Here is a 57,671-nt window from a genome sequence, read left to right on the forward strand (position 1 = left end):
TCCATTATATTTTTCATATAATGGATTTTATTTATTACGAAATAGTTTTTTGATAAATTTTTATAGTCTTATATATTATTGTTGATAAAAGCGCATTTAATATTGCTGCAGGAATAACCACAGCTAAAATCATAGCACTAAAAGTTGTAGAACCGGGTAATCCGCTGATGATTAATGCAGTAGATAAAAATATAAATCCACTAAATAAAGTACCTATTACAGTTAAAATCATAATTTTTATTGTGGTAATGTTATCTTTACCTGCAAATAATTTTAAAAGTCCAAATACAAATATAGACGTAAGTATTTTATCCACTACATTTGCAATTTGTCCCCCTGGAAATGTAGTAGTTACAGCTCCTAAAATTCCAGCAACTACACCTATTGTAATTGTTGAAAAAAAATCTAAATTTAATAAAATCGCAAAAAACATCGTTACCAAGATAAAATCAGGCTTCATACCTGCCACAAACCCTGGTACTATTAAGTGAAGTACTGCTCCTATTGCCAATAAAACTGACGCTGTTACTAAATTTTTCGTTTTCATTTTTATTCTCCTTTTTAATTTAATTAAAATATGAATAGAAAATAAAAAAACCACTTGCTCAAATTAGGAGCAAATGGTTGTTCGCGGTGCCATCCTATTTATGTTTAAAAAACATATCTTTTTCGAATACTGACATATTCTATCTCTATAACGCGAGAAACGTCTTAGCTACTATAATTCGCCTTGCATTCATAGACCCATTCACTAAAATGATTTTGTCAATTTCCACCAAACATTGACTCTCTATAAAAATCTTAGATTAGCTACTATTTTCTAATCAACATTTTATATTTTATTAATAATACAATGAATTATAGAAAATGTCAAGACTTTAATAAACTATTTAAATACCTTGCAACATACACTCCACATGCTGAAGCTTGTGAAAGTGAGTGGGTAGCTCCACCTCCATCCCCTACTACATAAAGACCTTTTTCAGCAGTTTCAAAATTTTCATCTACTTCTACCCTAGAATTATAAAATTTAACTTCAACTCCATATAATAAAGTATCTCCATTAGCAGTACCGGGTGCAATTTTATCAAGAGCATAAATCATTTCAATAATTGAATCTAATTGTCTTTTAGGTATTACCAAAGATAAATCTCCTGGAGTAGCTTTTAAAGTTGGTATGGTAAAACACTTTTCCATTCTCTTTTTGTCAGATCTTCTCCCCTTTATTAAATCACCAAATCTTTGAAGCAGAACTCCTCCTCCTAACATATTAGAAAGTTTAGCAATTGATTCTCCATAATCATTTGAATCTTTAAAAGGCTCTGTAAATCTATTACTTACGAGTAAAGCAAAATTAGTATTTTCACTTTGAAATTCAGGATTCGCATAGGAATGGCCATTTACAGTTATTATTCCATTAGTGTTTTCTGCAACTACTTGACCATAGGGGTTCATACAAAAGGTTCTAACTAAATCATTATACTCTTTAGTAAGATATACTATTTTACTTTCATATACCTCATCAGTAATATGTTTAAATACTTCTGCAGGAAGTTCAACTCTAACTCCAATATCCACTTGATTACTTAATAGACCAATATTAAATTGTTTACAAATTTTAGAAATCCATTTTGAACCTGAACGCCCGGAAGCTAATATTAAATGATTACAAGCAAATTCTTCACCTTTATCAGTGGTTACTATATATTCGCCTTTAGAATTTTTTTCAACCTCACTACAACAAGTGTTGAATTTAATTTCGATATTATTTTTTACATATTCATACATTTTTTTTAAAATTTCAATATTTCTATCAGTACCAAAATGCCTTACTTTAGCTTCTAATAAATGTAAATCATGTCTTAATGCAACTGTTTTTAAATTAGAGGATTTTGTAGTGTATAGTTTAGATTCACCATCATCAAAACTACATAATACTTCATCAACGTATTCCATTAACTCAATGGCTTTTTCTTTACCAATATAATTATGGATATCTCCACCAAAGTTTGTAGTAATATTGTACTTTCCATCAGATAAAGTACCGGCTCCCCCAAATCCATTCATAATGTTACATGGAATACATCCTATACAACTTTCAACTTTTCCAGCTTTTATAGGACAAATTCTTTTTTCAATGGAATTTCCTTTTTCAATGATTAAAACTTTTAAATTGCTATTAAGTTTTGTAAATTCATAAGACGCGAATGCACCACTGGCACCAGCACCAATTATTATTACATCATATTTTTTCATGTTATACCTCATTAACTAAATTTAGAATAAGATTATCGGAATGTGTTCTTTAATAATTATATTCCATAAAAACTAAAATTACAAAATATATACTATTGTTAAATAGAAAATTTCCAGATTAATTATGCTATAATTTTATTATAATAAATAGAAAGAGAGATTTATATGAATAAATATGCTATTGTTGCTGGAACAGGTTTTGATAATTATTTTAAGGATGAAAATGAAATTATAGTTTCTACAGACTTCGGAAATGTTATTTTAAATGAAGTATTTATGGATGGTTATATACTTTATTACATACCAAGACATGGAAAGAAACACAATGTCTCCCCTTCTAATATTAATTATAGAGCCCATGCTATGGCAATAAAAAATCTTAATATTGATCACGTATATGGAATATGTGCTGTTGGAAGTTTAAGAAAAGAATTACCTGTAGGTTCAATCGTCTTAAATAACGACTTTCTAGATATGACTAAGAATAGAATATATAGCTTTTACACTGGTGACATCGTAAAACATTTAGAGGTTTCCAATCCCTATAGCAATGATTTAAACAGACTTTTCTATTTAGAATCAAAAAAATATAATTTAAATGTTTCTGAAGGTATATATGTTTGTACTGAAGGACCAAGATTTGAAAGTAAAACTGAAATTAAACTTTATCAAATGTTAAATTGCGATGTAGTAGGAATGACAAACATTCCAGAAGTACTTTTATTTAATGAACTAAATATATCGTATAGTTGTATTAGTTACGTTACAAATTATTGTACTGGAATCTTAGATACAATTACTTCTGATAGTTTTAATAGTGAAAGTATAAAAAAAGATCTTATTATAAAGACAATTTTTGATTGCTTTAAAAAAGATCCTAAAAAATTAAAAATTGTTTCAAATCAAATTTTATTATAACGTAAATATTAATAATACATTTTCAAAAGAGATTTAAATCTTTGTGGAAACTCATCCTTAAAAAACATTCTATTTTTTGTAACCGGATGAATAAAGGCAAGGGTATAAGCATGAAGCATCTGTTTATTTATTCCATATATGTTTTTTCTACCATATAGTGGATCTCCTAGGACCGGATGATTAATATGATTCATATGAACCCTTATTTGATGTGTTCTTCCGGTGTGTAAAGTTACAAATATTAAAGTGAGATTTTTGAAATTTTTCAAAGTTTTAATTTCTGTAATTGCTCTTTTACCGTTTTTTTCAACTACAGCCATTTTTATTCTGTTTCTTGGATCTCTTCCAATTAAAGTATCTACTGTAGATTTTTCATATAAATTCCCATCCACTATGGCCAAGTAGTTTTTTATAATTTTCCCTTCTTTAAAGCACTTAACTAACTCAGTATAAGCATATTTACTTTTGGCTATTATCATTAACCCGCTAGTATCTTTATCTAATCTATGAACTATTCCGGGTCTTACTTCGTCGTCTGTAACAGCCAGTTTATCAAATTGATATAATAAACCATTGACTAAAGTTCCCCTTGGATTGCCAGCACCCGGATGTACTACTAGATTTTGTGGTTTTGAAATAACAGCTAAATCATCATCTTCATATAGAATTTTAAAATCTATATTATCTTCAGGTAGAGGTATATTATTATCTTCAAAATAATTAACTGAAATTATATCATCTAACATTAAACTATAGCCGGCTTTTACAATTTTATTATTGACCTTTATTTCCCCTGAATCAATTAATTTTTTTATTTGAGACCTATTAAAAGGTAATAGTCCAACTAGGTACTTATCCAACCTTACATTCTCAGCATCGGATAATATTTCTTTAATTTGCATTTTTAATCCTCTTAGGGTTGTCATGTAACAGCACTATAAGTATTAATAGTATTGTTCCTACAACTATAAATACATCAGCTAAATTAAAAACAGCAAATTGAAAGTTAATTTTTTTTATGTTAATGCTTATAAAATCTACTACATAGTGTAATCTAATTCTATCGATAAAATTTCCCAATGTGCCTCCGATTATTAAAGAAATAGATGCTTTAAGCATTAAAGACGAATTTTCATAGTTTTTATATAATAAGCTAACTAAAACAGCTATTACAATTACAGTAATTGCAATAAAAACAATCCTCTTATTTTGCATTATTCCAAAAGCAGCTCCTCTATTTTCTAAATAATAAAAATTTAGAACATCTTCTATTACTACTACTGGAGCATTGCCCTTTAAAAATCTAACTACAAAAAATTTTGATAATTGATCTATTAAAACTAATAAAATAGAAAAAAAGAAAACTCCCATTATACCTCCAAATAAATTATCCCAAAATAGTTATTTTGGGATTTTAACATTGATAACATATTTATCTTTTTTTGTGAGTTGTTCAACATTTTCAAATATAATTCGACCAAATTTCCTTACAGAAATTAAATCACCCGGATTTAACTTTAAAGAAGTTTTATTTTCATCTTTAAAATTAACCTTAACTTTTTCATTTGTTATTAAGTTTGATGCCTTAGATCTTGAAATATTTAATACCGCACTTAAAAAAACATCTAATCTTAAAGAAGATATTATTAATTTATAATCCTTATATTCAATAGTAGGAAGTATAAAATCAACATTATCTTCCAAATGAATATTATACTTGCCTATTTTGGATAAATTGAACTCAACATAATTTGAAATATCTGATTTTAAGAAAATGTGACAATAATTATTACTAAATACAATGTCACCTATTTTTTTTCTCTCAATTCCTAAAGACATTAAACTGCCAAGTACATTCTTGTGAGTTATAAATTCATTTATTTTAAAGCTCAACCTCTTGATGTAATCTCCTTTAAAATCATAAACATAGTCCGGATAGATATATATAATTGAACGCTCAGCTCCCTCATATCCACCATCAATACTATACTTTACATCATCAAACCTATTTAAAATAGATTTAGAAAGGTAAACTTCATAAGGATCTAAAAAATCTGTACTTTCATTAATATGTTTATTTGTAACTATTTCAATTTTATCTATTAAATTTCTAAGAATAGCTTTTTTTTCGTCCTCAACAACGTGCTTTAAAAGAAGGTTTTTTTCAAGGCTCATTACCAAGGAAACATTCCGGTATTTTTAAGCTCTTCCTTTAAACCATCAATTTCGACATTTTTAGGAGCTAAGATAAAGATATCCTTATTAACTTTTTGTATTTTGCCATCAAGAGCATATAATGCACCGTTTACAAAATCAAATATTTCTCTTTTTACATCAAGATCTAATTGTTCGAAGTTAAGTACTATTGATTTATATTCTCTTAAATCATCAACGATTTGAGGTGATTCCTCATAAGACAAAGGTTCATGAACAGTAATAATCATGTCAATATTGCCTTCAATAGCTTTTCTGCTTTTAACTGCCCTATTAGCTATTTCTCTTTCTACTTCTTCATAGTCGTCATTATAATTTTCTTCTTCATAATCCTCATAGTCATCGTAATCATCAGCAAATCCAAAAATTCTTTTTACTTTATCCATTATTTCTGCCATTTTATCCTCCTAATTTCTACTGCCAAAGATGCTGGTTCCTATTCTCACCATGTTAGAACCTTCTTCAATAGCTATTTTAAAATCTCCACTCATTCCCATAGATAAATATTGCATCTCAACTTCTTTATAGTTCTTTGATTTTATTTTTTCTTTCAACTTAAACATTTTTTGAAAACATTCCCGTAAAAATAATTCATCATTTACATTGGGAGCTATTGTCATTAATCCTTTAATTTTTACATTATCATATTCTAAACACTTTTCTAGAAAAGACTCTGTTTCTTCATAGGCTACTCCTCCTTTTTGAGGTTCATCACCTATGTTTACTTGGATAAGACAATTTATAAATATATTATCATTTTTTGCTCTTTTATCAAGCTCTTTTATTAAATTTAATCTATCTAAAGAATGAATTAAAGCTACTTTATCATATATATATTTTACCTTATTTGTTTGTAAATTACCAATCATATGGTAATTTATTGTTGAATTATTAAGTAAATCTATTTTATTTTTCAATTCCTGTACTTTATTTTCGCCTATATTATCAATTCCCAGACTGTGAACTTCATTAATTTCCTCAATAGTTCTAGTTTTAGTAACTGCTACTAAAGTAACATCTTCATTAGTTATGGAATATTTTTTTGCATCTTCAATTTCTTCAAGAATTTTAAATAAATTTTCTTTTATATTAATAGTTTTCACCCCATTAGTTTAAAATTTGTGACTCATCAATCTGCATCGGGTTTATTACTATGGAATCATTAATAGTAATAGTTTTATGAGTCTTATCAGAAATTGTGATATTTCCAGTTTTATCACCTGATGAAACATATACTGTATCTTCAAAGGATTCTATTAATTCAATAGGCACAAACCTTACTAGGCCATGAATTTCTTGAATAAAAACTCCAGAAATATTATTTCTTTTTATTATAGCACTTTTAGGTATTTCAAAACATTTATTTTCATCTAAAATTATTTTAAAATCATTTATTCTTTCCGGATAAATTTCCTCAAAACAATCATTTACGTTAATTATTACAACACCGTTGCTTTTATTTTTTTTAATTTTATATATCTCTCCTGAAAATCTAGTACCATTGTCAGATTGTAATGAAAGTATGTCTCCAATTTTAAAATCATCAATATCTTTAAAATCTTTTATTCTTAACGCAATATAAAAAGATAAGTTGTCAATTACTTTAAATAAGTTTTCTCCTTTTTCAACTTTTGTTTTACTTAAGTGTTCAGAAAGTTTATTATACTTATTTAAATAAGCAGTATCTATTTTATCAATATTTTCAAAATTATAATAATCTTCTAATCCGTCAATCTTAAATGATACTATACCCGCAAATTCTGATTTATAAGATATATTACTTTGTGCAATTTGAAAAGCTAAGGTATCTTTTTTCTCCATTAGTTCTTCCGATGTATAACTCATTAATTCTGTTAATGTTGAAATACTGACGTTTTTTTGCGTATTAATATCCAATTCATTAATATCTAAAATCGCCTGTGTAAAATTATCATTTTTTAGGTCATCCTGGATGTTGTAAACATTGACACTACCATTAGTAATTGGTGTCTTTCCTTCTTCTTTTAGTTTAAAATTTAATGCTGCATTTACTTTTGTAAGTTCATCCTTTAAATCGGAAGTATCATTCATCAGATTAATACTTGCAATTTCATAGTCAACGGGAACTTTTTGACCTTCACTTGCATTAAATAGTACTATGCCATTACCACTTGCCTTATAAGTTTTTTCATTAAAGACATTAAAGCCTTTAGCAGCGATACTGTTTACATAAGTTGTATAAGTAGGAAAAACCGTTTTATTTTTTCTATATATTTTACTAGTTACAGAGTTTAATAAAAAGAATATAAACACTATAGCTACTAAAATTAGTATTGTTTTATTTTTAAATTTAAATTTCAAGTTTATTCACCGAATTAAATTTTAGTATTTTCTAAAAATATTTCTTCCATTTCTTCTTTATATTCGCGTTTCATTAAATCTGAAACAGCTTTTCTAGGATCCAATCCTTCATATATTACTTCATAAAGCTTATGAGTAATAGGCATTGATACATTATACTTATTAGATAGTTCAAAGGCGGATTTAGTGGTCTTAACACCTTCTACAACTTGCCCAATTTTAATTGCCGCTTCGTCAGAAGTTAACCCTTCACCCATTAAAATTCCAGCCCTTCTGTTCCTGGAATGCATACTTGTACATGTTACAATCAAATCACCTATACCTGCAAGTCCATTAAAGGTATAGGGATCGGCACCTAGTGCTTTTCCCAGCTTACTCATTTCATAAATGCCTCTTGTCATTAAAGCTGCTTTTGTATTATCACCATAACCTAAACCATCACTCATACCTGCAGCTAAAGCAATGATATTTTTCAAAGCTCCGCCAATCTCCACTCCAATTAAATCATGGTTCGTATATACTCTAAAATCTTCGCCAGAAAACGTATGTTGAATTTTTTTTGCAGAATTTGAATCTTTAGAAGAAACTACTACAAGTGTAGGAATATCCTTTCCAACTTCTTCTGCATGTGATGGTCCAGAAAGACTTACGAAGGAGTTATTAGGTAATATTTCTTCAGAAATTTCAGAAACACGTTTTAAAGTATCTACTTCAATTCCTTTTGCAAGGTTAACTATGATTTGGTCTTTTACATAATCTTTTATTTCTTCTAGAACTGACCTTATAGAATTTGTTGGAACTCCTAAAACTAAAACTTCTGAGTTCTTAACAGCTTCAAATAAATCAGATGTTGCTTTTATATTTTCTAAACGAACTCCCGGTAAATATTTACTATTTTCACCTTTTATGTTAATTTCATCTACAATTTCTTTATTTCTTACGTAGAAGTTTACATCATGTCCTTTTTTTGAGAGTAATCTGGCTATTGCGGTACCCCAGCTTCCTCCACCTAATACTCCAATATTCATAATTATCTCCTATTTCCTATTTTATTTTCAGTTCCACTTAATAATCTTAATATATTAGATTTATGTCTATAAATCCCTAAAATACAAATAATTCCTATTAATATTTTACTATAAATACTATAAAAACCAAAGAAAGTAAATAACACAAATATACTTAAGAAAAAACCTATTGATGCCAAAGATACAATTCTAGTAAAAATGGTTAAAAGCATCCAAACAATCCAGCAAATAAAAGTTAATTTAAAGTCAAATACAGCAAAAGCACCTAATGTAGTAGCAACTCCCTTTCCACCTTTAAATTTCATATAAAAAGGATAGTCGTGTCCTATAATACAAGCAAGTATAATTAACAAAGTGTACTCATCTGAGAAATCAAATAGAAACTTTGAAATAAAAGCTACCAGAACTCCTTTTAAGAAGTCTATTATAAAAGTTATAACACCCAATTTTTTCCCTAACACTCTCATAGCATTAGTAGTTCCTGCATTTTTGCTTCCATGTTCACGAACATCAACGTTTAGAAAAATTTTACCTAGAAAATAGGAACCTGAGACAGTCCCTATTAAATAGGATAAAACCAACGAAATTGGAAATAACATCATTGTTCTCCTCTATTTTTTAAAGTTAATACTATTGGAACGCCATCAAAACTATAGGATTCTCTAATTTGATTTTCTAAATATCTTATATAACTAAAATGGAATAATTCTTTATCATTTACAGATAACAAAAACTTAGGCGGTCTCACTGAAACTTGAGATCCATAATATAACTTCCCTCTCCTTCCTTTATCTGAAGGAGGTTGATTCATTAAAACAGCTTTATTTAAAATATCATTTAATACACCCGTTTTTATTCTATGGTTATAATTATTGTTTACTATTAAAATTGTTTCTAATAGTTTATCAATTCTTTGCCCTGTTAATGCTGATACAAATACCATTGGCGCGTAATTTATAAAAGGTAACCTATCCCTAATTGATTTTTCAAATTTCTTAATGGAATTATTATCCTTTTCTATTAAGTCCCATTTATTGACAGCAATTATAATCCCTTTATTGTTATCATGAGCATACCCTACTATTTTGGCATCCTGTTCTGAAACACCTTCAAAGGCATCAATTACCAATACACATACACTTGATCTTTCAATCGCTGTAAGTGTTCTAATGACAGAATACCTTTCAATTTTCTCATTGATTTTTTTCTTTTTTCTAAGTCCTGCCGTATCAACTAAAGTATAATCTTCATCTTTATATTTAAATTTTGTATCGATAGAGTCTCTTGTAGTACCGGGAATATCCGTTACAATAACTCTATCTTCTCCAAGTATATGATTAATCAAAGAGGACTTACCAACATTCGGCTTACCTATAAAAGTTACTCTTATTGAATCGTCATAAAATTCTTCAGGCTGTTCACCAAAATCTTTAATAACTTCATCAAGCAAATCCCCAACTCCGGTACCTTGTTCAGAACTTATAGTTATCGGTTCTCCCAAGCCCAGCTCAAAAAAATCATAATAATTTTCTTTTGCAGCCTTGGAGTCAAATTTATTAGCCGCTAAAATTACTTTTTTATTGGACTTTCTCAAATAAGTGGCTATCTCTCTATCGCTTGATGTAACTCCTCTAACACCATCAGTTAAAAAAATAATTACATCACTCATATCCATGGCGAGGTCTACTTGTGCTTTTATGCTGGACATAAAAATATCTTCATCCTTTAAATCAAGTCCACCAGTATCAACAAGTAGAAATACCTTTCCCAGCCATTGCGCATCATAGTAAATTCTATCTCTTGTAACACCTGGTGTATCTTCTGTAATTGAAATTTTTCGTCCTATTATTTTATTAAAAAGTGTGGATTTTCCTACGTTAGGAGTCCCAATAATAGAGACTATAGGTTTTTCCATACTATCACCTCATCCTATTGTTTTCCTGTAACATTATATCATTTGACAGGTACACTTTCAATTAATATTGATTGTTTAAACCCATTCTAAATAGTATAATCATAATGATTGGAGTAAATTATGAAACGCAAAATAGATAATATAAAAGATGCTAAAAATTTAATGACCTTGGCTATTTACGCTGGTAAACTTTTAGTTAAAAATGGAGCTGAAATTTATAGAGTTGAAGATACCATGCAAAGAATTTGTAGTTCTGCTACCAATATAGATTCTGTAGATGTATATGTTCTTACATCAGGTATATTTATTTCCCTAGAATATGATGGGGAGATTATGAACAACTTCAAAAAGGTAAAAAGTTCAACAATTAACTTAGAAAAAATAGCAGAGGTAAATGATTTTTCCAGAAAATTTGTAAGTGACAACATTAGTTATAATGAAGGAATGAATATTTTAGAAAAAATAGATAGTAATTTTAACATTAACAGTAAGGTTTTAAATTTATCTGCCGGTTGGCTGGCAGGATTTTTCTCTCTATTATTTGGAGGAAATATTAAAGACTTTATATCAGCTTTTTTAATTACTACATTTGTTTCTCATTTTTTAAATAGAATTACTAAATTTGATTTTACTTTTTTTGTATATAATTTTATTGGTTCCTTTATAATTACTGTTCTTGCCATTTTATTTACAAAGATTAATTTAGCAAGTAATTATAATATGGTAGTAATAGGATCCATTATGATATTAGTCCCTGGAGTTCCCTCTACTAATGCAGCAAGGGACATTATGAACGGTGATTTTTTATCAGGATTAATGGGACTTGCAAAGACAATCTTTTTAGGTCTTGCAATAGCGCTAGGTGTTGGAGCAGCACTACAAATATTAAAATAAGGAGTGTAATATGTATTATTTAACTCAATTTTTAATAGCAACTTTTGCAGCAATGGGCTTTGCCTTTTATTTCAATTGCCCTAAGAAGGCTATAATTACATCATGCTTATTTGCTGGAATCGCTTGGACTATATTCAAATTTACATTGATAAAGACCAATAATTACTTTTTAGCTGGACTTTATTCTGCCTTTATTTTAGGGTTACTTGGTGAATTTGCAGCAAGAAAATTAAAAAATCCGGCAACGGTTTTTATAATACCGGGTTTAACTCCAATGGTCCCTGGTGCAGGTGTATATTATTCAATGTATTATTTAATCAATGAAAATTCCAAACTTGCCCAAGAATCCGCTTTAGAAACTTTTTTTATTGCATCTTCACTTGCAGTTGGCTTAGTGGCATCTCTCTCAGTTATTAAAGTGATAAAAACATTTAAATATAATAGTTAGTTTCTTATTAAAATTAAATTATTATTGAATTTAATAAAACATAAAATCCAAGGATTAAGCCCTTGGATTTTATGTTTTATATCTATAAATTTAAATTAGTCTTCGAAAGATTGTCCCATTCTCAAGTAATATTCATATCTTTCTTTAGCATTTTCTTCAGCCACTTCATAAAGCTCTTCTGCTCTTTCAGGGAATAATTTCTTAAGTGAAGTATATCTAACTTCCCCATCTAAGAACTCTCTATATGGTTTTGTCGGCTCTTTAGAATCTAAAATAAACGGATTCTTTCCTTCTTTCTTTAAATCAGGATTAAATCTGTATAAGTGCCAGTAGCCTGATTCAACCGCTTTCTTTTCCTCTTCTACAGAAGCGCCCATTCCAGCTCTAATTCCATGATTTATACAAGGTGCATAACAAATTATTAATGAAGGACCATTATAAGCTTCAGCCTCTTTAATTGCTTTTAAAGCTTGGTTTTTATCAGCACCCAGGGCGATTTGTGCCACATATACATATCCATAAGTTGCAGCCATCATACCTAGATCTTTCTTTCTAGTAGTTTTACCAGAAGCGGCAAATTGTGCCACAGCAGCTGTTGGAGTAGCCTTAGAAGCTTGTCCTCCTGTATTTGAATAAACTTCTGTATCAACAACTATAACGTTAAGATCTTCACCAGATGCTAGTACGTGGTCAAGTCCACCATAACCAATGTCATAAGCCCATCCGTCTCCACCAATTATCCATTGAGATTTCTTAATTAAGAATTTCTTAAGGCTATTTAAAGTCTTAATAATTTCATTTGCTTTTTCTGAATCATATTGTTTTTCAAGTGCTGGTATCAATCTAACACTAGCAGCCTTTGAAGTTTTATAATCATCCATTCCGTCAATCCACTCATTAAACAATTCATTAGTGGCTTGATCTACATTTAAGTCTATAAATTCTTCCATTAAAATTTTAATTCTATCTCTGCTTTGAGTTTGAGAAATTGCCATTCCAAAACCATATTCAGCATTATCCTCAAATAAAGAGTTAGCCCAAGAAGGTCCGTGACCACATTCATCTGTACAATATGGCATTGAAGGAGCAGATCCTCCCCAAATAGATGTACAACCAGTTGCATTTGCAATACTCATTCTATCACCAAATAATTGTGTTACTAATTTAATATATGGTGTTTCTCCACAACCAGCACACGCTCCTGAGAATTCAAGATATGGCATAAAGAATTGTGAATTTTTAACGTTATTCGGCTCAAAATCTTCTTGTTTAGTCTTTATAGTAGTAGCAAATTTCCAATTATCAGATTGTTCATCTATCATTTCTTCCAAAGGTGCCATAACTAAAGCTTTTTCTTTTGAAGGACAAACTTGAACACAATTTCCGCAACCAGTACAATCTAAAGGTGATACTTGAATTCTGTATTCGTACTTATCAGCACCCTTACCTATTCCCTTTTTGGTTTCAAAACCTTCAGGCGCGTTTGCAACTTCATTTTCGTCTAATAGGAAAGGTCTAATTGCAGCATGTGGACAAACAAAAGAACATTGATTACATTGAATACAGTTTCCTATTATCCATCTAGGTACGTTAACTGCAATTCCTCTCTTTTCATACTTACTAGTTCCAGCAGGGAAAGTACCATCTTCAACTCCTACAAATGAAGATACTGGTAAATCATTACCTTCTTGTCTAGTCATTGGAACTAAAATATCGTTGATAAATTCAGGTGCATTGTCAATTTTATGATTTTCATCAACTTCAACGTTCTTCCAGCTGTCTGGAACTTCAACTAAATGAGTAGCATTTATTCCAGCATCAACAGCCTTGTAGTTCATCTGTACAATGTCATCACCTTTGTTGCCATAGTCTCTTACAATTGCTTCCTTTAAGAACTTTACTGCATCTTCAATAGGTAGTACATTGGAAAGTTTAAAGAATGCTGATTGCATAACCATATTAATTCTCTCTCCAAGACCTATTTCTGCTGCAATTTTAGTTGCATTTATGGTATAGAACTTTATTTCATTCTCTGCAATATATTTTTTCATAGACTGTGGTAGATGTTCGTCTAATGCTTTTTCATCCCAAAGAGTATTTAATAGAAACGTTCCACCTTTTTTCAATCCCTTTAGCAAGTCGTATAGATATACATATGATTGTTTTGAACAGGATATAAAGTCAGACTCAGCAAGCAAGTAAGTTGAAGTAATTCTATTTTTACCGAATCTCAAGTGAGACATAGTAACTCCACCGGATTTCTTAGAGTCATAGTCAAAATATCCTTGTGCATACATGTCGGTATTATCACCAATAATTTTAATTGCACTTTTATTTGCACCAACTGTACCATCAGAACCAAATCCCCAGAACTTACATCTAATAGTTCCCTCAGGCTCAGTAGTTATAGTTTCTTCAATAGGAAGAGATAAATTAGTAACATCGTCATTTATACCTATTGTGAAATTATGTCTTGGTTTATCTGCATTAAGATGTTTAAAGACAGCTAAAATCTGAGATGGATTTGTATCCTTTGATCCTAAACCGTATCTACCACCTACAATAACAGGAGCATTTTCCACATCATAATAAACATCTCTAACATCAAGGTATAGAGGTTCTCCAATAGCACCCTTTTCTTTAGTTCTATCTAAAACTGCTATTTTCTTAACTGTCTTAGGCATTTCATCTAAGAAGTGTTTTTTAGAAAAAGGTCTATATAGGTGTACTTTTAGCAATCCTACTTTTTTGCCATTATCATTTAGATAATCAACAACTTCTTCTATAGTTTCAGTTACAGATCCCATAGCTATAATTACTTCTTCTGCGTCCTCTGCACCGTAATAATTAAATAACCCGTACTTTCTTCCAGTTAACTTAGAGATTTCTTTCATATATTCATCAGTAACATCAACAACGTTCTCATAAAAATTATTAGAAGATTCTACAGATTGGAAATAAATATCAGGATTTTGAGCAGTACCTCTTACAAAAGGTTCATTAGGATTTAAAGCTCTTTCTTTAAATTCGCTTATAGCATCTTTATCAACTAACTTCTCTAAATCATCGTAATCCAATACTTCAATTTTTTGTACTTCATGAGAAGTTCTGAAACCATCAAAAAAATGTGCAAAAGGAACTCTACTTTTAATAGCACTAAGATGTGCAACTGCAGCCATATCCATAGATTCTTGAACAGAACCTGAGGCTAAAAGTGCAAAACCAGTAGCACGTGCAGCCATAACGTCTTGATGATCACCGAATATAGAAAGAGCATGAGATGCTAAAGCACGAGCTGCTACATGAAATACTCCCGGTAGCAATTCCCCTGCTATTTTATACATATTAGGCAGCATAAGTAGTAAACCCTGAGACGCAGTATAAGTAGAAGTTAAAGAGCCTGCTTGTAATGCACCGTGCATAGCTCCGGCAGCACCAGCTTCAGATTGTAATTCCTTAACTAAAACTTCTTGTCCAAAAATGTTCTTTCTTCCTTGTGATGCCCAGGCGTCTATATGTTCAGCCATAGGTGAGGATGGTGTAATCGGATATATACAAGCAATATCAGAAAAAGCATAGGCCACGTGAGCCGCAGCTTCATTACCATCCATCGTCTTAAAATTTTTCATTGCGAAAAACCCCCTCTTTATATTAAACATTTTAAATTACATATCTTCTTTATATTATAGCCTATTTCAAAGTTTTTAAAATGTTTTTTTAATTACTATTTTTATTGTTTCTGCTATTTAAAATTCTATTATTAAGTTCCACTGCAGGGTTGTATCCCATTTCCTTTTGTTTGAAGTTTTTTGTAGCAACTTCTATAATTAAAGCAATATCTCTGCCTGGCCTTACAGGAATCGTGTATTTAACAATTTTTATCCCTAGAATTTCTTCATATACATCTTCAAGACCAAGCCTTTCATAATCCTTTGTAGAATCCCAACTTTCTAAATCTACAATCATTTCAATTTCTTTTTCCTCCATAACGAAGCCTATTCCAAATAATTTTTGAACATCTATTATGCCTACACCTCTTAGTTCCATAAAATGCTTCGTTATTTCAGGAGAAGTTCCAATTAATTTGCTATCTATATTTTTAATTATTACAGAATCATCTGAAACCAACTTGGAACCCTTTGAAATTAAATTAAGTGCTGCTTCAGATTTACCAATTCCCGCCTTGCCCGTAATTAAAACTCCCACACCATATATATCTAGCAAAACGCCGTGCTTTCTTATTTTAGGAGCCAATTTATCTTCAACATAGTTTTGAAAGACTCCGGTAAATTTAGAAAAAGTATCTGAAGTTCTAAACAAAGACACATCATGAATTTTTGAAAGTTCTATAATTTCATCGTGAATGTAGTTATTTCCACAAAATACCACACCGGGAATATTATAACTAAAAAGTTTTTTTAAAGAATTATGTCTTTCTTTAGGATTAAGCTCATTGATGTAGTGCCATTCTTGTTCTCCTATAATTTGAAGCCTCTCAGGTGAAAATTGATTATAGTATCCTGTTAATTGCAATCCAGGTCTATTTATATCACCACTTTTAAGAAGAACTTCATCTATATTATTTGCAATATAGATTTTTTCTAAATCCAAATCATTTATTACTTTTTGTAACTCTATTCCCTTCATTAATACCTCCATGAAAATGATTGTACAATATTTCTGCAGAACTTTTATTCATTGACTTAACTTCTAAAAGTTCATCTATAGATGCACTTTTAATTTTTTTAATTGATTTAAAATGCTTCATTAAATCCTGTTTTCTTTTTGGACCTATTTGCTCAATATCATCTAACTCCGATTTAAAAATAGCATCGCTTCTTAAAGATCTATGATAATTAATGGCAAATCTATGAGCTTCATTTTGTATTTTATAAATTAGTCTGTAACTTTTTGAAGTTACATTTAAATTATACTCTAGATTGTTATAAATAATTCCTCTAGTCTCATGGTAATCATCTTTTACTAAACCGCAAATTTCTAAATTTAAATTTAAGTTTTCCAAGACCTCTTTTGCAATATTTACTTGTCCCTTTCCTCCATCAATCATAATTAAATCAGGAAAAGAAGAAAAAGATGACCTTATATTTTCTTCCTGCTCTGTCTTTCCTCTTTTAAATCTCCTATAGAGAACCTCTTCCATTGATGCATAGTCATTTGGACCCTCTACATTTTTAATTTTAAATTTTCGATAGTCACTCTTTTTTGGCTCGCCATTTTCAAATACCACCATTGAACCTACCGATTCCACACCATAGGTGTTTGAAATATCATAAGCTTCAATTCTACTAGGTATTGATTTTAAGTTTAATAAATCTTTTAATTCATTTAAAGCCTCAAGATTTTGTTCTCGTTTCTTACTATACTTATTTGCATATTTATTTAAAGTCTCAAGAGCATTATTTTTAACCAAGTTAATTAAATCTTTTTTATCACCTTTAATTGGGACGCTAATCTTAACAGTAGCTCCCCTTCTCTTAGTTAAAAGTTTTTCTAAATCTTCTAAGTCTTCAAGGGGATATTCTATTAATATTTCTTTTGGTATAAAAGTAACATTATTATAAAATTGTTTTATAAACGCTGATAAGATATCGGACTCGCTATCATTAAAATAATCTTTCATAAAATAATGTTCTCTACCTATTATTTTTCCTTCTCTTATAAAAAACACCTGAACTAATGATTCATCTATGCCCTTAGCTACACTTATGACATCTCTGTTTTCGTTTGAATCGGCATTGGAAATAATTTGTTTTTCATTTAATAATTTTAACGATTCAATATCATCTCTTAATGTAGCTGCCTTCTCAAATTCTAAATTATTTGAAGCCTCAAACATTTTATTTTCTAAATCTTTAATTAACTCATTATCTCTCCCTGATAAAAATTTAAGAATCTCATTTATCATTTCATTATATTCATCAGTATTTACATTTTCAGTACATGGCGCCAAACACCTTCCTAAAAAATAATTTAAACATGGTCTATATACTTTTGTTTTTTTATTTAAATTAAGAGTGCAGGTCTTTAAAGGATATATTCTATGCAAAATGTCAATTGAAGAGTTTACTGCAGTTACATTGGGATAAGGTCCAAAATATTTAGCTTTATCATTTATTTTTTTTCGCGTTTTTAAAACTCTGGGATACTTCTCGTTAACAGTTACTTTAATATATGGATATTGCTTATCATCTCTTAATAAAATATTATACTTAGGAAGATTGTCTTTAATTAAATTACTCTCTAATATTAAAGATTCAACTTCATTTTCAACTATAATATATTCAAAATCTTCAATGTTAGAAACCATTGATTTTACTTTCATAGTTGAATTGCCATAGCTTCCAAAATACTGTCTTACTCTGTTTTTTAAAGATTTTGCTTTACCTACATAGATTATATTATCGTTCTTATCTTTCATAATATAAACACCTGGCAGATCAGGAAGTTGTTTTAATCTATCTTCTAAATTTTTCAAATAATCACCTATCTAATCAATTCTCTTGTGACATTATATAACCATTTTCTCTCATCGCTATTTAAAGAAGGAGAAATCTTTTCATAAACTTTTTTATGATAATCGTTTAGAGCAGCAATTTCATAGTTATCTAGTAATTTCATATCAATAGCTTCTATGTCTATTGGAGCAAAAGAGAGAACATTAAATTTATAAAAAACATCATTTCCCACTGTAGTATCTTCTACTATTTCATAGACATTTTCTATTCTAATTCCATACTTTCCCTCTTTATAAACACCAGGCTCGTTTGTTACAATCATACCGGGTTCAAGAGATTTTTCTGTACTTCTAGGACTTATAGAAGGTGGTGATTCATGTACGTTTAAAAAATATCCCACTCCATGGCCTGTTCCACTTTTATAATCTAAATTGTTTTTCCAAAGATTGTACCTTGCTAATATATCTAAATCTCTACCGGATGTACCCTTTAAAAACTTACAAGTACTTAACATAAAATGCGACTTTAATGTATATGTGAAATCTTCTATCTCCTCTTCAGTCAAAGAACCCATTACAATTGTCCTAGTAATATCAGTAGTACCATCTAAATACTGGCCTCCCGAATCCACTAAAAGAAATCCTCTTTCTTCAATTATTAAGCTATTTTCATTATTTGCACTATAGTGCATCATAGCTCCGTTTTTCCCATAGGCTGAAATAGTTTCAAAGCTGTCTTCAATATAATATTTCTGCTGTTTTCTGAATTCTTGAAGTTTTAAAGCGGCATCATATTCATTTATCTTCTTCAGTTTAACAGTATTTTTAAGCCAGTATATAAATTTAGTAAGTGCAACTCCATCTTTAATATAGGCATTTTTTTGATTTTCAAGTTCAACAGCATTTTTTATTGATTTTAAATCCTCTGTTATATTATTTCCATAAACAAAATTGTTAGAGTTGTTAATGCTGCCAAATAGTTTAACACTAACCTTATTTTTATCTATATAAAATTTTTTATTATTATATTTTCCCAAGTAGTTGAAAATTTCGTCATATTCATAAATGTAACAAATCTTATTTAAATATTCATAAGTTTTCTGTTCTAATTTTTCTTTATTTATAAATAGAACTACACTCTCTTCTTCAATGATTAAATACGAATATACAAAAGGACAATATTTAATATCACTTCCCCTTATATTTAAAGTCCAAGCAATATCATCTAGTGATGAAATTACAGTTATATTTGCGTTATAATAGTTTAACTTATTTCTAATTAAAGAAATCTTTTCAAGAGAAGATTTTCCGTTAAATTTAAAATCATGAATGTAAACTTTCCCATTGGGCAATTCTGGTCTATTCTCCCATATATTATCAATTAAATCTATGTCCTTTATGAATATAGATTTTTCTTCTAAAGTATGTTTTAGTTTTTCATAGGATTTTACCATAAAATATTCCCCATTTAAACCTACAAGATCATTTGATTTTAAATTTTCTGATAACCATTCTATATAAGTTGGGGTTCCTTCTATTCCCATCTTCATTAACTTAAATCCGCTTTCTTTAATTTCTGATTCAGCTTGAATAAAATATCTTCCATCAGTCCATAAAAAAGCTTGATTCTCAGTAACAACCGCAGTTCCTGCAGAGCCTGTGAAATTTGTAATAAATTCCCTTTCTTTAAAATGATTATGCAAGTACTCAGAACCATGAGGATCTGATGTAGGTATTATATAACAATCAATATTTTCCTTTTTCATTTCAGATCTTAATCTTTGTAAAATCATAATATCTCCTTAAAAAAGAAGATGCTACATAGCATCTTCATAATAATTTTTTATAATTTTTAATTTTTCATTATCGTATTTTTTAAATGCTATTTTTGATGTATATACATCATTATAACACTTCCAATACCCACTTAACTTACATTTTTTATCTTTATATGAAAAATCTTTTACATCCTTTAAAGGGTATCCTAAAAAAACTCCAATTTCATTTGGACAACTGTTTAATATCTTAAAATTATTTTTTAAAATATTGAAATATTCATCTAAATTACCTTTTCCTCCATAATTTAAATTTATTAAGTATTCCTTTATCTCAGTATTTTTCAAATGATTCTTTAAAAGATTTTCATTAAAAAAATAAACTAAAATAGAATTTTTAAAAATTTTTAATTCAATAAAAGATAAATTTATAATTTTACTTAAATTAGCACTATTCCTAGTCCAAACATCTTTTAAATTTCGTTTTGAATTACATATGTTAATCATCGTTCCGACTTTTAATCCCGAAGTAGTAGGAGATGTTAAAAACCTCAAAAAAGCTATTAAATAATTATAGTCGTCATATAATTCTATATAGTTATAAAACTTTAAAAACTCCTCCTTATACATAACTATTATGCTCTAGCTAACTCTCTTCCCAATGACTCACATTCTTCAATTGCATCATCGTCAGGATTATCATAAGCTGCAAAACCATCAGCTACTAACTTACACCCTGTATCTTCAATTTCTTCTTGCCACAATTTCATCCATTCTCCATCGGCCCATTCATAAGAACCAAATATCAAAACATTTTTACCTGACAAAAGCGGATTAACTAAATCCATATAAGGTCTCATTTCCGTTTCCTCAAGCTCCTCTGCTCCCATAGCTGGACAGCCAAACGCCAAATGTTCAACATCTTTAACATCATTTTCAGTTGCTGATCCTACCGGAATTATCCTCACCTCTGCACCGGCATCCTCTGCTCCTTTTGCAATTGCACTAGCCATTGCTTCAGTATTACCTGTACCACTCCAATATATTACATTAACTTTATTCATAACTTCCTCCTTTGATATTGATTATCATTTATATTTTAATTATAATAGTTTATAGGAATTATTTTTCTATAAAATTACTATATTAATTTATAAATTGTAAAGGAGAAAAAATGTATAATCATTTAATATTAGTTACAAATATTAATCCATTGAATCTATCAACCGCCTTAAAATTATATGAAGAAAAAATACAAAAAAATATAATAACAAAAAATAATATTAAAAACTACTTACATAATTTAAATATTTTTACTTATACCTATTATCTAATTACTTATAATAAAAATTTGGAAGAATTGGCAAAAGAAAATGACCACTTATTAAAAAACGAAGACAATATTAACATTTTAATAGAGTTAGGTAAAACTATGATTAAAAAATATTCAGATAGTTTAACTTCAATGGTTAAAATTAGTAAGAATTCAATAATTAAAAAGGCTTTAGAGTTTGTAAATAAAAACTATTATAATAAAATCACCTTAAAAGAAATTGCAAATAGCTTGCATGTATCAAAAAATTATTTATGTTATTTATTTAAAAAGAAAACCGGTTATAGATTTTGTGAATATGTAAATATTTTAAGAATAAATAGGGCTAAGAAATTAATAGTAGAATCTCAAAAGAATTTTGACTATATTTCCTTTGACTGTGGTTTTGCTTCACAATCTCATTTTTCTAGTACTTTTAAAAAATATACCGGGATAACACCTAGCGAATATAAAAATAGTAAAAAATAAAAATATATATTTAATCTTAAATGAATTAAAGTTTCCCACTAAAAAAAGTCCATACAATATGGACTTTTTTGATTATCCAAATATCATCCCTGAACAGGTTCTGTCTCCTGTGTTTCAGGTTCATTGATAATTTCCTCGTATTTAGCGAAAACTGCATCCTCTACTTTTTTTCTTGCATCTGAATTAATAGGATGTGCAATATCTCTAAATTCTCCATTTGGCAGCTTTCTACTTGGCATAGCTATAAATAATGATTCTGCTCCTTCAATAATCTTAATGTCGTGTATAACTATCTCCTCATCAAAAGTCACTGAAACTATAGCTTTCATTTTTCCTTCGTCAGGTAATTTCCTGATTCTTACGTCTGTAATTTTCACTTAATACTCACCCCTTCTGTTTATTATACTATAAGAATGACGTAAAATATATAAAAGTTAAATAATTAACGTATTTTATATGTTTAATTTTTTTCTGAAATAGTGTTATAATTAATCTGTTAATATACGGGAGGTCAACATGTTTAATTTTAATATAGATAAAAACAAGTATAAACACATCCACTTTATCGGTATTGGCGGTATATCTATGAGTGGTTTAGCGGAAATAATGTTAAAGGAAGGATTTATTGTTTCAGGATCTGATTCAAAAAAAAGTAAAATAATTGAAAAATTAAAAACAGATGGAGCAAAAATATTTAATACCCACTCCCCTAGCAATATTGAGGGAGCAGATTTAATAGTTTTTACAGATGCCATCAGTCTTGATAATATTGAACTAGATGCAGCTATTAAATCAAAGGTTGATATTATAGATAGAGCTTCTTTTTTAGGGGCATTAATGAAGAACTATGAATCATCTATTGCCGTATCCGGTACTCATGGTAAAACTTCAACTACTTCAATGATTAGTGAAATAATTAAAAATATAGACTTAAATCCCACTATTTTATTAGGAGGACAATTGGATGGTATTAATGGAAATGTAAAAATAGGAGATAAAAAACTTTTCCTAACAGAAGCTTGTGAGTACAAAGCTAATGTTCTAAAATATTATCCAACAACTGCTATTATTTTAAATATAGATGAAGATCATTTAGACTATTTTGATAATATTGAACATATTATAAATACCTTTAAAAAATATGCAGAAAATCTATCTGAGAAAGATAAGTTAATTTTAAATATTGATGATGAAAATACAAATTCTTTAAATAGTTTAAAGAATTGTAATATTATAACTTTTGGAATTAATAATCAAGCGAACTATAGAGCTAAAAATATCCTGTATAATAACGGATATCCTAGTTATGATTTATACTACAATGATGAATTTGTTGATAATATTAATTTAGCAGTTATGGGAACTCATAATATCTATAATTCTTTAGCAGCAATAACAGCTACTGTAGAAAATGGAATTTCTTTTGAGGAAGCTAAAAAGGGTATAGAAATTTATACCGGCGTTCATAGAAGATTAGAGTATAAAGGCGTTTATAACGGTGCCATAATAAAAGATGACTATGCTCATCATCCTACGGAAATAAAAGCTACATTAAATGCAATTAGAAAAGGCGTGCAAGGAAAATTATATTGTATTTTTCAACCTCATACTTTTACAAGAACTAAACTTTTACTAGACAGCTTCTCAAAATCTTTCAATGATGCTGATATAACTATAATTACAGATATCTATGCTGCTAGAGAAAAAGACTATGGAGATATTCACTCAAGGACACTTTATGAAGCTATTAATACAAATGGAAATAAAAGCATATATATTGATAACTTTGAAGATATTGTCAATTACTTAAAAGAAAACATTAAAGAAGGTGACATTGTAGTTACAATGGGAGCAGGTGACGTCTATAGAATTGGAGATATGTTACTTGAATCTTCTAAATGACTTTAAAAAGAGGACCTCTATAGGGTCCTCTTAATCTTAATACTTTTCATTAATATACTCTTCAATTAAGGAAGTTTTTATTTCATCATCAAATATTTTCTTTTCTTTTAAAACATTAAGAAGCCAATCGGCCTTTGAATGAAAAATAGCTTCCCTCTTATCTATAAGTACTATTTCATATAAACTATTTTTTAAAAAATTAGAATCACATTTTATATAATAACTTTGAATATTTGTAAAATTCTGAAGTTCCAAAATAGTCAAAACACTTTCATCTTTTTTTTGGTAATATTTATTACCAAGATTTAAATAGTAATTATAGTACCTAGAACGTTTTTTAGTGTTTTTTACTTCCTTTGCCAACATCTTATAATATTTTGCTAATCCGTTAAAATACTGATAATTGTAAATGCCCTTTTCAAAGGAGTCAATTCGTAAAAAAGGTCTAGCATTTACCGAATTAAAATAATCAAAGTTATATTTTAAAAATTCACCTTTTGTAATGTCTCCCTTACTATATTTTTCAATTAGATAAGATCGACGTTTAAAAAAATCTTCGAAAAAATTTGCTTTACTTACGTAGTTCACCAATGCACCCTAATTCTAATAAATCAATTGCAATATAACAGGTACAACCATAGTAAGTACCAATATTGCAGCTATTACTCTAATAGTTTTTTTATTCAACAAAATCACCTTATTGTGGAGTTACTTCTATGGCATGCTCTTTTAATGACTCTGGCATGTCCTCTAAAAGATAGTTAACATTTATATAAATCTCTCTATTTTCAGCTTCTTCAACTTTATCAAGTTTATTCTTAATATATTCAAGATCTTCAATATTTAATTTTAAAACTTTGTAAATACCATCAATATAAATTTTTTGAAGATCGTAATCCATAGCCATTAAGCCACAGATAAAACCATAGAAAGATTCAACATCATCTAAAATATAATCTGTTGCATTAATTAGTCTTACATTGTAGTCTAGACTAAAGATGTGGTCATCATCAACCTCTACAAATGCAATATTACCATTACCGCTCTTATAATCTGCATTAGCATTATCAATTAACCATCTAGTTTTTCCTGCACCTTTAGCCCCTAAAATATACTTAATCATACTATCAAATCCTTTCTCATATATTGTCCCTGATAGAAATTATTTTCTTGCATTTTATTTAGAATACTATCTCTTATCTTCCACCAAGAGGTATTCCAATTACAAAATAAACTATTTTCTTCAGGTGCTCTACCAATAATCCTTTGAATAACTATTTTGTTATCCAAATGTTGTAAAAATTTTATTACTCTATCCTCATATTCATTTAATGAAATAAGATTTATTTTATCCTCTTCATATAATTTTCCTAATTCAGTACCCTTTAAAATATAGAGCGCATGAATTTTAACTTCTTCAACACTTAAAGCGTTTAAAATATGAGCAGTTTCAATTGTATCTAATTCATCATCATAAGGCAAGTTTAAAATAACATGTACGCATACTCTGATACCTCTTTTATGAATTCTTAAAACCGCGTCTATAAATTCCGCTAACCCATGACCCCTGTTAATCTTTTTTAGAGTTCTATAGTTAGCTGTTTGTAATCCCAATTCTATAGTTACCATATATTTCTCATTGACTTCTTCTAAAAAATCTAAAAACTTATCCGGAAGGCAATCGGGTCTAGTAGAAATTGAAATTCCAACTATATCTTCTATAAAACACTCCTCAATATTAGCTTTAAAAGCGTTGAAATCAATATAAGTATTAGTAAAATTTTGAAAATATGCTATGAATTTTTTAGCATTATATTTGTTTTTAATTAATTCTTTATTATTTAATAGTTGTTCTTCTATAGTACCAAAACTATTTTCAAAGCTTCCACCCTCTTCACCACAAAAACTACAACCCCCATAGCCTAATTTACCATCTCTGTTTGGACAGGTTAAGTTTAACTTAATGGGAAGCTTATACACTTTTTCATTAAAAACTTCTTTTAAATAATCTGAATATTTTCTATATATCATAAACTTTTAATAAATTCCAATACTTCCAGAGCATGATCCCTAGCCTTAACATCTCGATATTCCTTTATAAGATTTCCTTCCTTATCAAAGATAAAAGTAGATCTCACAGTCTTTATAACATCTTTTCCATACATTTTAGCAGGTTTTAGTACTTCAAAATTATTATGAACTTCTCTTTCTGTATCAGAAAGTAATTCAAATGGTATATTCTCTTTTTCTTTAAACCTATTGTGGCTGGCAATTGAATCCTTACTAATACCTACAATTTCAGCCCCAGCTTTTTTAAATTCAGAATAATTTTCTGAAAATTGATTAGCCTCTAAGGTGCAACCACTAGTATTATCCTTTGGATAAAAATATAATACTAGGTATTTTCCTTTATAGTCGTCTAAACTTACATTTTTACCACTAGTAGAAGGTAAATTAAAGTTAGTATTCAATAAAATCACTCTTTCTCTAAAAATAAATTTTCAAATTCTTCAGAAACTTCATCAAATAATCTTTCATCTTCAATTACATTTAATTCAATTTCATTATTGTCAAGTTCTACAAAATCATAAAGTAATACTTCATCGCCTTCTTCATCTTCCGCAGGAACTAATGCTATATAAGACCTATCTTCATAGTCAAATATACCTAGTATAATGCACTCTAGCTCTGTATCATCCTCTAAAGTCAGTACAATAGTTTCAAATTCTTCATCGATGTGATTATCATCGTGATTATGTTCACAACAACTATGGTCATGATTGTGATTGTGATCGTGTTCATGATTACAATTGGATTTATTATTCATAATATCCTCCTATTTATTTTAAATTTTTTAAAATCTCAAGTACAAATGTATATACTCTTTCAGTTGATTTAATTTCTAAATTTTCACCCGGTGCATGAGGTCCTCTTATGTTAGGTCCTATTGAAAGCATATCAATATCACCAATGGTTTCTTTAAATAATCCACACTCAAGCCCAGCGTGTATAGCTTCAAGCTCCAATTCCTTATTAAACAGCTCTTTATATACCTTTGAAGCTAAATCTCTTATATAAGACTCTTCCCTGTATTCCCAAGCTGGGTAGGAACTTAAAATCGTATATTTTGCATTAAAAGCTTCGCTACAAAGTTTATTAATATCTCCTATACTTTCTTTTAGTGAAGAAAGTGCAGATCTTATATTAACTAAAATATCTATTCTATCGTCATAACTTTCAATTACTCCAACATTAGTTGAACTTCCAACTAAACCTTCAATATCATTACTCATACTCTGTACTCCATTGGGAAGTACATTAAGTAAATTAATAATGTCATCTTTTAAATTGCTTTCTAAAACTCTATTAAAATTTTCTGACTTTTCAAAATTCAACCTAACATCAGGGTCTACTTTTCCAAATTCTTTTACAAAATCTCTGTTTAGTTTAACTATTAAATTTTGGATTTGCAATATATCATCTTTTGAAATTCCTATTATAGCTTTTGCATATCTTGGTATTGCATTGGGTTTTGCTCCACCCTCTATGTCGACAAGTTCAATTTTAAATTGGGAATTCAAATTATATAAACTTCTAGCCAATAATTTAAGAGAATTACCAAGACCTTTTTGAATTTCTTGACCGGAGTGACCTCCTTTAAGGCCCGAAATGCTAACTTCATAAAATTCCAAATCCTCTTTTACTTCTTTAAATGTTTTAGTAAAAGATAAAACTTCTCTTTGTCCTCCTGCACAAGCTATACAGGCTACACCTTCCCTTTCTGAATCAAGATTTAATAATATTTCTCCTTTAAGCAGAGAACCATCCAAATTCCTAGCTCCAGTCATTCCGTTTTCTTCGTTTGAAGTTATTAAAATCTCCAAATTAGGATGAAGTACAGTATTGTCATCTAAAATAGCCAAAGCCATTGCTACAGCTATTCCATTATCAGCACCAAGGGTGGTTTCCTTTGATATAATCAAACCATTTTCTATTTCAAAGGGAATAGAATCATTTTCAAAGTCAATTTGGCAATTCTCAGTTTTTTCACAAACCATATCCATATGCCCCTGTATAATTAAAGTCGGAGAATTTTCATAACCCTTTGAAGCTTCTTTTTTTATAATTATATTATTATGAGGATCTCTTATACACTCTAAAGAACGATCTTTTGCAAATTTTTCTAAATAATCTGCAATCTTATCTTCTTGAAGAGAACATCTTGGAATTTTAGTTATTTCTTCAAAATAATGAAAAACCTTTTTAGGTTCAAAATCAACTAACTTATTCATTTATTCCTCCTTTGTGTTAATTATTATTATACTCTAATACTTTAAATACTTCATTACATATTTTAATTTAAAATCAATTAAAAGAAATCTAACAAAGAATTTTATTGGTTCAAAATAATTTCCATTAATTTATAAAACCAATAAAATTATGCTTATACAAATTTATTTTCAGTATTATTTTATATTATTTATACCTTAGGACATTTTTAAATTTATATAGATCCGCTACAAAGCCTTAAACTTTTATTAATATCAATACATAAGTTTTCTTTAGTTTTTTTACTGACATCTCCTTTTTCAAAAATTTCCTTAATTACACAAATGGAAGAATCCAATAAAAAGCTTAAAGAATGATTTTCACTAAAAATTTCAGTTACAGATTTTAAGGTTTCCTCTTCAATATAATCTATTTCCTTTTCAGATAATTTATTATTTTCTTTGAAATTTAAGAATAAAATTGAATATTTAAATCTAATAAAGGAAAGAAAATCTTGAAAAATTTCATTATAGTTTCCATCTTCTATTTGATATATAATCTTGAAAAACAAATTCCATGAAAAATCCTTATTAAGGACACTTATAATTATACTTCCAATATCTTTTGTAAACTCATCAAAGTAATTAGATGCTAATTCAATTTTTATTTCTTCTTCCAAATTTATGTCCAAGTATGCTATTTCATTTATTTTATTAATTAAAGCAACAAAGTTTTCCCCATAGGAAAGTTCTTTTCTCTTTACTGCTTTCATTTGTAAGTACTCAACTATTACATCAGTTGCATTTTTGAAGTTAAAAACAAAACCAAACTCTTCTTTTATTTTAGTTATAAATACATCATGAATAATTTTAGATAAAAAATAGTTTAGTTGTTTTTCAGCTGATACCACTGTATTTATATCTAAATTAGAAATATGATCATATAAAATCATAAGCTGCCTATCTACCATAGATAGAGAATCTTTAATAGATGACATCATTTCCCTAAAAAAATCTTCAGTCAACATATAATTATAATTCTTATATAGGATTTTATGATCTATCTCACCCCAGAAAACATTGACCATTGACTTTATTTGTAACTCAAATCTAAAAATGTTCTTGCCATATTCATAAATCCCATCAATTTTATATATTTCAAAGCCGTTTTGTTGAATTTGAGGTTGTTTTTCTGAAAGTTTTAATTTTAAAGGAAAATCTTCTTTAGCCTTAAAGTAACCATTTCCTACAGGGATATTAAATTTATCTTTTATTTCATTGAAAATATATTCCTCATCTTTTATAAATCTACACTCTATTCGAATTCCCACTAAATCACTTAAATTTAAAATCACATCTTCAGGATTTTCATATTTAAAGTAAAAGTCATTCTTAATTATTTTTTCTCTTAAACTTTTTTGAGACTTGATTCTAAACGAGATATTTAAAAAATTTTCGTCATCGGAAAATAATTCTTTAATAAATTTAATTGATTTTTCAGAAATATTCTCCAATACAGGATTATAATTTTGTAAAAGCTCTAACGTATTATCTATAAAATCAAACAGTTCTAATTTCATATTTTAGTTACTCCTTATAATAATCATTATACCTCTTTTCTTTAGTAAAAATCACGCAAAAAAGAAACTGGATTAAAGTCCAGTTTCTTTTTTAATTTCAACTTCGTATTTTTTAGATAGTTCTTCCATTTTCTTTAAATATAAATTTTGTTCTCTGATTCTCTTTAATTCATTGGAAATTTCATCTTTAACTTCTTCAAAACTCTGCACTTCAGGCTCATTTATTTCATTTACTTTTATAATATGGTATCCAAATTGCGTCTTAACTACTTTAGAAATTTCATCCTCTTCCATTGAAAACACAGCATTATCAAATTCAGGTACCATTTGTCCCGGGTTAAAGGTTCCTAAATTTCCTCCCTTTTCTTTTGAAGGACAAGTTGAATATTGAGAAGCCAACTCTTCAAAATTTTCGCCATTATTTAGTTTTTCCAGTATTTCCTCTGCCAATTTCTCATTGTCTACTAAAATATGACTTGCATTTACTGATTTAGTGGTTTTAAATTTATCTACATTGGAATTATAGAATTCTTCTACTTCTTCTTCTGAAACATTTACATCTTCTAGAAGTTTCCCCAGGGCATAGGTTTTTAGAAGTGAAGCTTTAGTTTTATTTAAAACTTCTAGAAATTCTTTATTACTATCTAAATTATTTTCTATTGCATCTAAATATAGCAATTCTTGATAAATTAATTCATTTACAATTTCACTTTCCTTGCCATTACTTGTAAAATATGCTCTAACTTGCGGATTCAAAGTCTCTAGAAAAAAGTTATAATCTTCAGTTGTAATTTCTTTTCCATTTACTACGGCCAATACTTTATTTTCCATAAATTCCTCCATATAAAAAAGCAGCCTATAGCTGCTTAAATTATAATACTACTATATTTTCAGCTTGAGGTCCTTTTTCTTTTTCAACAACTTCAAACTCAACATCTTGGCCTTCATCTAAAGTTTTAAATCCATCTTTTTGAATTTGAGAAAAATGAGCGAATACATCGTCTCCTTCTTCTGTTGTTATAAAGCCAAAGCCCTTTTCACTATTAAACCATTTTACTTTACCTTTCATTAGTACCTCCTTGTAACTTCAATCCTTTGCTAAATGTAGAGAAACTAATTAAAATAAAGTATACTCTGTATCAAAATAATTCTTAATTCATTTCCAAATTCATTTCCAAATTCATAAAGTTAAAATATTATATGCTGAAATGATAACATATATTTACTTATTATTCAAGGATTTTATCAAAGGTTACTGTAGCTTTCGCATTGACTTCATCTGTTTTAATTTCAAAATAATTATATGAATTATCATTGTAGACTTCTACAAATTCACAATTTCTTATTTCTCTATTATAAATTAAATTTAAATTTGAAATAAAATAATTGCTATACAAATCTTCAGTTAAACTCTCTTCAATCCAATCAATGTAAGTTACATTATTTACATGACCATTAATATCAATATCAGACTTTCGAATTTTAAACTTATTACATTGTAAATTAATTTCTAAAGGTTTAATTCGTTCGATTTTTTGAAAATTCCTTTTACTAACAATGTTATATTTATTTATAATTTCTTCTGGAACTCTAATGGGTTTAAGTAATTTTAAGTCAACTACTAAAAAAACTGCACTTGCCTTTAAAATAATATTTGAATTCTCATCAAGCACTTGAAATTCTCTAAAAGCATTTAGTCTCTCAAATCCGGCAGCCCACGTTTCAACCTCTATAGTTTCTCTTGGTCTTATAGGTCTTATTAAATTAAATTTCCATTTATAAATCATCCACGTTTTATTAAGTTTAAGTAAGTCTTCAGTTGTGGCATTGTTTATAATGCTCTGTTCATTGGAAGTTTCTAATAAGATATTAACTAAATTTGTATAAGTCAGCTTATTTCTGCTGCATAAGAAATCATATATATAATATTTTTTTATGTATTTCATCTAATCACAACTCCTTGATACAGTTTAACATAAAACACTTTTCTTTACATACAATTTTTAATATGATAAAATTTTTAGGGAGAAAAACTGAATAAGCGCCTGATCCCAAATTTATAGGGATGACGAGGAGTGGAGTTATCGAAATGTTCGGCGGATACTCCAAAGGTACCACAGCCTTAGTGCCTTACAAAAATTATAAGTAATTATAATACAAAAAAGGTTCAGTGGCTCTAATATATATTGGAGGTTTATTATGAACAACAAAGATAATAGCACACAAGTTTCAAAAGATGGATTTGAACATTATATGTTAAAAGAAATCTATGAACAACCAAAAGTAGTGAAAAATATTCTAGAAAATAGAGAGGAGATATATAATTCCAATTTCTCCAAAGAGGAACTAGAGCAAATTGACAAAATCTATATTGTAGCTTGCGGAACGGCACTTCATGCCGGTCAAAATGGTAAATTTGCCTTAGAAATGCTTACCGGTATACCTGTTATAACTGATATTGCATCTGAATTTAGATACAATGATGTTTTTATTGATGAAAAAACTCTTCTAATTGTAATAAGTCAGTCTGGAGAAACTGCAGATACCATTGGAGCTCTTGAAAAAGGGATTAGGTACAAAGCTAAAACTTTGTCCATTACTAATGTTATGGATTCAACAATTGCTAATATGACTGAGAAATCAATGTTTTGCAATGCAGGACCTGAAATATCTATAGCTTCTACAAAAGCATATATGGCTCAACTAACAGTTTTGTTTTTGTTGTCTTTAGACATTGCATTAAAATTAAAAGCTATTGATACTCAAACTTTTGATAAAGTACTTGCTTCTCTTAAAGAAATACCTGAAAAAATCAATATTGTACTAAAAGATTTAACTGCATATAAAGAAATCGCTAAAGAACTTAAAGAAGTAAATTCAATGTTTTATATTGGCAGAGGGTCAGACTTTATAACAGCTAAAGAAGGATCTTTAAAATTAAAAGAAACTTCATATATTCATTCAGAACCCTTCCCTGCCGGAGAATTAAAACATGGTACTATGGCTATTATAGATGAAACTTCTAAAATAATTGCAGTTGCAGCACAAAGTGGTTTGGATGCAAAAACAACTGTTAATGTTTCTGAGTTAAAAGACAAGGGAGCAAAAGTTTTTTCTATAGGCACTGAAGAAAATGAAGTATTGAAAAACAATTCAGATATTACAATTTTAATACCTAAAACTATTGATTTACTTGTTCCTATGTTGGCAGTAGTACCAGAACAATTAATTGCGTACTACACTGCCTTAGCTAAGGGTAACGACGTTGACCATCCTAGAAATTTAACTAAAAGTGTAATTAGTGAATGACAAAACACCTCAAAGGTTATGTGTATTTAACCTTTGGGGTGTTCTTAATTATTGTAATCTCAATATAAAATCTCTTATCTTTGACGAATATATTCCCCATATACTCTAATTTGTTAATTGCCACACTTACTATGGCCAGCCCTATTCCTGTAGAATATTTTCTTGAGCTATCTATAACTCGGCCTCTATTAAATAAAAAGTTATAGTTCCCATCATCTAAATTTGTTTTATTGGAAAAAAATATTTTAATATAATTTTCTGATTCTTCCAATTCAATAAGATTATCTCCCAATGAATATTTCAATATATTATCAATTATATTGTGAAATACCGTAGAAAGTAATTTACTGGAGCTTAAAACTTCCAAACTATTGTCATTATTAAAATTTATCTCTATATTCTGATTTAAGTTTTCAAAACCGCTGTAATATTCAAAGACAATTGAATAAAGCATCTCTTTCAAATCCAAATAATTTAATTCTTCACTACTATTATCAATACCGGATAATAGTGAAAATTCATAAAACTTTTCAATTAAATTATTTAAATAAGTAGACTTTTCACCAATTATTTTAATATATTTTTTGGAATCTTCATCATCGGTATTTATTAAAGATATATATCCAATAATGGACGTTAAAGGAGTTCTTAAGTCATGAGATAAATTAGCCATTAAATCTTTATAATCTTTTTCAATTTGATTCTTTAAAACTATATTTTCTCTATTTTTTTTAATTAAAATTTCAATATTATCTGCAAGTTTGTTAAAATTTCTATCTGAAGTATTATTGGCAATTTTAGTATTGTTTTCGTTTTTTATTTTACTTTCTAAATCTATATTTAATTTTTTAATATTATTTTTAAGGGAACAATGTTTATAAAGCAAAAATATAATCATTATCCCCAATATTATTATTAAAATTTTACTAATCAAAATTTTTCCTCTTTACAATTATTAATGAAATTATGAAAGTTACTGTTATTAAAAATATACAAAATAATATATTGAATCTCAATTCATAAAAACTGTTACCAAAAGAAATGCTATTAATATTTTCCAATGAGTTATCCATAAAAATAGAAGTTATCATTGATAAAGTTCTATTTGGCAGTAGGTTAGCAATGTCACTAATTATGTTTAATTTTAAAAACATATTTATCATATTTAAAGCATTTCCCAAATAATAAAATATAAAAATAGTAGCACCAACAGCAATAGATTCAATTTTAAAAACTAAATACATTAAAATAGTTAAAATTAATACAAAAAATATTGGAATTAACGCAAGAGTAAATGTTTTTGCAAAGTTTATCAATATAACTGTACTATTATAATCCCATCCATAGAATAAATAGTTTAAAAAACAGTGAAATCCCAGACCTGCTATTAAAAAAATAGAGCACAGCAATATCATTTCTAAAAATTTAACTATTACTATTGAACTTCTACTATATCCTGATTCCAATATCCTTAAGTATCCTCGTTCCTTATGCTCATCTGTAATAACAAGGCTTCCTATAATAAAACTTACAATAATTGATGAATTAAGTACTATATTAAACCCTACCCTTAGAGGAAATGGAAATCCTATCTCTGCCGAAGTATTTAAATTATTTGTTAAACTAATATAAACTAGCCAATTCCCTAAAAATATTAATACTATTACAATTAAGAGAGATACTATAGTCGATGTCTTCATAAGATTTCGTTTCAGGTCAGCTTTTAAATATATCATTTTCGCCACCTCCTACTAAATCCATATAGTATTCCTCCAATGTATTTTCCTCTATTGAGATTGAACTTAAATAAATATCATTCTTTGCTAAAGTCTTTTGAATAATCAGTCTATCTGCCCCACTATAAATTTCTATAACAGAGTTAGGCATTACTTTGAAATCATAAATTTTTAGTTTTTCCTCTAGTATATTAACTACTTTTGGAAGCTCCTCTTTTTCAAAAGGAACTAACTTCAAAAACTTCTTATTTCTCTCTTTTAAATCTTCTAAAGTAATTTCTTCAAGCATACTTCCATTTTTAATTATTCCTATTCTGTTAGCAATTTGAGATAATTCATTAAGTATATGAGAAGACACAATTATTGTTGTATTCCATTCTTTATTTATCTTTAAGAGAAAATTTCTCAAATCAATTATTCCTGACGGGTCTAAACCGTTTATGGGCTCATCTAATATCAAAATTCTGGGTTTATGCATTACTGCTGCCAATATGCCCAATCTTTGCCTCATACCAGTTGAATATCCCTTGACTTTTTTATTTAAGACACTGTCAATGTTAAAAAATTCAGCAATTTCCAATATTTCATTATCTATTTTTATATTTCTTAGCTCTGCAAGGTAATTTAAGTTCTTAATACCGGTCATATAAGAGTAAAAAGCCGGACTTTCAATTAAAAAACCACATTCTTTTCTAAATTCAAAGCTCTTATCTAAATCCATATTTAAAACAGTACAACTACCGCTGGTCTTATTTATATGACCTGCAATAACTTTTAGGAGTGTAGATTTTCCGGCTCCGTTTTCGCCCACCAATCCATAGATATCACCACTATATAGGTTAAAATTTAAATTGTCTAAGGCTTTAACATTACCAAAACTTTTATTTAATTCTTTAATCTCTATTAACTTTTCCATTTTGACCTCCTGAAAGTATTATCGTCTATGAAGCTAATAATATTTTAAAGAATATCTAAATTATTTCTAAAGATTTTACTTACTTAAGCCTATAACCCATGCCCCATATAGTTTCAATATAATCATATTCATTTATTTTTTTTAATTTGTTTCGTAAGTTACTAATATGTGAGTTAACAGTATCTGCATCGTAAGCATATTCCTGATCCCATACTGAAGAATAAATATTTTCCTTTGTAAAAATTTTTTTAGGATTAGATATTAAAAGCTTTAGAATATTAAATTCAATTGGAGTTAGTTTTACAGGTTTATTCTCCACCCTTACCTCCATAGTAGATAAATTTAAATCAATATCTTTAAATATTAAGATTTCTTCTTCTGAATATCCATATTCTTTATAGCGCCTTAATGTAGCTTCTACTTGAGCCAGTACTTCATCTTTATCAAAAGGTTTTTCCAAAAACACATCTGCTCCTCTTTTTAAAACATCTATCCTTGTTTCCTTTGAAGATTTTGCACTTATTACAATTATGGCTATATCATTATCTTTTCGAATTTCAGTTATAAACTCCTCACCTGGCATATTTGGCATCATTAAGTCTAAAATTATAAGGTCAAATTTACTAAGTTTCATTAATAAAAGCGCCTCTCGAGCTGTAAATGCACTTTGTACAGTATAATTTTGAGATTTTAAAATTTCAACTAGAAGGTTATTTATATCAATATCGTCTTCCACTACTAAAATATTATTCATATTATCACCACACATATTATATATTATGTGTGGAATTAGAACAATCAGAGAAATATCTATTATTTTTTAACTAGCCATATTTAAATAATAAAAAACTTTTAAAGACAAATTTGTAATATAATAGTAAATATTAATAAGGAGGTAAATTATGAAAACAAAAGTAGATGCCCTTGAATATTCAAGTCATATCTTTAACGAACTAAAAAATGGTTTTCTGATTACTGCAAAGGCTAATGATAGATTAAATTCCATGACTATTTCTTGGGGAATGTTAGGTGTTGAGTGGAATAAGTTAATTTTTATTACTTTTATAAGAGAAAATCGTTTTACTAAATCTTTGCTTGATACTAACCCCGAGTTTACTGTTAATATTCCTTATGGCGATTTTGATAGAAATATAATAAACTATTGTGGTACTAATTCCGGACATAATGTTGATAAGTTTAAGGACTTAAATTTGACAATTGAAGAACCAAGTATTGTAACAGTACCCGCTATTAAAGAACTGCCTTTAACTCTTGAGTGTAAAATCATTTACAAGCAAAAACAAAATAAAGAAGAAATTTCTAAAGAAGATTTGTCTAAATTCTATCCGAATGATGTTGACAGTACTTTCCACGGAGCAAATAAAGATATACATATTGCTTACTATGGTGAAATTGTAGACTCCTATATTGTTAAATAATTAAAAAGCATTTAATAGTTAAATATAGCTATTAAATGCTTTGCTGTTATTCAAATTCAATTATGGTTTTAAATAGGTCACCATCAATTTCTATTTCAAAACTTCCTCCTTGAGCATCAACTAAAGAACTTGCAATAGATAAACCCAATCCCGATCCTTCAGTCTGTCTTGAACTATCACCTCTTGTAAATCTTTCCATTAGCTCATCAGCTGAAATATTTAAAGGATATTTTGATATATTCTTTATTACAAGAGTTGCTGCATCATTATTTTCTAAATCAATATAAACTCTAGTTCCTTCTAAAGTATACTTATAAATATTAGAGAATAAATTATCTAATATTCTTGATGTTTTATTTCCGTCTAGATTTAACACTACAGGGTTATCTGTAATATTCATATTAATATCCAGTCTCTTTTCTTCAAACTTATCAGACCACTCACCTACAATTTGATTTACCAGTTGTTTAAAATCAATATCTTCAAAATGTAGCTCTATATTCTTACTAGTTACTTTAGTTACTTCAAATAAATCTTCAATTAACTTTTTTAACTTTAAAGATTTTTCATGAATTATTTTTGCATATTCTTTTTGTTTTTCAAAATCACTTTCCTCATCTACTATTAACTCAGAATAATTAATAATTGATGTTAAAGGAGTTTTTAAATCATGAGAAACATTTGTAATAAGTTCAGTTTTTAGTCTTTCAGATTTAATGGCTTTTTCAACGGCTTCATTTAAATTATCTCCAATTACATTAAAGCTGTGAGCAATATCTTTAAAGGTTGTATTATCTTCATTTATCTTTACATCATAGTTTCCCTCTGAAATAATTTTTGATTTTTCACTTATATTAACTAAATCTAAGTAATACTTCTTAGCATAATTAAAAAGTGTAGTTATAAAAAATACCCATAAAATCCAAACTATGAAAGAAAGTCCCGGCCTTACTACTATACTACAGGCAAATATTCCAAATATTATTAAGCCGAAATATAATATTAAAATATTTTTTTTATTTAAGGCATCTAAATTGTCAAAAGTACTAAAAATTTTATCTTTTATCTTTACATATATGTTTTTAAAAAATCTAAATACCCATTTTACCGCTCTGATTGTAATAGAGTTATGAAATACAAAGGATTTTCCACCCTCATTATATATGGATTTAAGCCCATGTATTCCATAGTATACTGTAACACTTGTGAAGAATACCACTAAAAATTCAATTAGATATACAATATAGTTTTTTGAAGTAAACTCTTTTAAACTAACAGGATAATCAGTAAAAGGAACCATTATTCCAGCTAGGAATCCAAATAGTAATATTCCCAAAAGTACCATCACTATTTCTATAGGGAACTTTGAAATCCCTTTATAAAATCCTACATTTTTAGCCTTTTTATAATCTGTAATACTTGCAAAGACAGCTATCACGAATAAGGCTATCAAAACAGATGCTAGAGATGTAAAAAACATGGTCTCTTCATTATTTCTAGAATACATTTCATTTTCCAAATTTTTAAAAGCATTAGAACTTAAATCAACTGAAATATAAAAGTTTATTTTATGAGGTGAATAAGAAGGTGAATCATTATTAAAATCAGAAAAATATCTATCTACTGAAGTTCTTAAAGCATTAAAAACAATTCTTTCATTTTCATTTTTTAAATTTCCCTTATTTGTAGAGGTTAACGTTAATTTTCCATTTTCAAAATATCCCTTAAAGCCAATTTCATTTTTAGTGAAATCAATCTCTTGAGGATCAGTTCCATCAAAAGAATCCAGATTTGACTTTTTCTCCACTACATAGTTAGGTTTTTCAGTTATATCACTACTAAAGGTAAAGGAATCTCCCTCATAAAAATAATCTTCTTTTATTTCAGATAAATCATCTAAATCATTTATATTAAATCTGTCAACTATTTCATTAGTGAAATTATTTCTTACAACTACTATATCCGGATATTTCTCTTTAAACTCCTCTGTAAATTCATAATTTGTGGGTCCATAAGCCCTTAAATGATATTTTACTAACTCCTCATCACCTGAATATTGATCATATCCATTAAAAGTAAGATTTAATTTATTATAAAATGCATTAGAATAAAAATTTTCTCTACTATTATCGTCAATATTGTTCCAGCTGATATTACTATTGATTAAATAATTTCCCAAAATTGAAATAACACTTATAATTAGAATTAAAATCCAAATTTCTTTAGTACTATACCTAATTGAAAGCTTCTCTTTCTTTTCTTCACCACCAGTACTATAATTGTTAATATCTTCATTCATATTAATTCCTCCTTTTAGGGTTGACAAATTTATATCCTAAACCCCAAGCAACTTTTAAGTATATTGGCTTTTTAGGATCAAATTCTATTTTTTCCCTAATTCTTCTTATGTGAACTGTAACGGTTTTAGGCTCAATTGCAGGTTCATTCCAAACTTTTTCATAAATCTCATCAATTGAAAATACCCTATTTGGATTTTCCATTAGCAATTCTAAAATCTTATATTCAAGCGAAGTTAAAGATACTTTCTCGCCATCTACATATACGTTTTTTTCCAAGGTATTTAATTTAATACCTCCGATTTCAATGTAATCTGCAGTATCATTTGAATTTTGATATTGATAAAGTCGTCTTATATTAGAGTTTACTCTTGCCATTAATTCAAGAGGATTAAAAGGCTTGACTATATAGTCATCTGCACCTATATTTAAGCCTATTACCTTATCATAGTCTTCTGATTTAGCAGATAAAATAATGATAGGAACAAAACTTTTTTCTCTTAATTTTATAATAGCTTCTTCACCTGACATCTCAGGCATCATTAAGTCCATAATTACTAAATCGATTTTTTCATTTTGGAATTTCTCAATTGCATCTTTCCCATTTTCTGCATATACTACATCATAATTTGAATTAGTTAAATAAATCCCTATAGAATCTCTAATAGCTTTGTCATCCTCAGCTACAAGTATTTTGTATTTTTCCATGTCTTTCCTCCATATTTATAGTACCAAATATATTTTAAATAATTATTAGTAAAGATTTACAAATTTCTTAAATTATTATATCAAATCTTAATAGTTAATAATTAATTACTTTTTATACTATATGTTATAATTGTTAAGAAGTAGGTGAAAAATATGGCATATGATGGAACAGTACTAAAAGCTGTAATTGAAGAATTAAAAAACAATTTAATTAATTCCAAAGTAGAAAAAATATACCAACCCTCTAAAGAAGAATTAATTTTTAATTTTAGAGGTAATAAAGGAAGATATAAATTATTAATAAGTGCCGCTAGTAACAGTCCAAGAGTTTATTTTACAGATGTGTCCTATGAAAATCCGACAATACCTCCGGCATTCTGTATGTTACTTAGAAAACACTTGGAAAATTCAAGAGTTCTTGATATTAAACAGTATAAAATGGATAGGATATTTAAAATTGATTTTTTATCTAAAAGTGAATTGGGAGATTTAATAAATAAATCTCTGGTGGTTGAAATTATGGGAAAACATTCCAATATTATTTTAATTGAAACAGATACTAATAATATTTATGATTCTATTAAAAGAGTTAATTCTTTCACCAGTAGAATAAGAGAAATTTTACCTGGTCTAACCTACAGTGCTTCACTTATATCAACTAAGTATAATCCTCTTGATCCAGAAATTTTTGAAGAGGCAATTAATAATTTTGATAAAAATAAAACACTTAAAAATAACTTAATTAACACTTTTACCGGAATAAGTCCATTAATTTCTAGAGAAGTTACTTATAGAGCTAATTTAGATGATGATAGAATATTTTCCAGTTTAAATGATGAAGAATATATACTTTTTATTCAAGCGCTAAAATCACTTATTAATCAGTTAAAAAATAATGAGTTTAGTCCAATTCTTATTAAGTCTGATGCCAAGATTATAGAATTCTCTTCATTAGATTTACAAATGTTTCCGCAGGCAGAGAAAATATCCTATGATTCTATTTCAGCATTGTTAGATGATTATTATAGTCATAAAGAAAAATCTCAAGCTTTAAATGAAAAAAGTAATTCTTTAAAAAGGATAGTCAAAAATCATTTAGATAGAACAGTTAAAAAATTAGAAAAACAATCAGAAGAGTTAAATGAAGCAATAGATAGAGAAAAGTTTAAAATATATGGTGATTTAATATCATCTAATTCCTATAAAATTGAAAAAGGAATTAAATCCATTGAGCTTGAAAACTTTTATGACAATATGAAAATCATTTCTATCCCCTTAGATGAAAAGCTAAGTGCTCAACAAAACGCAAATAAATATTATAAAAAGTATTCTAAATTGAAAAATGCAGTAGGTATTTTAAATAATGAAATTGATGTAAATAAAAATAAAGTAAATTATTTAAATAGCGTTCTTTTAAATATTGAGTTATCAGATTCTATTTCGGACTTAGAAGATATCAGGGATGAATTAGTTGATATGGGTTATCTTAAAAAACAAGGTAGAAACAAAAGGCAAAAAAACAAAAAAGTGACTTTCTTAGAATATAATTCAAGTGAGGGTTATAAAATTTATGCAGGTAAAAACAATCGCCAAAATGAAGAATTAACTTTGAAATTTGCCCGGAAAAGTGATATGTGGTTTCATGTTAAAGATGCTCCCGGCTCACATGTTATTTTAAAAGAAGATGGAAGAGATTTTTCTATGAAATCAATTAAAGAAGCTGCTATTATTGCCGCTTTTAATAGTTCTTTAAAAAATTCCAACAATATTGAAGTCGACTATACATTAAAGAAAAATGTAAAAAGACATCCTGCAAAAATGCCGGGATTAGTTTCATATATTAACTATGAAACTATAGTTATAAGCGATAAAGATTTATTGAATCTACAAAGCAACAAGGAAGTAGTGAATTAATTTATTCTTACTTCCTTGTTAATTAATACTAATACTATTTAATTTTCTTCATCATCAGCAGTAAATTTAAGTCTTTCCAATACCAATTTATAACCATCAGCGCCATAATTCAAAGATCTATTAATTCTTGAAATAGTAGCAGTACTAGCCCCTGTCTCCTCTTCAATCTCATGGTAGGTCTTGTTCTTTATTAAAAGCTTTACAACTTGTAACCTTTGAGATATTGCTTGAATTTCTTTAACAGTACATATATCTTCAAAAAATCTATAGCAATCTTCAATTGTTTCCAAAGTTAAAATTGCCTCAAATAAATTATCAGTCTGTTCACTTTTAATTTTAGAGTCATGATTCATGTTATTCCTCCTTTAGTAATTCTTCATTCATTTTTTTGACATCTTCTTTTAATTTGTTTTTGTGTTCAACTAATTTAGCTCTAAGATTTTCATCGCTAACTGCAAGAATTTCAATTGCTAATAGTGCCGCGTTCTTACCTCCATCAATAGCTACAGATGCAACAGGAACACCGGAAGGCATTTGAACTGTAGATAATAATGCATCTAATCCATCTAAAGTAGAGGATTTTACTGGAACTCCTATTACGGGAAGAGTTGTGTTAGCAGCAATAACACCACCTAAATGAGCGGCTTTACCGGCTATTGATATAATTACTCCAACACCTCTTTCAATTGCTGTATTAGCAAACTCATAGGCTCTCTCTGGTGTTCTATGAGCTGAAATTACCTCTAATTCATAATCTATTCCAAATTTTTTTAATACAGATACTATCTCGTCACTTATTTTCTTGTCACTTATACTTCCCAATACAATTGATACTTTCATTAGAACCTCCAAATATTGTAAAAATCACAATTTTCAATTAATATATTAACAATGGATTGCTTTAAAGTCAAGAACTATGACTTTAAATTAAAATAAATATAAATATTTTTAAGTATTTATACTATTAAAAAACTCAAAGCTAATTATTTAACTTTGAGTTTCGATAAAAATCTTATAATTTATGAGCAAGTTTTAGTATAATTTTTCCCTTGCCCCTTAGGCAGATTCTTTACTAAATCTCCAGCTTTACCTGCTCGTAATATATAACTATCAGCCCTATGTCCGACTAATCCTTCAACTTTTTTCCCAATAGATATTACTTTGTCTAAATTGATTTCTGTTTTTAAATTCATTAAGTCAAATAAATGCAATACATCTTCAGAAGAAACATTACCTGCCGCACCCGGTACGAAAGGACATCCCCCAAGTCCTGCAAAAGCTGTATCAAAGTGATCAACTCCTCCTTCAATACCAGCTAAAATATTTGCAATAGCAAGCCCTCTTGTATTGTGGAAATGCAATATCCATTTAACATTAGGAAATTTTTCTTTAAAATGTTTACTAAACTTAAAAACTTGATCAGGGTATGCAACACCTGCTGCATCTGATAACGATATTTCCTTTATTCCCACACTTAAATAAGCTTCAACAATTTCTTCAACATCTTGAATAGGTATTTCACTATCCCAAGGAGAACCAAAAGGCATGGAAATAGAACCGGAAATTCCAATATCATGTTTAACAGCAAGTTTTACACAATTTTCAAATCCTTTTACACTTTCTTCTGGAGTCATATTTAAATTAGCAAGATTGTGCGGCTTACTAGCCGAAACATTTAGTTTCACCTTTTTACAACCACAGTTAATTGCTCTCTCTACACCTTTTAAATTTGCAATTAAAGCACGGTATTCAACATCAGGTTTTAATTTTGCTTTTTTAAAAATTTCATCCGTATCGGACATTTGAGGTACCGCTTTAGGACTTACAAATGAACCTACCTCAATTATACTGTAACCTGCTTCTGTAATATCATTTAATAAATCTACTTTTTCATCAGTTGTCAATAAAGAACACTCATTTTGTAAACCATCTCTAAGGCCAACTTCACAAATAGTTATTTTTTTCATTTAGGCCTCCTTCGGGTAACTATACCTACCATGAACATACTTCTCACAATAATTTTTTGCTGAAATTAAACACTGTTTTGCATGTTCTTCATAACCAACTAGAGAAACTTTTTTTAAATTAGGCAATTCTATTGAATAAGGTACTATTGGCATATTGTTTAAAATATCTTTAATATCTATTCCTCCCTCACCTAAATATAATCTTTCTTCTCTTAAAATTCTAGTCATCTCATCTTTTTCTTTCGGTATTAATTTTGATGCATCACAAATATGTGCGAAATTAAAATATTTTTCAGGTATCTCCATTAATCTTTTAGGATTATCCTTTGCTCTATGAACATGATGTGTATCTATCATAATACCTGCATTATCAAAGTCAGTATTTTTAATTACCTCTAAAGTATCGTCTAAGTTTTTTACTCCAGCTATTGGTACATACTCCAAATCAACAGTTAAATTATATTGACTAGCTAATTCACATAGCTCATTAAATTTTTCAATATAATAACCTTTATTTTCGGTCCAAATACTGCTGAGTATATGTTTAGCACCTACATCAACTGCTGTTTCCATAGCATCTTCATATTCTTTTATTTCCACCCCATCAAAAATTCTAGCCAACTCTATATCTAATACTTTTAAACCAGTATTTTTTAAATAAGACCTTAATTCATTTTTCATTTTTTTATCTTTTTTTAAATCATATCTTATTTCATTATTTAAACCCATATAAATTTGTCTTAAACTAACATAGTTATATCCACAATTATGCGCTATTTTGGCTATTTCAATAGGTGATGAATTTAACACTGTCAATTGAGCTAATGAAAATTCAAAATCCAAAACTATCACCTTTTCTATAAATATATTCGTTTTCCACTTTCAGCCGAAAAGTAAGCAGCATAGATAATTCTAATAGTATCATATGCAATATCAAAATTAGATATTGGTTCTCTGTTATCTACTACAGACATAACAAAATCTTCTAATTCTCCAGTATACCCTCTCATAATCTCATCAGCAATAAAAGCTTTATTCCATCCAACAGCAGTAGGTAACATCTCAGAAAATTTTATACCTTCCATACCGTCATCATCTAACATATAACAATTTAAAGCATCTATAGGAGTTAAATTACAGTTCATTGCAAGATTATTACCGTATATTTCAACATAATTTTTTGTTCCTCCCAAGACTGTATCAGAGGCTATTATTATAGCCTTGCTGCCATTTGAATAAGTAATAGTGATATTTGAAAAGTCCTCCACATCTTCTATATTTACCGTATGGTATTTCAATTCTTTTTCAGAAATATTTTTGGTTATTGAACCAACATCTGCTATTACACTTTCAACTTCAATCCTATCTTCACTATAAGAATTCTCAACCTTCTTTAAATAGACTATGCCACCTAGAGGATGACAACCTAATCTAATAAGTGATCCTCCTCCGGTGCCACTCCATTGTCCTGCTAATGAAGAACTAGATCCTTTCAAACTCTCTTCACCTTTTAAAAACAGTAGCCTCGTCTTCTTAGATTTCATTATTTCCGCTGCTTTTAAAATGTTTGGAGCATATACAAAATTTTCTGCATACATAAGAAATTTTTCACTATTTTCCAATTCAGTTTTAATTTTATCTAAAGATTTTAAAACTGAATTATACATATGCTCCTTACTAACATTTAAACCTATTGGCACTTTATCTCCACTCTCACCAAAATATCCTATGAGCGGTTTCTCACATATAACGTGCTTATTTGCACGAAGCCCTTCTATAATCATTTCTTCATGTAACATTGGCGGAGTACAAATATCCAAAATATCTACTTCTTTATCATTTAAAATATCTTTGTAATTAGTGGTGATATTTTCAATATTATAAGTTCTTGCTTTTGCAGTAGCTAATTCCTCGTCAATATCAGAAATATATTTAATTCTAATATTTGCTCCGCTTACTTTCTTATAAGCTTCGCAATGAAGAGTAGATCCATATCCGGCACCTACGATACCAACTACAACAGTTTTTTTATTATTCATTTTAAGACTCCTCAAACAACTCTTTTCTTACATAATCTTGCGGCATATCTACACCAAGCCATATTTTAAAAGCCAAGGCTCCTTGCCAAATCATCATATTAATTCCATTGCAAGTTCTACATCCTGCTTCCTTTGCATATTTCATTAACTTAGTCTCTCTTGGATCATATACAATGTCATAAACAAAAATATCTCTACTTGGTATAACTCCCGGGCCGGAAATAGCACACATTTCTTCTCTTCCTTTCATTCCCAAAGGAGTAGCATTTATCAGTAAAACAGAATCCTTAAGTTCCTCAGTTAAAGCTTCTTCGTCTCCTATCAATTTTACTTTACAGGTCTTAATATTATCCTCAATAGTTTTTTTTACTTCGCTAGCTAATTTCTCATCTAGTTCTTTAATTATCAATTCACTAACACCCTCATAAGCTAACTGAATTGCAATTGCACGCCCGGCTCCTCCCACTCCTATTAATACTACTTTTTTATTTTTATAATCAATGTTTTGCTCTTCTATTGAAGCAATAAATCCTGCTCCGTCAGTATTATATCCCGTAATTTCTTTCGTATTTGGATCGATTTTCACTGTATTTACAGAACCGATTATCTCAGCATCCTCAGAAATATGATCAAGATACTTTAATACCTCTTGTTTATTCGGAAAAGTAATATTAGATCCAAGGGCATTAAATGTTTTTAAAGCATCTATTCCCTTTTCTAAATCTTCTTTTCCCAATTCAAAACACAAATATACATAGTCTAAATTAAGTTTTTCAAATGCAGAGTTATGCATATGTGGTGATCTGCTATGCTTTAATGGATTTCCCAGTAAACCTATTAAACCTGTTGTTCCTTGAATTCTATTTGTCATACTCATCACCTCAATTAAGCCCTAGTTCTACTTCTGCTTTATATATTTCATCTCTTAACAAATCTACTAATTCTTTTCCAATCTGCTTCTCTAAATTCAGCCAAACAGATTCACTTCTTTCTTTCATAGTATTGAATAGTTCTTCGTTGTATTCAAGAATTTCAGTTCCACTTTGCTCAACTATTTCTATTCTGCCGGCTGAACGTTCATCTGTTTGTTGTCTTGCAAGAACTTTAGCCTCATCAGCTGCTTCATAAACATTTTTTTGCAATTCTTCTGGCAAATCATCAATAACATTTGGAGAACCTATTAGTGTAAGAGTATGAAGAATATGATTCGTTTTGATTACATAATCTTGTTGCTCATATACCTTACTGGCTACAATTGTTTCAATTGGATTTTCCTGTGCATCAATAGAACCCTGTTGTAGACCTATATAAACTTCAGACCAAGCCATTGGAGTGGGATTTGCACCTACAGACTTCCAAAAAGCTATATGGTTTGGATTTTCCATAGTTCTTATTTTAATACCATTTAAATTATCAATATTTTCAATTCGTTTATTTGAGGTCATAACCCTAAATCCTTGATCTGCAATACCTAAAAGTCTTAATTTTTTCGGTTCATAATACTCTTTTAATTTCTCTGTTAATGATCCATCAAGTACTTTCCTAGCAACATCTAAATTTTTAAATGCCATTGGCGCATCAAATATTGCAGCCTCTGGTACAAAAGTTACTTGAGGTGCGGAAGTTTGTACTACAAAAGTAATATTTCCGTTTTGTACTGCTTCCGCTATTTCTCCATCTCCTCCTAATTGAGAATTCGGATATCTATTTACTATAATTCTTCCATTTGATTTTTCTTCTAAAATGTCAGCAAAAGTATTCATAAAAATTCCTGTAACAGTATCTTCTTGACTGTCACAAGCAATATATAGTTCATATACTTCTCTTTCGCCTGTTTCTTTTCTTCTTTCTTCACTACTTAAACATCCGGTTAATGAGGTTAACATAAAAGATAGTGCTAATATAAAAGATAATTTTTTAATATTCATTTTTTTCATAATTAACCTCCTATTAAAATTAAGCTAATTTGTGGAATAAAAGTTATTAACAGTAAAGCAACTATAAATGCAATAATAAATGGTATTGCTTTTTTTACTATATCCTCTATTTTTACATCACTTATTGAACTTGCAACAAATAGATTCACTCCAAGTGGCGGAGTAACAAAACCAATTGCTAAGTTTACAACCATCATTACTCCAAAATGAATTGGATTCATTCCATATTCTATTACCATAGGGAGTAATATAGGTGTTAAAACTAGTATTGCAGGCGTTGTATCCATAAACATACCAACTAATAAAAGAATTATATTTAACAATAATAAAAGGGCTATCTTACTGCTTACTGCTCCAGTAACAACACTGGCAATTAGCTCAGGTGCTTTCATATAGGTTAAAACTCTGGCAAATCCGGTAGCGGCAGCTATAATAAATAATATAGTTGAATATGTTCCTGCACTGTCTTTTAAAATTGGAAAAATATCTTTAACCTTTATTGTTTTATATATAAATATTGATATTATTAAAGAATAAAACACTGAAATAACAGCAGCTTCTGTTGGAGATGCAATACCGCTATATATACTTCCCAATATTATTACAGGTGACAATAAAGCCCAAAAACTATTTAAAAATAACTTCCCAAAACCAATGCTTTTCAGATCAGCTTCATAAGCTTGAAGTTTTACTTTATCTTCGCCATTCTTCTTGCAATAATAGTAGGCGTAAGCCATTAAACAAAATCCAATTAACAAACCCGGAACAACTCCGGCTATAAATATATCAGCAACAGATACCCCTGCACTTTGTCCGTAAAAAATAAATGGGATACTTGGCGGAATTATAACACCTAAACCACCGGCTACCGCAACTAAGGCTGTTGAAAATACTTTATCATATCCAAATTTAACAAGTATTGGAATAGTCATAGCTCCTACAGCTGCAGTAGTGGCAGGACCTGAACCTGATATAGCTCCATAAAACAAACAAGTAACAACGGTAGCTATTGGAAGTCCAGCTGTTTTATTAGCTATGAAATAAGAAAAGAAATTAAACAACTTTTCACTTATTTTCCCTTCTGCCATTATATTTCCCGATAAAATAAACATAGGTACTGCCAATATAGGAAAACTGTTTACTCCGCCAATCATAGCTCTAATTATGTATTGAGGATCAGCAGCAAACCAAGGATCTATAAGATTTGGCAATATTCCCATTCCTGCCAAAATCATTCCTATAGGAATTCCAAATACGAGTAAAATCATAAATACTATAAATAAGCTTGCAATAGTCATAATACTTCCTCCTCTTATAGTCCATGTTTTTGTTCAACTTTTTTATGTCCTGATAAAACTTCATAAAAATTTTGAACAATTCTTATTAGCGATAATATTGATCCCACAAGTACTGATAGTTGTACTGTCCACATAGGAACTCCCATTGCAGCACTAGTCTGCCCACTTAAATACGTTTGTCTAACTACATCAAAGGAAAATATTGCTAATATTAAGAATAATGCAAACATAATAATCTTGTCGAAATACAATAAAAACTTTTGAATTTTAATCGGCATCATATTTCTAAATTGATCTACTTTAATTGAGGTGCCTTTTTTTATACAATATGGAACTCCCATAAATGCTGACCAAACAAATAAATATCTCACTAACTCTTCAGACCAACTTAATGAATTATTAAATATGTATCTTGAAATGATTTGAATACCTAAAATTACTGTCATAAATATTAAAAGTACTACTAAGATAAATTCCTCTATATGCTCATCTAGCCATTTAATCATAAATGTACCTCCTTTGTAATCCCATATGAGGAGATTTTATCCTCATATGGATTTTAATTTAATGTTAATTAGTACTTACATGGTCAGATCTTTCTGCCTTTCCGGATATTAATACACCATCCTTTACATTCTCCTTAGGCGTATAAATATCATTAATGTTCCAAATACCCTCAGTCGGAACAGGGATATTTTCCATTGGAACATCAATTAAATATGGCTCATCACTATTTAAAGCTTCCTCAAAAGCTTCTTTAAATTCTTCAGCAGAACTTACTTTCTTCCCCTTAATTCCATAAGCTTTGGCAACATCTGCCCATTCAGGATTATATGGATGTCCGTCTATTTTAAATACTGTTCCGAAATTATGTTTATAATGAGCTCCTTCCAGTCCAGCTATAGTTCCAAATGCATAATTATTCATAACTACCCACACAACAGGTATATTGTATTCTTTAGCTGTGGCAAGAACTGACGGATTTGTTCCAAAACCTCCGTCACCGATTAAAGTAATTACTTTTTTATCCGGTTTAGCAAGTTTAACACCTAAAATAGCTGCAGATCCAAATCCCATAGTGGCAAGGCCACCAGGATGTATAATTGTTCCCGGTTCTGTTATATCAAATTGCTGACCCACTCCATTTTTATTCCAACCTACATCGGTACAAATCACTGCATCTTCAGGTAAAACTTCTCTAACATCTTTTAAAATTCTTTGAGGCGTCATTGGAAATCTATTATCATTTTCAATAGATTCATTGGATTTTTTAAAAGATCTTTTATAAAGTTTTATTTCTTCAATTAATTCAGGTCTTTTTATTCCTTCAGGTTTTAATTCTTTAGCTGCCTTTAATATGGCGATTAATGCCACCTTTAAGTCTGCAATAGCACCTATTTCTACAGGATAGTTTCTTCCTATCTCAGCAGGATCGATATCTATTTGAATAAATTTTGTCTTATCCTCATTAAAGGTAACCCCTTTATACCAAGAACTTGAATCAGCTTCTGCAAATCTAGTTCCTAAGCCCAGTATTACATCTGCATTTGAAGTTTTCTCATTAATAAAATTAGTTCCCCAAAATCCGGTCATTCCCAGCATTAAAGGATGTTTGTCAGATAATGCTCCTTGACCCATTAAAGTTCTTGAAACAGGTATGTTTAAAAAATTCACCAAATCTTCCAGTTCTTTGGAAGCATTTGCTAATACTATACCTCCACCAACATGTATTATTGGTCTTTTAGCCTCAATAAGTGTTTTTGCTATTTCTTTTGCAGTATTTTCTTCTAAACTCGGCTTAATTATATTTACACTACCTTTGTATATTCTTTCAAAAAATCTTGTATCTATTTTTCTTGAAAACATATCCATAGGAACAGAGATTAAAACCGGTCCTGGTCTTCCAGACTCTGCTAACCTAAAAGCTCTATCTAAAATTTCCGGAAATAACTCAGGTGTATCAACTCTAAAAGCTCTCTTTACAAAAGGTTTATAAATTTCATATTGAGATCCATCTGCGTGCATATTAATCTCTTGATGTGGATGCTTTCCATAATAATAACTTGGAACATCCCCGGCAATAACAACCATTGGAATAGAGTCCAGTGAAGCATTAGCAACACCTGTAGTAGCGTTAGTTAGTCCAGGTCCTAAGTGACATAAAACTACACTTGCCTTACCTGTGGCTCTTGCATATCCATCTGCTGCAGTAGAAGCTATTTGCTCATGTCGTACAGAAATATATTTAAGTTGTTCACTTTTTTCCAATGCATCTAACATCTCTATAACTGTATGACCACATAGACCAAAAACGTATTTCGTATCTCTCTTTTCTAAATAATCTACTAATTGTTCAGAAATTATCTTATTCATTTTAACCTCCCATTTATGTAGATTATAGTAATTAACTATAATCTTTAATTAATTTTCAGCCAATTCTGGATCATAAAAATCACCAAATAATTCTTTATCAGAAGGCATATCTCTCTCTATTGGAACTGAAACCCAAGTGGTATTCATATAATGTTTTAAAGCTATATTCTCAGATACAATATTGCCACCCCAAGTGCCGCATCCCATTGACGATGTCATAGGCATACCATTTGTTGCTGAACCGGAATTCGCTTTGGATTGAGGCTGTCTAACCATAATTCTGCTAACTGGAGCAGCCATAGCCAATCTGTTTATATGATCTTCATCATAAGAAAAAATTCCACAAGAATGACCTTTTCCACCAACTTCATATATAGCTCTCATTTTATCTAAAGCATTTTCAAATTCTCCTGAATATTTAAAAGTAGCTAGTAACGTAGTAAGCTTTTCACTTGAAAACGGATAATCTTTACCAATATTTTCTTCTTCAACAAATATAAATTTTCTATCTTCAGGAATTTTAAATCCCGCAATTTCAGCTAACTTTTGTGGTGAAATTGCTACTGTATCAGGTTTTCTATGCCCTTCATCATCCCACATAGCTTTTCTTAACATTTCTTTTTCTTCAGCATTTGCTCTATAGCCACCTTCTTTTTCAAGACAATTTAATGTTTCATCATAAATTTCATCATAAATTACTAAATTTCCGTCTGCAGAACATCCACTTCCAAAATCAGATGTTTTACTTAACATAGTATTATGAGCAGCTTCTTCAGGATCAGCAGTATTATCAAATATCATAGTTGCATTTCCCGCTCCAGATCCATATGCAGGTGTTCCGGAACTATATGCGGCTTTAACCATAGGTCTTCCGCCAGTTGCTATTACCAGATCAGCTCTTTTCATTAATTCATCCGTCATTGCTACACTAGGATTAGTTACACATTGCAATATATCCTCTGGTGCACCTTCTTTTCTTAATGCTTCCCTCATTATTTCAACACCTTTAAAAGTAGTGTTCTTGGCTCTAGGATGTGGTGAAAATATTAAAACGTCTCTTGCTTTTATTCCATATATAGCCTGTCCTGCAGGTGTAAGCACAGGATTAGTTGTAGGTACAAGTGAAGCTATAATTCCTACAGGTTTAGCATATTTTTTAATTCCTTTTTCCGGAATTTCTTCTATACATCCAACACTTTTTCCTCTTAATGCATCTCTCAATACTCCCCTTACTTTAAACCTTTTGTTTAAACGTGATTCCGGATCCCCTAAACCACTTTCCTCAATAGCCATATCCGCAAGTTCTTTAACAGTTTTTTTATTTCCAATTGCCCAACCGACAGCTTGAATTAATCTGTCAACCTTTTCCTGATCATAAGTCTCAATAATTTTTCTTGCTTTTTCCGCCTTTTCGAATAATTCATCTAATTCCTTAATTTGTTCATCTGTAATATCTTTTGCCATTACATTTTCATCCTTTCAAATAATAGTGTTAATAATTCCGACAATATTCTTCTTTCTATAAAAAAGAATATCATCATAACATCTATTTATCAACGTTTTAATTTTTGGATAACGTTTTACCTCGCTAAAATATATATCTATATATTCTAATTAGTTGAGTAATTTAATAATCAACTTAAAGTGTTATATAAACTTCTAGTATATTATTTTTAATAATTATTATAAAATGTCACGTATTTCTCTTATTATCAATGTTTATTTTTAAATTATGTGATAAAATAGATTCTATAAAATCATTCAGTTTTTTGGTTTAATTAATATAGGAGGTAATTATGAACATTCAACATCTATATTATTTTCAATCTCTAGCTAAATACGAACATTACTCAATTGCTGCTGATGAACAGCTTACATCACCTTCCAGCATTAATTATGCAATTAATACTATGGAAGATGAAATAGGACTTCCATTGTTTCAAAAAGTTGGAAGGAATATTAAATTGACAAAATATGGAATTATTTTTTTAGACTATGTAAATAATATTTTAAACATTTATGAAAGCGCATTAAATGAAATGAACGACTTTAAATTTAAGATTAGCAGCTCAACTAAAATTGCATGTGTCGCCTCTATGAGTTTAGAATTTCTACCTTTATTGTTTTCATCTTTTAATGAGCTACACAATAAAGAAAATATGAAATTTGAACTAATTCAAATGGATACAGCAGAATTAATTAAAAATATGAAAGAAAGTAAATTTTTTATGGGGTTTGCTATTAGAGTAGATGACCCGGAAATCTTATCCTATCCTCTTTTTAGAGAAGAGTTTGTTTTAATAACACCAAAAGGTAAATATGACATAGACAAAGAAATTGATGATTTAAGCATATTTGCAAGCGAAAATTTTATTACCTATGATAAAAACTTTTCTATGTATAAGACAATTATGAAAATTTTCAATTCCTATAATTTTAATCCTAATATTACCTATTACGCTCCAACCGACTCAATGGTAGCTGATTTCGTTTCTATAAACCTTGGTGTAGCGATAACTCCAAATTCTCATATGCTAAAAAATTATAATGTAGATATATATTATTTAAAAAATAAAAGTTATAGAACTTTATGTTTACATTGGTTGAAAAACGCTCCAATGACGAGCATAGACAAAAAGCTGAAAAATTTTATACTCAATAATTTTTTAGATATGGCTACAGAATTTTCCAATACTAAACTTTCTTTATAATAATTCATAAAATTTTTACACTAAAAAAACTGCCCTTCAAAGGCAGTTTTAAATTTAAAATTAATATTTTACAAAAACCTTAGCTTTTGCATGACAAATTGGACACTCTTCTAAAGTTGCATCAAAAGTAATATATCCACAAACCGGACAAAGTATTATGTCTTCAGCATCTAAATCTTTACCAGCATCAACACAATCCTTTGCTTCTTGATATCTTTCAGCATGAACTTTTTCAGCTTCTATAGCATATCTCATAGCTTTAACCGCTGTATCTTCTCCTTGCATTTCAGCAACTGCGATGTAAGCAGGATACATTTGTGTATATTCGAACACTTCTCCACCTTTAGCACCCTCTAAATTTTCAGAAGTAGTTCCAATTCCAAATCCTGCCATGGAAGTAACTGGGAAATCACCTTTAACATCTTTTAAAGCATTAAAATGCAATTTAGCATGTACTTCTTCAGCATCTGAAGTAGCTTTAAATAATCTTGCTACATTTTTAAAGCCGGCTTTTTCAGCTTCTTCTCCCCAAATAATATATCTCATGTGGGCTTGACTTTCTCCTCCGAAAGCTGATCTTAAGTTATCACTTGTCATATGGTTCATAAATAATACCCCCTAATAAATTTTATATTACACTATCTTAATATATTATATATAATCTATAATATTAAATCAATATTTATAAAATCATATTTTATCTATGCGTTTTCTATTTTACTAGCTTGGTCACTGGCTATTAAAGTGTCTATTATTTCATCTAAATCTCCGTCAGTAACTGAATCCAGCTTGTGAAGTGTAAGACCTACTCTATGATCTGTAACTCTACCTTGGGGATAATTATAAGTTCTTATTCTCTCAGATCTATCACCTGTTCCAACTTGAGATTTTTTCTGATCTGAAAGAGCTTTATTTTGTTCTTGAAGTTTTTCATCATACAACTTAGACTTTAATAATCTTAAGGCTTGTTCCCTGTTTTGGATTTGAGACCTTTCATTTTGACATTGAACTACTATTCCCGTTGGAACATGTGTAATTCTAACAGCGGAATCTGTAGTATTAACATGCTGTCCACCAGCTCCTGAAGACCTATATACATCAAATTTCAATTCACTTGGATCTATTTCCACTTCCACATCTTCAGCTTCCGGTAAAACTGCTACAGTTACAGTAGACGTATGAATTCTTCCGGAACTTTCAGTTTCAGGAACTCTTTGAACTCTATGAACACCGGACTCATATTTTAACCTTGAATAAGCTCCTTTTCCAATAATCATAAAAATAACTTCTTTATAGCCGCCAATTCCAATTTCATTAGTATTTAATAATTCAACTTTCCAATTATTCCTCTCTGCATATCTTACATACTGTCTAAATAGCACTCCGGCAAATAAAGCTGCTTCATCACCGCCTGCACCTGCCCTAATTTCAACTATAACATTTTTATTATCATTGGGATCTTTAGGAATTAAAAGTATTTTCAATTCTTCTTCAATTTCAATTAGCTTTTCTTCATCTTCTTTAATTTCATCCTTAGCAAGTTCTCTTAATTCATCATCTATCTTTTCATTTAATAACTCTTTATTATCCTCTAAATGTTTTTGAATATTTTTCAATTCTCTATATTTTAAAACTATGGGTTCAATTTCCGCATGTTCAATTGCTGTTTTTTGATATAATTTAGAATCACTTATTACATTAACGTCCATTAATTGACTTTCAAGTTCTAAATATTTATCTTCAAAAGCTTGTATATTTTCGTACATTCTATGCTCCTTTATATGCAACTATTACTCTATCTTTTTGCGCTAAATCTTTAAATACTTTTATCTCATAATCCTTTAAAATTATTTTTAAATCTTCAGCCTGATCATATCCTATTTCAAAAACTAAAAATCCATTTTTATTAAGACGGTTTTTTGCACCTTCAATTATTTTTCTATAAAAATACAAACCATCACAACCACCATCTAAAGCTAATATAGGTTCAAAATTCTTAACTTCAGCCTGTAAATTTTTAATTTCTTCAGTCCTAATATAAGGTGGATTTGAATAAATTATATCATAGCTCCCCGTTACATTAGAATATAAATTACTTTGAATAACACTAATATTTTTTAAGTCATATTTATTAATATTTTTAATTGTATTTTTAATAGCATATTCAGAAATATCAACTGCTAGAAAATCAGCGCACTCATTCATTAGCGCCATAGTAATAGAGACAACACCTGTACCGCAACCTATTTCCAAAAATTTATCGATTTTATTATTCTTAAATATTTCCCTTAAAACATCTACGCTGATTTCAGTGTCATTTCTCGGAATTAATACGTTGTTATCAATATAAAAATCTCTTCCGTAAAAATTGACTTCTCCTAATATATACTGTAGCGGTTCACCTTGTTTTCTACGATTTAAAATTTCTAAATATTCTTTTTCAACCTCTATATCTAATTCATCTTCACTATGAGATATAAAATAGGAAATGTCTTTATTTAATAAATGACTTAAAATCACTTTAACCTCTAAAAAAGGGTTAGTATATTCAGAATTTTCTAAATATTTTAACCCCTTTTCCAACGCTTCTCCTATTACCATAGATCACTTTCACCATCTTCCGGTAAAACAGCCTTTAAACTTTCCAAAGCAACTTCAATCATAGAATCATCCGGCTCTCTTACGGTAATATGTTCTTGAATTTTAAGACCAGGTATGGCTATAAATTTACATAATTTAAGATCACTTTTCCCAATTATTCTATTAACTTCATAAGCTATTCCGGCAATAACAGGAAGTGCAACTAACCTGCTTATAACTCTCATAACTGGACTTGGCCATCCAAAAAAAGAAAGTACTATTATACTTATTATCATAACCATAAATAAAAAACTCGTACCACACCTTGGATGAACTATCGGATATTTTTTTACATTTTCTACAGTTAATTCATCACCAGCTTCATAGCAATGAATTGATTTATGCTCACTACCGTGGTACTCAAATACCCTCTTAATATCATCAATTTTTGAAACATAGTACAAATATATACCGAAAATTATAAGTCTTAATATCCCTTCAACTAAATTTAATAGTAAGGAAGAATCAGCGTACTTATTTAAAAATCCGGCAATCATACTTGGTAAAATCATAAACAATAATGCTGCAATAATAAAAGAAATTAAGACAATAAAAGCCATTTCTACACTTTCT

Annotated in this window: 58 protein-coding genes and 1 other annotated feature (1 of these 59 running past the window's edge); of the genes, 9 read left to right on the forward strand and 49 right to left on the reverse strand. The window is 29.0% G+C overall.

The window, feature by feature from the left end; genetic code table 11:
* Window positions 1–34: 34 nt before the first annotated feature.
* Both EF514_RS02490 and EF514_RS02495 read right to left on the reverse strand, forming a co-directional pair.
* Window positions 35–547 (reverse strand): tryptophan transporter, encoded by a 513-nt coding sequence (locus EF514_RS02490; protein WP_127723506.1) that lies wholly within the window; start codon window positions 545–547, stop codon window positions 35–37.
* A 62-nt stretch (window positions 548–609) separates the two neighbouring features.
* Window positions 610–837 (reverse strand) — a binding site (T-box leader).
* A 33-nt stretch (window positions 838–870) separates the two neighbouring features.
* Complete coding sequence (locus EF514_RS02495; protein WP_127723508.1) at window positions 871–2,256, reverse strand: NAD(P)/FAD-dependent oxidoreductase; 1,386 nt, start codon at window positions 2,254–2,256, stop codon at window positions 871–873.
* Window positions 2,257–2,421: 165 nt separating this feature from the next.
* Here EF514_RS02495 and EF514_RS02500 point away from each other — a divergent pair, with 165 nt between their 5' ends.
* Window positions 2,422–3,174: an MTAP family purine nucleoside phosphorylase gene (locus tag EF514_RS02500; protein WP_127723510.1), complete on the forward strand. Its 753-nt coding sequence runs from the start codon at window positions 2,422–2,424 to the stop codon at window positions 3,172–3,174.
* An 8-nt stretch (window positions 3,175–3,182) separates the two neighbouring features.
* Here the strand turns inward: EF514_RS02500 and EF514_RS02505 are convergent, their stop codons facing one another.
* The 9 genes from EF514_RS02505 to der are packed head-to-tail and all read right to left on the reverse strand — an operon-like array spanning window position 3,183 to window position 10,671.
* Window positions 3,183–4,076, reverse strand: a complete 894-nt coding sequence (locus EF514_RS02505; RefSeq protein ID WP_127723512.1) for an RluA family pseudouridine synthase — start codon at window positions 4,074–4,076, stop codon at window positions 3,183–3,185.
* Window positions 4,066–4,545 (reverse strand): signal peptidase II, encoded by a 480-nt coding sequence (gene lspA, locus EF514_RS02510; protein ID WP_127723514.1) that lies wholly within the window; start codon window positions 4,543–4,545, stop codon window positions 4,066–4,068. Before lspA ends, EF514_RS02505 begins: the two co-directional genes overlap by 11 nt.
* Window positions 4,546–4,575: 30 nt before the next feature.
* Window positions 4,576–5,349, reverse strand: coding sequence for a YlmH family RNA-binding protein (locus EF514_RS02515; protein ID WP_127723516.1), 774 nt, complete (start codon window positions 5,347–5,349; stop codon window positions 4,576–4,578).
* Window positions 5,349–5,786: a cell division protein SepF gene (locus tag EF514_RS02520; protein WP_127723518.1), complete on the reverse strand. Its 438-nt coding sequence runs from the start codon at window positions 5,784–5,786 to the stop codon at window positions 5,349–5,351. Before EF514_RS02520 ends, EF514_RS02515 begins: the two co-directional genes overlap by 1 nt.
* A gap of 9 nt (window positions 5,787–5,795) precedes the next feature.
* Complete coding sequence (locus EF514_RS02525) at window positions 5,796–6,482, reverse strand: YggS family pyridoxal phosphate-dependent enzyme (protein WP_127723948.1); 687 nt, start codon at window positions 6,480–6,482, stop codon at window positions 5,796–5,798.
* Window positions 6,483–6,495: 13 nt separating this feature from the next.
* Window positions 6,496–7,728: a biotin/lipoyl attachment domain-containing protein gene (locus EF514_RS02530; protein WP_240648990.1), complete on the reverse strand. Its 1,233-nt coding sequence runs from the start codon at window positions 7,726–7,728 to the stop codon at window positions 6,496–6,498.
* Between the two features lie 14 nt (window positions 7,729–7,742).
* Window positions 7,743–8,756, reverse strand: a complete 1,014-nt coding sequence (locus EF514_RS02535; protein WP_127723522.1) for an NAD(P)H-dependent glycerol-3-phosphate dehydrogenase — start codon at window positions 8,754–8,756, stop codon at window positions 7,743–7,745.
* Between the two features lie 2 nt (window positions 8,757–8,758).
* Window positions 8,759–9,355: a glycerol-3-phosphate 1-O-acyltransferase PlsY gene (plsY, locus tag EF514_RS02540; RefSeq protein ID WP_127723524.1), complete on the reverse strand. Its 597-nt coding sequence runs from the start codon at window positions 9,353–9,355 to the stop codon at window positions 8,759–8,761.
* Window positions 9,355–10,671, reverse strand: coding sequence for a ribosome biogenesis GTPase Der (der, locus tag EF514_RS02545; protein WP_127723526.1), 1,317 nt, complete (start codon window positions 10,669–10,671; stop codon window positions 9,355–9,357). Before der ends, plsY begins: the two co-directional genes overlap by 1 nt.
* A 120-nt stretch (window positions 10,672–10,791) precedes the next feature.
* Here der and EF514_RS02550 point away from each other — a divergent pair, with 120 nt between their 5' ends.
* Both EF514_RS02550 and EF514_RS02555 read left to right on the forward strand, forming a co-directional pair.
* Window positions 10,792–11,565 (forward strand): threonine/serine exporter family protein, encoded by a 774-nt coding sequence (locus tag EF514_RS02550; RefSeq protein WP_127723528.1) that lies wholly within the window; start codon window positions 10,792–10,794, stop codon window positions 11,563–11,565.
* A gap of 10 nt (window positions 11,566–11,575) precedes the next feature.
* Window positions 11,576–12,013, forward strand: coding sequence for a threonine/serine exporter family protein (locus EF514_RS02555; RefSeq protein WP_127723530.1), 438 nt, complete (start codon window positions 11,576–11,578; stop codon window positions 12,011–12,013).
* Between the two features lie 95 nt (window positions 12,014–12,108).
* On the opposite strand, the gene nifJ is transcribed toward EF514_RS02555, so the two are convergent.
* The 6 genes from nifJ to EF514_RS02585 all read right to left on the reverse strand — a co-directional run bounded on the left by nifJ (window position 12,109) and on the right by EF514_RS02585 (window position 21,327).
* Window positions 12,109–15,642, reverse strand: coding sequence for a pyruvate:ferredoxin (flavodoxin) oxidoreductase (nifJ, locus tag EF514_RS02560; RefSeq protein WP_127723532.1), 3,534 nt, complete (start codon window positions 15,640–15,642; stop codon window positions 12,109–12,111).
* Window positions 15,643–15,730: 88 nt separating this feature from the next.
* Complete coding sequence (gene hprK, locus EF514_RS02565; RefSeq protein ID WP_127723534.1) at window positions 15,731–16,660, reverse strand: HPr(Ser) kinase/phosphatase; 930 nt, start codon at window positions 16,658–16,660, stop codon at window positions 15,731–15,733.
* Window positions 16,626–18,509, reverse strand: coding sequence for an excinuclease ABC subunit UvrC (gene uvrC, locus EF514_RS02570; RefSeq protein WP_127723536.1), 1,884 nt, complete (start codon window positions 18,507–18,509; stop codon window positions 16,626–16,628). The genes hprK and uvrC overlap by 35 nt, the downstream gene beginning before the upstream one ends.
* Before the next feature lie 8 nt (window positions 18,510–18,517).
* Window positions 18,518–20,281 (reverse strand): aminopeptidase P family protein, encoded by a 1,764-nt coding sequence (locus tag EF514_RS02575; protein ID WP_127723538.1) that lies wholly within the window; start codon window positions 20,279–20,281, stop codon window positions 18,518–18,520.
* Between the two features lie 24 nt (window positions 20,282–20,305).
* Window positions 20,306–20,893 (reverse strand): DUF3793 family protein, encoded by a 588-nt coding sequence (locus EF514_RS02580; protein ID WP_127723540.1) that lies wholly within the window; start codon window positions 20,891–20,893, stop codon window positions 20,306–20,308.
* Window positions 20,894–20,898: 5 nt separating this feature from the next.
* Window positions 20,899–21,327, reverse strand: a complete 429-nt coding sequence (locus EF514_RS02585) for a flavodoxin (protein ID WP_127723542.1) — start codon at window positions 21,325–21,327, stop codon at window positions 20,899–20,901.
* 110 nt (window positions 21,328–21,437) lie between these two features.
* Here EF514_RS02585 and EF514_RS02590 point away from each other — a divergent pair, with 110 nt between their 5' ends.
* Window positions 21,438–22,064 carry a helix-turn-helix domain-containing protein gene (locus tag EF514_RS02590; protein ID WP_127723544.1) on the forward strand — a complete coding sequence of 209 codons (627 nt, stop codon included), beginning with the start codon at window positions 21,438–21,440 and terminating at the stop codon, window positions 22,062–22,064.
* An 83-nt stretch (window positions 22,065–22,147) separates the two neighbouring features.
* On the opposite strand, the gene spoVG is transcribed toward EF514_RS02590, so the two are convergent.
* Entirely contained in the window at window positions 22,148–22,441 is a 294-nt protein-coding gene (gene spoVG / locus EF514_RS02595) for a septation regulator SpoVG (RefSeq protein ID WP_127723546.1), read from the reverse strand.
* 139 nt (window positions 22,442–22,580) lie between these two features.
* On the opposite strand from spoVG, the gene murC reads away from it, so the two are divergent.
* Window positions 22,581–23,966 (forward strand): UDP-N-acetylmuramate--L-alanine ligase, encoded by a 1,386-nt coding sequence (gene murC, locus EF514_RS02600; RefSeq protein ID WP_127723548.1) that lies wholly within the window; start codon window positions 22,581–22,583, stop codon window positions 23,964–23,966.
* Window positions 23,967–24,002: 36 nt separating this feature from the next.
* On the opposite strand, the gene EF514_RS02605 is transcribed toward murC, so the two are convergent.
* The 10 genes from EF514_RS02605 to EF514_RS02650 form a co-directional block, all read right to left on the reverse strand.
* Window positions 24,003–24,554 carry a DUF6648 family protein gene (locus tag EF514_RS02605; RefSeq protein ID WP_127723550.1) on the reverse strand — a complete coding sequence of 184 codons (552 nt, stop codon included), beginning with the start codon at window positions 24,552–24,554 and terminating at the stop codon, window positions 24,003–24,005.
* 109 nt (window positions 24,555–24,663) lie between these two features.
* Window positions 24,664–25,089, reverse strand: a complete 426-nt coding sequence (locus EF514_RS02610) for a hypothetical protein (protein ID WP_127723552.1) — start codon at window positions 25,087–25,089, stop codon at window positions 24,664–24,666.
* On the reverse strand, window positions 25,086–25,997 hold the full coding sequence (mnmL, locus tag EF514_RS02615; protein ID WP_127723554.1) for a tRNA modification radical SAM protein MnmL/YtqA: 912 nt from the start codon (window positions 25,995–25,997) through the stop codon (window positions 25,086–25,088). The genes EF514_RS02610 and mnmL overlap by 4 nt, the downstream gene beginning before the upstream one ends.
* Window positions 25,994–26,446: a peroxiredoxin gene (locus EF514_RS02620; protein WP_127723556.1), complete on the reverse strand. Its 453-nt coding sequence runs from the start codon at window positions 26,444–26,446 to the stop codon at window positions 25,994–25,996. The genes mnmL and EF514_RS02620 overlap by 4 nt, the downstream gene beginning before the upstream one ends.
* The gene (locus tag EF514_RS02625) at window positions 26,443–26,793 is read right to left on the reverse strand and encodes a DUF1292 domain-containing protein (RefSeq protein WP_127723558.1); all 351 of its coding nucleotides are present in this window, start codon (window positions 26,791–26,793) and stop codon (window positions 26,443–26,445) included. The genes EF514_RS02620 and EF514_RS02625 overlap by 4 nt, the downstream gene beginning before the upstream one ends.
* Window positions 26,794–26,806: 13 nt before the next feature.
* Window positions 26,807–28,258 carry an aminoacyl-histidine dipeptidase gene (locus tag EF514_RS02630; RefSeq protein ID WP_127723560.1) on the reverse strand — a complete coding sequence of 484 codons (1,452 nt, stop codon included), beginning with the start codon at window positions 28,256–28,258 and terminating at the stop codon, window positions 26,807–26,809.
* A gap of 212 nt (window positions 28,259–28,470) precedes the next feature.
* Entirely contained in the window at window positions 28,471–29,814 is a 1,344-nt protein-coding gene (locus EF514_RS02635) for a GTP pyrophosphokinase (RefSeq protein ID WP_127723562.1), read from the reverse strand.
* Between the two features lie 72 nt (window positions 29,815–29,886).
* Window positions 29,887–30,645 (reverse strand): peptidylprolyl isomerase, encoded by a 759-nt coding sequence (locus EF514_RS02640; RefSeq protein WP_127723564.1) that lies wholly within the window; start codon window positions 30,643–30,645, stop codon window positions 29,887–29,889.
* Between the two features lie 40 nt (window positions 30,646–30,685).
* The gene (locus EF514_RS02645) at window positions 30,686–30,883 is read right to left on the reverse strand and encodes a cold shock domain-containing protein (RefSeq protein ID WP_127723565.1); all 198 of its coding nucleotides are present in this window, start codon (window positions 30,881–30,883) and stop codon (window positions 30,686–30,688) included.
* A gap of 160 nt (window positions 30,884–31,043) precedes the next feature.
* On the reverse strand, window positions 31,044–31,760 hold the full coding sequence (locus EF514_RS02650; protein WP_127723567.1) for an acyl-[acyl-carrier-protein] thioesterase: 717 nt from the start codon (window positions 31,758–31,760) through the stop codon (window positions 31,044–31,046).
* Window positions 31,761–32,013: 253 nt separating this feature from the next.
* On the opposite strand from EF514_RS02650, the gene EF514_RS02655 reads away from it, so the two are divergent.
* Complete coding sequence (locus tag EF514_RS02655) at window positions 32,014–33,123, forward strand: isomerizing glutamine--fructose-6-phosphate transaminase (protein ID WP_127723569.1); 1,110 nt, start codon at window positions 32,014–32,016, stop codon at window positions 33,121–33,123.
* 16 nt (window positions 33,124–33,139) lie between these two features.
* On the opposite strand, the gene EF514_RS02660 is transcribed toward EF514_RS02655, so the two are convergent.
* From EF514_RS02660 to EF514_RS02675, 4 genes are all read right to left on the reverse strand, one after another.
* Window positions 33,140–34,057, reverse strand: coding sequence for a sensor histidine kinase (locus EF514_RS02660; RefSeq protein ID WP_127723571.1), 918 nt, complete (start codon window positions 34,055–34,057; stop codon window positions 33,140–33,142).
* Entirely contained in the window at window positions 34,050–34,859 is an 810-nt protein-coding gene (locus EF514_RS02665; protein WP_127723573.1) for an ABC transporter permease, read from the reverse strand. Before EF514_RS02665 ends, EF514_RS02660 begins: the two co-directional genes overlap by 8 nt.
* On the reverse strand, window positions 34,840–35,775 hold the full coding sequence (locus EF514_RS02670; protein ID WP_127723575.1) for an ABC transporter ATP-binding protein: 936 nt from the start codon (window positions 35,773–35,775) through the stop codon (window positions 34,840–34,842). The genes EF514_RS02665 and EF514_RS02670 overlap by 20 nt, the downstream gene beginning before the upstream one ends.
* Before the next feature lie 79 nt (window positions 35,776–35,854).
* Window positions 35,855–36,529 carry a response regulator transcription factor gene (locus EF514_RS02675; protein ID WP_127723577.1) on the reverse strand — a complete coding sequence of 225 codons (675 nt, stop codon included), beginning with the start codon at window positions 36,527–36,529 and terminating at the stop codon, window positions 35,855–35,857.
* Between the two features lie 148 nt (window positions 36,530–36,677).
* Between EF514_RS02675 and EF514_RS02680 the strand changes: the two genes are divergently transcribed.
* A complete protein-coding gene (locus EF514_RS02680; RefSeq protein ID WP_127723579.1) occupies window positions 36,678–37,214 on the forward strand; it encodes a flavin reductase family protein in 537 nt (178 codons plus the stop codon).
* 46 nt (window positions 37,215–37,260) lie between these two features.
* On the opposite strand, the gene EF514_RS02685 is transcribed toward EF514_RS02680, so the two are convergent.
* The gene (locus EF514_RS02685; RefSeq protein WP_127723582.1) at window positions 37,261–39,513 is read right to left on the reverse strand and encodes a sensor histidine kinase; all 2,253 of its coding nucleotides are present in this window, start codon (window positions 39,511–39,513) and stop codon (window positions 37,261–37,263) included.
* Window position 39,514: 1 nt separating this feature from the next.
* Window positions 39,515–40,219 (reverse strand): response regulator transcription factor, encoded by a 705-nt coding sequence (locus EF514_RS02690; protein ID WP_127723584.1) that lies wholly within the window; start codon window positions 40,217–40,219, stop codon window positions 39,515–39,517.
* Window positions 40,220–40,372: 153 nt separating this feature from the next.
* Here EF514_RS02690 and EF514_RS02695 point away from each other — a divergent pair, with 153 nt between their 5' ends.
* Window positions 40,373–42,133, forward strand: a complete 1,761-nt coding sequence (locus EF514_RS02695) for an Rqc2 family fibronectin-binding protein (protein WP_127723586.1) — start codon at window positions 40,373–40,375, stop codon at window positions 42,131–42,133.
* A 38-nt stretch (window positions 42,134–42,171) separates the two neighbouring features.
* Here EF514_RS02695 and EF514_RS02700 read toward each other — a convergent pair whose 3' ends face one another.
* The 11 genes from EF514_RS02700 to EF514_RS02750 all read right to left on the reverse strand — a co-directional run bounded on the left by EF514_RS02700 (window position 42,172) and on the right by EF514_RS02750 (window position 53,211).
* A complete protein-coding gene (locus EF514_RS02700; protein WP_127723588.1) occupies window positions 42,172–42,486 on the reverse strand; it encodes a YerC/YecD family TrpR-related protein in 315 nt (104 codons plus the stop codon).
* Between the two features lies 1 nt (window position 42,487).
* Complete coding sequence (purE, locus tag EF514_RS02705) at window positions 42,488–42,973, reverse strand: 5-(carboxyamino)imidazole ribonucleotide mutase (protein ID WP_127723590.1); 486 nt, start codon at window positions 42,971–42,973, stop codon at window positions 42,488–42,490.
* Window positions 42,974–43,152: 179 nt separating this feature from the next.
* Entirely contained in the window at window positions 43,153–44,100 is a 948-nt protein-coding gene (locus EF514_RS02710; protein ID WP_127723592.1) for a hydroxymethylglutaryl-CoA lyase, read from the reverse strand.
* Window positions 44,101–44,943: a sugar phosphate isomerase/epimerase family protein gene (locus EF514_RS02715; RefSeq protein ID WP_127723594.1), complete on the reverse strand. Its 843-nt coding sequence runs from the start codon at window positions 44,941–44,943 to the stop codon at window positions 44,101–44,103.
* Window positions 44,944–44,957: 14 nt separating this feature from the next.
* Window positions 44,958–46,139, reverse strand: a complete 1,182-nt coding sequence (locus EF514_RS02720; RefSeq protein WP_127723596.1) for a Gfo/Idh/MocA family protein — start codon at window positions 46,137–46,139, stop codon at window positions 44,958–44,960.
* A 1-nt stretch (window position 46,140) separates the two neighbouring features.
* On the reverse strand, window positions 46,141–47,010 hold the full coding sequence (gene aroE / locus EF514_RS02725; protein WP_127723598.1) for a shikimate dehydrogenase: 870 nt from the start codon (window positions 47,008–47,010) through the stop codon (window positions 46,141–46,143).
* Window positions 47,011–47,020: 10 nt separating this feature from the next.
* Window positions 47,021–48,076, reverse strand: coding sequence for a TRAP transporter substrate-binding protein (locus tag EF514_RS02730; RefSeq protein ID WP_127723600.1), 1,056 nt, complete (start codon window positions 48,074–48,076; stop codon window positions 47,021–47,023).
* A 2-nt stretch (window positions 48,077–48,078) separates the two neighbouring features.
* Window positions 48,079–49,374: a TRAP transporter large permease gene (locus EF514_RS02735; RefSeq protein WP_127723602.1), complete on the reverse strand. Its 1,296-nt coding sequence runs from the start codon at window positions 49,372–49,374 to the stop codon at window positions 48,079–48,081.
* 14 nt (window positions 49,375–49,388) lie between these two features.
* Window positions 49,389–49,880: a TRAP transporter small permease gene (locus EF514_RS02740; RefSeq protein WP_205666362.1), complete on the reverse strand. Its 492-nt coding sequence runs from the start codon at window positions 49,878–49,880 to the stop codon at window positions 49,389–49,391.
* Window positions 49,881–49,944: 64 nt separating this feature from the next.
* Complete coding sequence (locus tag EF514_RS02745) at window positions 49,945–51,747, reverse strand: thiamine pyrophosphate-binding protein (protein ID WP_127723604.1); 1,803 nt, start codon at window positions 51,745–51,747, stop codon at window positions 49,945–49,947.
* 48 nt (window positions 51,748–51,795) lie between these two features.
* Entirely contained in the window at window positions 51,796–53,211 is a 1,416-nt protein-coding gene (locus EF514_RS02750) for an aldehyde dehydrogenase family protein (protein ID WP_127723606.1), read from the reverse strand.
* A 332-nt stretch (window positions 53,212–53,543) separates the two neighbouring features.
* On the opposite strand from EF514_RS02750, the gene EF514_RS02755 reads away from it, so the two are divergent.
* Window positions 53,544–54,458 (forward strand): LysR family transcriptional regulator, encoded by a 915-nt coding sequence (locus EF514_RS02755; protein WP_127723608.1) that lies wholly within the window; start codon window positions 53,544–53,546, stop codon window positions 54,456–54,458.
* A gap of 60 nt (window positions 54,459–54,518) precedes the next feature.
* Here EF514_RS02755 and EF514_RS02760 read toward each other — a convergent pair whose 3' ends face one another.
* From EF514_RS02760 to EF514_RS02775, 4 genes are all read right to left on the reverse strand, one after another.
* Entirely contained in the window at window positions 54,519–55,064 is a 546-nt protein-coding gene (locus EF514_RS02760) for a rubrerythrin family protein (protein WP_127723610.1), read from the reverse strand.
* A gap of 95 nt (window positions 55,065–55,159) precedes the next feature.
* Window positions 55,160–56,224 (reverse strand): peptide chain release factor 1, encoded by a 1,065-nt coding sequence (gene prfA / locus EF514_RS02765; RefSeq protein WP_127723612.1) that lies wholly within the window; start codon window positions 56,222–56,224, stop codon window positions 55,160–55,162.
* Between the two features lies 1 nt (window position 56,225).
* Window positions 56,226–57,059, reverse strand: a complete 834-nt coding sequence (gene prmC / locus EF514_RS02770) for a peptide chain release factor N(5)-glutamine methyltransferase (protein WP_127723615.1) — start codon at window positions 57,057–57,059, stop codon at window positions 56,226–56,228.
* Window positions 57,053–57,671: the 3' portion of a DUF1385 domain-containing protein gene (locus EF514_RS02775; RefSeq protein ID WP_127723617.1), read on the reverse strand. It continues 341 nt past the right edge of the window; 619 of the gene's 960 nt are visible here — the last part of the coding sequence; its start codon lies off the right edge, out of view; it ends in the stop codon at window positions 57,053–57,055. Before EF514_RS02775 ends, prmC begins: the two co-directional genes overlap by 7 nt.

Origin of the sequence: Anaerosphaera multitolerans, assembly GCF_004006535.1 — a bacterium.
GTDB classification, from domain to species: Bacteria; Bacillota; Clostridia; order Tissierellales; family Peptoniphilaceae; genus Anaerosphaera; species Anaerosphaera multitolerans.

Excerpts from the sequence above, each read along its gene's own strand:
- EF514_RS02490 (WP_127723506.1), bottom strand. The coding sequence starts at position 547 with ATGAAAACGAAAAATTTAGTAACAGCGTCAGTTTTATTGGCAATAGGA.
- EF514_RS02495 (WP_127723508.1), bottom strand. The coding sequence starts at position 2,256 with ATGAAAAAATATGATGTAATAATAATTGGTGCTGGTGCCAGTGGTGCA.
- EF514_RS02500 (WP_127723510.1), top strand. The coding sequence starts at position 2,422 with ATGAATAAATATGCTATTGTTGCTGGAACAGGTTTTGATAATTATTTT.
- EF514_RS02505 (WP_127723512.1), bottom strand. The coding sequence starts at position 4,076 with ATGCAAATTAAAGAAATATTATCCGATGCTGAGAATGTAAGGTTGGAT.
- lspA (WP_127723514.1), bottom strand. The coding sequence starts at position 4,545 with ATGGGAGTTTTCTTTTTTTCTATTTTATTAGTTTTAATAGATCAATTA.
- EF514_RS02515 (WP_127723516.1), bottom strand. The coding sequence starts at position 5,349 with ATGAGCCTTGAAAAAAACCTTCTTTTAAAGCACGTTGTTGAGGACGAA.
- EF514_RS02520 (WP_127723518.1), bottom strand. The coding sequence starts at position 5,786 with ATGGCAGAAATAATGGATAAAGTAAAAAGAATTTTTGGATTTGCTGAT.
- EF514_RS02535 (WP_127723522.1), bottom strand. The coding sequence starts at position 8,756 with ATGAATATTGGAGTATTAGGTGGAGGAAGCTGGGGTACCGCAATAGCC.
- plsY (WP_127723524.1), bottom strand. The coding sequence starts at position 9,355 with ATGTTATTTCCAATTTCGTTGGTTTTATCCTATTTAATAGGGACTGTC.
- der (WP_127723526.1), bottom strand. The coding sequence starts at position 10,671 with ATGGAAAAACCTATAGTCTCTATTATTGGGACTCCTAACGTAGGAAAA.
- EF514_RS02550 (WP_127723528.1), top strand. The coding sequence starts at position 10,792 with ATGAAACGCAAAATAGATAATATAAAAGATGCTAAAAATTTAATGACC.
- EF514_RS02555 (WP_127723530.1), top strand. The coding sequence starts at position 11,576 with ATGTATTATTTAACTCAATTTTTAATAGCAACTTTTGCAGCAATGGGC.
- nifJ (WP_127723532.1), bottom strand. The coding sequence starts at position 15,642 with ATGAAAAATTTTAAGACGATGGATGGTAATGAAGCTGCGGCTCACGTG.
- hprK (WP_127723534.1), bottom strand. The coding sequence starts at position 16,660 with ATGAAGGGAATAGAGTTACAAAAAGTAATAAATGATTTGGATTTAGAA.
- EF514_RS02575 (WP_127723538.1), bottom strand. The coding sequence starts at position 20,281 with ATGATTTTACAAAGATTAAGATCTGAAATGAAAAAGGAAAATATTGAT.
- EF514_RS02580 (WP_127723540.1), bottom strand. The coding sequence starts at position 20,893 with ATGTATAAGGAGGAGTTTTTAAAGTTTTATAACTATATAGAATTATAT.
- EF514_RS02585 (WP_127723542.1), bottom strand. The coding sequence starts at position 21,327 with ATGAATAAAGTTAATGTAATATATTGGAGTGGTACAGGTAATACTGAA.
- EF514_RS02590 (WP_127723544.1), top strand. The coding sequence starts at position 21,438 with ATGTATAATCATTTAATATTAGTTACAAATATTAATCCATTGAATCTA.
- murC (WP_127723548.1), top strand. The coding sequence starts at position 22,581 with ATGTTTAATTTTAATATAGATAAAAACAAGTATAAACACATCCACTTT.
- EF514_RS02610 (WP_127723552.1), bottom strand. The coding sequence starts at position 25,089 with ATGATTAAGTATATTTTAGGGGCTAAAGGTGCAGGAAAAACTAGATGG.
- mnmL (WP_127723554.1), bottom strand. The coding sequence starts at position 25,997 with ATGATATATAGAAAATATTCAGATTATTTAAAAGAAGTTTTTAATGAA.
- EF514_RS02625 (WP_127723558.1), bottom strand. The coding sequence starts at position 26,793 with ATGAATAATAAATCCAATTGTAATCATGAACACGATCACAATCACAAT.
- EF514_RS02630 (WP_127723560.1), bottom strand. The coding sequence starts at position 28,258 with ATGAATAAGTTAGTTGATTTTGAACCTAAAAAGGTTTTTCATTATTTT.
- EF514_RS02635 (WP_127723562.1), bottom strand. The coding sequence starts at position 29,814 with ATGAAATTAGAACTGTTTGATTTTATAGATAATACGTTAGAGCTTTTA.
- EF514_RS02640 (WP_127723564.1), bottom strand. The coding sequence starts at position 30,645 with ATGGAAAATAAAGTATTGGCCGTAGTAAATGGAAAAGAAATTACAACT.
- EF514_RS02645 (WP_127723565.1), bottom strand. The coding sequence starts at position 30,883 with ATGAAAGGTAAAGTAAAATGGTTTAATAGTGAAAAGGGCTTTGGCTTT.
- EF514_RS02650 (WP_127723567.1), bottom strand. The coding sequence starts at position 31,760 with ATGAAATACATAAAAAAATATTATATATATGATTTCTTATGCAGCAGA.
- EF514_RS02655 (WP_127723569.1), top strand. The coding sequence starts at position 32,014 with ATGAACAACAAAGATAATAGCACACAAGTTTCAAAAGATGGATTTGAA.
- EF514_RS02665 (WP_127723573.1), bottom strand. The coding sequence starts at position 34,859 with ATGATATATTTAAAAGCTGACCTGAAACGAAATCTTATGAAGACATCG.
- EF514_RS02670 (WP_127723575.1), bottom strand. The coding sequence starts at position 35,775 with ATGGAAAAGTTAATAGAGATTAAAGAATTAAATAAAAGTTTTGGTAAT.
- EF514_RS02675 (WP_127723577.1), bottom strand. The coding sequence starts at position 36,529 with ATGAATAATATTTTAGTAGTGGAAGACGATATTGATATAAATAACCTT.
- EF514_RS02680 (WP_127723579.1), top strand. The coding sequence starts at position 36,678 with ATGAAAACAAAAGTAGATGCCCTTGAATATTCAAGTCATATCTTTAAC.
- EF514_RS02685 (WP_127723582.1), bottom strand. The coding sequence starts at position 39,513 with ATGAATGAAGATATTAACAATTATAGTACTGGTGGTGAAGAAAAGAAA.
- EF514_RS02690 (WP_127723584.1), bottom strand. The coding sequence starts at position 40,219 with ATGGAAAAATACAAAATACTTGTAGCTGAGGATGACAAAGCTATTAGA.
- EF514_RS02695 (WP_127723586.1), top strand. The coding sequence starts at position 40,373 with ATGGCATATGATGGAACAGTACTAAAAGCTGTAATTGAAGAATTAAAA.
- EF514_RS02700 (WP_127723588.1), bottom strand. The coding sequence starts at position 42,486 with ATGAATCATGACTCTAAAATTAAAAGTGAACAGACTGATAATTTATTT.
- purE (WP_127723590.1), bottom strand. The coding sequence starts at position 42,973 with ATGAAAGTATCAATTGTATTGGGAAGTATAAGTGACAAGAAAATAAGT.
- EF514_RS02710 (WP_127723592.1), bottom strand. The coding sequence starts at position 44,100 with ATGAAAAAAATAACTATTTGTGAAGTTGGCCTTAGAGATGGTTTACAA.
- EF514_RS02720 (WP_127723596.1), bottom strand. The coding sequence starts at position 46,139 with ATGAATAATAAAAAAACTGTTGTAGTTGGTATCGTAGGTGCCGGATAT.
- aroE (WP_127723598.1), bottom strand. The coding sequence starts at position 47,010 with ATGACAAATAGAATTCAAGGAACAACAGGTTTAATAGGTTTACTGGGA.
- EF514_RS02730 (WP_127723600.1), bottom strand. The coding sequence starts at position 48,076 with ATGAAAAAAATGAATATTAAAAAATTATCTTTTATATTAGCACTATCT.
- EF514_RS02735 (WP_127723602.1), bottom strand. The coding sequence starts at position 49,374 with ATGACTATTGCAAGCTTATTTATAGTATTTATGATTTTACTCGTATTT.
- EF514_RS02740 (WP_205666362.1), bottom strand. The coding sequence starts at position 49,880 with ATGATTAAATGGCTAGATGAGCATATAGAGGAATTTATCTTAGTAGTA.
- EF514_RS02745 (WP_127723604.1), bottom strand. The coding sequence starts at position 51,747 with ATGAATAAGATAATTTCTGAACAATTAGTAGATTATTTAGAAAAGAGA.
- EF514_RS02750 (WP_127723606.1), bottom strand. The coding sequence starts at position 53,211 with ATGGCAAAAGATATTACAGATGAACAAATTAAGGAATTAGATGAATTA.
- EF514_RS02755 (WP_127723608.1), top strand. The coding sequence starts at position 53,544 with ATGAACATTCAACATCTATATTATTTTCAATCTCTAGCTAAATACGAA.
- EF514_RS02760 (WP_127723610.1), bottom strand. The coding sequence starts at position 55,064 with ATGAACCATATGACAAGTGATAACTTAAGATCAGCTTTCGGAGGAGAA.
- prfA (WP_127723612.1), bottom strand. The coding sequence starts at position 56,224 with ATGTACGAAAATATACAAGCTTTTGAAGATAAATATTTAGAACTTGAA.
- prmC (WP_127723615.1), bottom strand. The coding sequence starts at position 57,059 with ATGGTAATAGGAGAAGCGTTGGAAAAGGGGTTAAAATATTTAGAAAAT.